Source organism: Pseudomonas sp. R5-89-07 (assembly GCF_003851685.1).
In the GTDB taxonomy this organism is placed as follows: Bacteria; Pseudomonadota; Gammaproteobacteria; order Pseudomonadales; family Pseudomonadaceae; genus Aquipseudomonas.
The window spans coordinates 5,932,621-5,990,291 of sequence record NZ_CP027727.1 but is presented as its reverse complement, the minus strand read 5'-3'; the positions used below and the strand labels follow the sequence as shown (position 1 = coordinate 5,990,291).

Sequence of the window (57,671 nt, the reverse complement as noted above, 5' to 3'; positions counted from 1 at the left end):
CACGGCAGTTGGGGACAACAACGCGCCGCCCGTGGCGGTGAGCAGCAATGCGTAGCTGATGGCATGGCAGGAGAGTCGCTGGCGTAGCTTGGGGGGAAGGCACATAGGTGGGTAAGCCCTGAAAATAGCGTCGTGATTACCAGCAGGGCCGAACCAGGCCAAAAAAAGATAACCCCCTGTGAATAATTTTTTCCACTTAACCGATTCGTTTGACCGACACCCAATAGCGCGTGAAATAGTTCACCTGGATCGGCAGGGTTGCTTGCAGGTTGGCCAATACCGCATCGGTGGAATCCAGCCGGAACGCGCCGGAAACACGCAGGCGAGCTGAGGCTTGGTCACACTGCAGCAAACCCGGGCGATAGCGCGCCAATTCATCGATGACGTCGCCCAGCCTGGCATCGAGTACAACCAATTGGCCGTCGACCCAGGCCGCTTGTGTTCTGCCATAACCCTGGGTAACGCCTATGCTGCGTCGATCAAAATCTGCGCTTTCGCCGGTGCCAAGGGTTCGGTTGTGGTCCGGCTGATCGATTGGGGACAGCTGGACCCGGTCTTCCAGAACGCCCACCCGAGTGGAATCGGCTAACAGACGCACCGTAAACCGGGTGCCCAACGCCTCGACCCGACCATGATGAGTCTCCACATAAAAGGGTGTTTGCCCTCCGCGTTTGCCGCTGTGGATAAGTACTTCACCCTCGCGAAGGCGGATCAACCGTTGGCGCGAGTCGAACATCACATCAATGGCCGTATTGGTGTTGAGGTCGATCTGAGTACCATCGGCCAGTTCGATACGTCGACGTTTACCCACAGGCGTTCGGTAGTCGGCCCATACGTTCCCCAGGGACGTATGTTGTTGCACATTCCAGCCCAGATACCCGGTGCCGCCGAGCACCAGCATCCACTTGAGGACTTGCCGGCGTTGCTGCGTGGTGGTCAACGCGCGGCGTGTGAGGTCCTGGGGCAAGGCGCCAAGGCTGCGCTGAAGCTGCTCAAGCTGGTTCCAGGCAGCCTCATGGGAAGGGTCTCCGTTGAGCCATTGTTGCCAGGCCAGCCGCTCGGCGGGCGTCGGCGATTGTGCCTGGAACTGCACGTACCAACTGGCAGCCGCCTCGAATGTCTCACGGTCAGGTGCCGGCATCACAAACTGGCCATGATCAGTGAACACTCGGTCAGCGCACGGATCATGTGTTTCTTCACGGTGGTCAATGACACCTGCAACTGATCGGCGATCTGCTGATAAGTCAGCCCTTCGATCTGCGACAGCATAAAGATCTGCCGTGCACGTTCACCCAAACCAGACAGTGCCTTATCCACAGCCACCAAGGTTTCGATGATGATCGCCTTGTCTTCTTCACTGATGGCGGTGGCTTCAGGACGCTCCGCCAGGGTTTGCTTATAAGCCTGCTCGATGGCATGCCGACGATAGCGATCAATCACCAGGCCCCTTGCGATTGTCGCCAGGTAATCCCGGGGCTCCAGGATTTGTACGGCGTTTCGTCCGCCCAGAATACGCACGAACGTATCGTGGGCCACATCGGCCGCATCGCAGGCGTTATGCAATTTACCTTTAAGCCACCCATGCAACCACGAATGGTGTTGCTCATAGATGTGCTGCACAGCTTCCGTGTGAGAAGGAGGGGACATAGGCGCGACAAGGGGGGTTAATGATAATCGCTATTATTAACCGCCCTTATGTCTTCCCACAATAGATGTCTTTGGCGCCGAAGCCACCGTTGAATCGACATTGAACCTGCGGTTTTAGTGAGTTAAGCCCTGTGAATAACCGCCCTTGGGCCCAGTTGATAACCACGCCTTAAACCTGAGGGAAAAGCCCGCTGTGGATAACCATCACTTTAATCCACAGGCTTACGCCACTTATCCAACCCCCTCATTGGCACATGACCACAACCTTTTGAATCGCTGTACACAAAGTAGATAAAGGCCTACGGAGATCTATCCACAGAAAACATGCTCAGTAGAAATAAACATAAAAACAAAGATTTAATAAATTTCTCTCTTTTAATTTCTATTGTCCGCGATTTATCCACAACTGGTTAAATTTTGTGCAAAGGGTTCTTTAGGCAGGGCTAAGTCCCTATACTTGCCGCCAAAGCTCTAAAACTCATTCAACAAACAATTCCTGATTACCTACATAAGCAGGCACGAGGTGCGTGGTGGATTTCCCTTCCCGTTTTGAAGTGATCGTCATCGGCGGCGGTCATGCCGGTACCGAGGCAGCACTGGCGTCAGCACGCATGGGCGTAAAAACCCTGTTGCTGACGCATAACGTGGAAACCCTCGGCGCCATGAGTTGCAACCCTGCCATTGGTGGCATCGGCAAAAGCCACCTGGTCAAGGAAATCGACGCCCTTGGCGGCGTGATGGCCATGGCTACCGACAAAGGTGGTATCCAGTTTCGTGTACTGAACAGCCGTAAAGGCCCGGCCGTACGCGCCACTCGGGCACAAGCTGACCGCATCCTGTACAAGGCTGCGGTGCGCGAAACCCTGGAAAACCAGCCTAACCTGTGGATATTTCAACAGGCTGCGGACGATTTGATCGTCGAGCAGGACCAGGTACGCGGTGTCGTTACGCAAATGGGCCTGCGTTTCTTCGCAGAGTCCGTGGTGCTGACCACCGGCACCTTCCTTGGTGGACTTATCCACATTGGCATGCAGAACTACTCCGGTGGCCGCGCCGGTGATCCGCCGTCGATTGCCCTGGCAAAACGGCTGCGTGAACTGCCACTGCGTGTCGGCCGCTTGAAAACCGGAACCCCGCCGCGAATCGACGGGCGTTCTGTAGATTTCTCGGTAATGACCGAGCAAGCCGGTGACACACCGATCCCGGTCATGTCGTTCATGGGCTCCAAGGAACAGCACCCGAAACAGGTCAGTTGCTGGATCACCCATACCAATGCCCGCACCCATGAAATCATCGCCGCGAACCTCGACCGTTCGCCGATGTACTCCGGGGTGATCGAAGGCATCGGCCCGCGTTATTGCCCATCGATTGAAGACAAGATCCATCGCTTTGCCGACAAGGAAAGCCATCAGGTCTTTATCGAGCCCGAAGGCTTGACCACCCACGAGCTGTACCCGAACGGAATTTCCACGTCCTTGCCGTTCGACGTGCAAATCCAGATCGTGCAGTCGATTCGCGGCATGGAAAATGCCCATATCGTTCGCCCTGGCTACGCCATCGAGTACGACTACTTCGACCCGCGTGACCTGAAGTACAGCCTGGAAACCAAAGTGATCGGCGGTCTGTTCTTTGCCGGGCAAATCAACGGCACCACCGGTTACGAAGAAGCCGGCGCCCAGGGTTTGCTGGCCGGTACCAACGCTGCATTGCGTGCGCAGGGCAAAGACAGCTGGTGCCCGCGCCGAGATGAGGCGTACATCGGCGTATTGGTCGATGACCTGATTACCCTGGGCACCCAGGAACCGTACCGGATGTTCACGTCCCGGGCCGAATACCGTCTGATCCTGCGTGAAGACAATGCCGACCTGCGCTTGACCGAAAAAGGACGCGAGCTGGGTTTGGTCGACGACGCGCGCTGGGCGGCCTTCTGCAAAAAACGCGAGAGCATCACGCTTGAAGAGCAGCGCCTGAAAAGCACCTGGGTTCGCCCTGGCACTGAACAGGGTGATGCGATCGCCGAAAAATTCGGCACACCGCTGACTCACGAATACAACCTGCTGAACCTGCTATCCCGTCCGGAAATCGATTACGCCGGCCTGGTCGAAGTGACCGGTGGCGGCGCAGAAGATCCACAGGTCGCCGAGCAGGTCGAAATCAAGACCAAGTACGCCGGTTACATCGACCGTCAGCAGGACGAGATCGCTCGCCTGCGCGCCAGTGAAGACACCAAGCTGCCCGTGGATATCGACTACACCGGGATTTCCGGGCTGTCGAAGGAAATTCAAAGCAAGCTGGGGATAACTCGGCCTGAAACACTTGGCCAGGCCTCGCGCATACCGGGTGTCACTCCGGCAGCTATCTCACTGTTGATGATTCATTTGAAAAAACGCGGCGCGGGCCGTCAGTTGGAGCAAAGCGCTTGAGTTCGTTGGTCACCTCGCAACACGCCGAAGAGTTATCCACAGGTGCGCGCCAGTTGGGCGTCGACCTGACCGAAGCCCAGCACGCCTTGCTGATGGGCTATCTGGCCCTGTTGATCAAGTGGAACAAGGCTTACAACCTGACGGCAGTGCGCGATCCGGACGAAATGGTCTCGCGCCATTTGCTCGATAGTTTGAGCGTGATGCCGTTTATCGAAAACGGTCGCTGGCTGGACGTCGGCAGTGGCGGCGGCATGCCTGGCATTCCGCTGGCCATCCTGTTCCCGGAGTCGCAGGTCACTTGCCTGGACAGCAACGGCAAGAAAACCCGCTTCCTGACCCAGGTCAAACTCGAACTCAAGCTGGACAACCTGCAAGTTATCCACAGTCGCGTCGAAGCCTTCACGCCTGAGCAGCCCTTCAACGGAATTGTTTCCCGGGCGTTCAGCAGCATGGAGAACTTCAGCAACTGGACACGCCACCTGGGCGACCGCGACACGCGCTGGCTGGCAATGAAGGGCGTCCATCCAAGCGACGAGCTGTTAGCATTGCCGGCAGACTTCCACCTCGATAGCGAACACGCCTTGGCCGTACCCGGTTGCCAAGGCCAACGCCATCTGCTGATACTGCGCCGCACGGCATGATTGGGAACACAAGCAAGAATGGCTAAGGTATTCGCGATTGCGAACCAGAAAGGTGGCGTGGGCAAAACCACCACCTGCATCAACCTCGCAGCATCCCTGGTCGCTACCAAGCGTCGGGTGCTGTTGATCGATCTCGATCCACAAGGCAACGCCACCATGGGTAGCGGTGTGGATAAACACGGCCTGGAAAACTCGGTCTACGACTTGCTGATCGGCGAGTGCGACCTGGCCCAGGCCATGCACTATTCCGAGCACGGCGGTTACCAACTGCTGCCGGCCAACCGCGACCTGACTGCGGCGGAAGTGGTGTTGCTGGAAATGCAGATGAAAGAAAGCCGTCTGCGCAGCGCCCTGGCGCCGATCCGTGAGAACTACGACTACATCCTGATCGACTGCCCGCCGTCCCTGTCGATGCTCACGCTCAACGCCCTGGTGGCCGCCGATGGGGTGATTATCCCCATGCAGTGCGAGTACTACGCGCTCGAAGGCTTGAGCGACCTGGTGGATAACATCAAGCGTATCGCCGAACTGCTCAACCCGAAGTTGCAGATCGAAGGTTTGCTGCGGACCATGTTCGATCCGCGTCTGAGCCTGATGAACGATGTGTCGGCGCAGCTCAAGGAACACTTCGGCGATCAGCTCTACGACACGGTGATTCCTCGCAACATTCGCCTGGCCGAAGCGCCAAGCTACGGCATGCCGGCGCTGGCCTACGACAAGTCATCCCGTGGTGCCATTGCCTACCTGGCGCTGGCCGGCGAGATGGTGCGTCGCCAACGTCGCAATTCACGCACCGCTGCTGCCCAGCCAACTTAAGGAATCCCCATGGCCGTCAAAAAACGAGGTCTCGGACGTGGACTGGATGCACTCCTGAGTGGTCCGACCGTCACTTCGCTGGAAGAGCAAGCGGTGCAGGCCGATGAACGTGAGCTGCAGCACTTGCCCCTGGACCTGATCCAGCGCGGCAAATACCAGCCGCGCCGGGACATGGACCCTCAGGCTCTCGAAGAGCTGGCCAACTCGATCAAGGCCCAGGGCGTAATGCAACCGATCGTGGTACGCCCGATCGGCAGTGGCCGCTTTGAAATCATCGCCGGTGAACGCCGCTGGCGCGCCAGTCAGCAGGCGGGCAAGGAAACCATCCCGGCGATGGTTCGCGATGTGCCGGATGAAACCGCCATCGCCATGGCGCTGATCGAAAACATCCAGCGTGAAGACCTCAACCCGATCGAAGAAGCGATCGCGTTGCAACGGTTGCAGCACGAATTCCAGTTGACCCAGCAACAAGTGGCCGATGCGGTGGGTAAATCCCGCGTGACCGTGTCCAACTTGCTGCGGTTGATCGCGCTGCCGGAAGTCATCAAGACCATGTTGTCCCACGGCGACCTGGAAATGGGTCATGCCCGCGCTTTGCTCGGTTTGCCGGAAAATCAACAGGTTGAAGGGGCGCGACACGTTGTCGCACGCGGGCTTACCGTTCGTCAGACCGAAGCCTTGGTTCGCCAATGGTTGAGTGGCAAACCTGCACCGGTCGAAACCGCCAAGGCTGATCCGGATATCGCCCGCCTCGAGCAGCGGCTGGCGGAACGGCTAGGCTCTGCGGTGCAAATTCGCCACGGCAAGAAAGGCAAAGGGCAATTGATCATCGGCTATAACTCCCTCGACGAGCTTCAAGGCGTCCTTGCCCATATCCGTTGAAACATTCGCTGAAACATTTACTCATGTAGCGCGTGATCGGAAATCACTACCCGGCAGTTGAATAGGGGCAGAACCGCCCCTATACTCTGCGCGCATTTTGTCGGCACAAAGTATGCCAAGTTATTGATTTCCGGCAGCCGACCATTGAGGAGCAAGAGTGATGGAAACCCGCACGCCAAACACGTTGCCGTTCCATCGCTTGGCCGTTTTTCCGGTTCTATTGGCTCAACTTGTCATTTTGCTGATCGCCGCATTGGCGCTTTGGTACTGGCATGGAGTCGTAGCCGGATATTCCGGACTCTGCGGAGGCCTGATAGCCTTGCTGCCCAATATGTATTTTGCTCACAGGGCCTTTCGGTTTTCCGGCGCCCGAGCAGCCCAGGCTATCGTCCGGTCCTTTTATGCCGGCGAGGCGGGGAAACTGATTTTGACGGCAGTGCTGTTCGCACTGACCTTTGCAGGTGTGAAGCCATTGGCGCCGCTGGCTGTATTCGGCGTCTTCGTGTTGACCCAACTGGTCAGCTGGTTCGCTCCCCTGCTAATGAAAACAAGACTTTCGAAACCTTAGGGCGTTTGAGGCAACCATGGCAGAAACAACCGCTTCGGGCTATATCCAGCACCACTTGCAGAACCTGACCTTCGGTCAGCTTCCCAACGGCGGCTGGGGCTTCGCCCACACCGCAGCAGAAGCCAAGGAAATGGGCTTCTGGGCTTTCCACCTGGATACTCTGGGTTGGTCGGTCGCATTGGGCCTGATCTTTGTCCTGATTTTCCGCATGGCGGCAAAGAAGGCGACTTCCGGTCAGCCAGGTGCGTTGCAGAACTTCGTTGAAGTATTGGTCGAATTCGTCGATGGCAGCGTGAAAGACAGCTTCCATGGCCGCAGCCCGGTGATCGCACCGCTGGCACTGACCATCTTCGTCTGGGTGTTCCTGATGAACGCCGTCGACCTGATCCCGGTTGACTGGATTCCTCAGCTGGCCATGGCGATCTCTGGCGATCCGCACATTCCATTCCGTGCCGTATCGACCACTGACCCGAACGCTACCCTGGGCATGGCCCTGTCGGTATTTGCGTTGATCATTTTCTACAGCATCAAGGTCAAGGGCATCGGCGGTTTCATTGGCGAACTGACCCTGCACCCGTTCGGCAGCAAGAACATCTTCGTTCAAGCCCTGCTGATCCCGGTGAACTTCCTGCTGGAATTCGTGACCCTGGTTGCCAAGCCGATTTCCCTGGCCTTGCGACTGTTCGGCAACATGTATGCCGGCGAGCTGGTGTTCATTCTGATCGCTGTGATGTTCGGCAGCGGTCTGCTCTGGCTTAGTGGCCTGGGCATTGTTCTGCAGTGGGCGTGGGCTGTGTTCCACATCCTGATCATCACCCTGCAGGCCTTCATCTTCATGATGCTGACCATCGTCTACCTGTCGATGGCGCACGAAGAGAACCATTAAGACCAGTCTCGACTAGTCTGATGTCCTTCCCGGTCAAACGGGAAGGTGGCCCTTCAGGGCTATGAAACGATTTGTTTTACCGCTTTAAAATCTAAAAAACCTAAACCATACGACGTAAAAGTCGGGAGGAAAGATGGAAACTGTAGTTGGTCTAACCGCTATCGCTGTTGCACTGTTGATCGGCCTGGGCGCCCTGGGTACTGCCATTGGTTTCGGCCTGCTGGGCGGCAAATTCCTGGAAGGCGCAGCGCGTCAGCCAGAAATGGTTCCAATGCTGCAAGTTAAAATGTTCATCGTTGCCGGCCTGCTCGACGCCGTAACCATGATCGGCGTTGGTATCGCCCTGTTCTTCACCTTCGCGAACCCCTTCGTTGGTCAACTCGCTGGCTAATCACTCGACTTTTCGAGTGATTAGGGTGATGGACAACGAATGAGCGAGGTGTTGGCGTGAACATTAATGCAACCCTGATTGGCCAATCCGTTGCGTTCTTCATTTTTGTAGTGTTTTGCATGAAGTTCGTGTGGCCTCCGGTCATCGCGGCTTTGCACGAACGTCAGAAGAAGATCGCGGATGGTTTGGACGCTGCCAGCCGTGCAGCTCGCGACCTGGAGTTGGCCCACGAGAAAGTGGGTCAGCAACTGCGCGAAGCTAAAGCACAGGCAGCCGAGATCATTGAGCAAGCCAAGAAGCGCGGTAACCAGATCGTCGAAGAGGCTGTTGAAAAAGCCCGCGTCGAAGCTGACCGTGTCAAGGCTTCGGCTCATGCCGAGATCGAACAGGAACTGAACGGCGTCAAAGACGCGCTGCGTGCCCAACTGGGTGCTCTGGCGGTCGGCGGTGCTGAGAAGATCCTCGGTGCCACAATCGATCAAAACGCGCACGCGGAGCTGGTTAACAAACTGGCTGCTGAAATTTAAGCGAGGGCGATCATGGCAGAACTGACCACGTTGGCCCGACCTTACGCTAAGGCAGCCTTCGAGCACGCCCAGGCCCACCAGCAGCTGGCCTCTTGGTCAGCCATGCTCGGCCTGGCTGCAGCAGTGTCGCAAGACGACACCATGCAGCGCGTGCTCAAGGCCCCGCGCCTGACGAGCGCAGACAAGGCCGCCACTTTTATTGAAGTGTGCGGCGACAAGTTTGATGTGAAAGTGCAGAACTTCATTCACGTCATTGCCGAAAACGACCGTCTCCCGCTGTTGCCGGAGATCGCCGCTCTGTTCGACCTGTACAAGGCCGAAGCAGAGAAATCGGTAGACGTTGAAGTGACCAGTGCTTTTGCATTGAACCAAGAACAGCAAGACAAACTCGCCAAGGTTCTCAGTGCACGACTCAATCGGGAAGTGCGCCTGCAAGCTTCGGAGGACGCATCCCTGATTGGTGGTGTCGTTATCCGTGCCGGCGACCTGGTTATCGATGGCTCGATTCGCGGCAAAATCGCGAAACTTGCCGAAGCATTGAAATCTTGAGTTTGAAGGGGCAGCAGAGCAATGCAGCAACTCAATCCTTCCGAAATAAGTGAAATTATCAAGGGCCGCATCGACAAGCTCGATGTGACCTCCCAAGCCCGTAACGAAGGCACTGTCGTCAGCGTATCTGACGGCATCGTGCGGATTCACGGTCTGGCCGACGTTATGTACGGCGAGATGATCGAGTTTCCGGGCGGCGTCTACGGTATGGCCCTCAACCTGGAGCAAGACTCCGTAGGTGCCGTTGTATTGGGCGCGTACACCAGTCTGGCTGAAGGCATGAGCGCCAAGTGCACAGGCCGCATCCTGGAAGTTCCGGTGGGTAAGGAACTGCTGGGTCGCGTAGTCGACGCACTGGGTAACCCTGTTGACGGCAAAGGTCCACTGGGCAACACCGAGACCGACGCGGTCGAGAAAGTTGCTCCAGGCGTGATCTGGCGTAAGTCGGTAGACCAGCCTGTACAGACTGGCTACAAGGCTGTCGATGCCATGATCCCGGTCGGCCGTGGCCAGCGTGAGCTGATCATCGGTGACCGTCAGATCGGTAAAACCGCTCTGGCGATCGACGCGATCATCAACCAGAAGAACAGCGGCATTTTCTGCGTCTACGTAGCGATCGGTCAGAAGCAATCGACCATCGCCAACGTGGTTCGCAAGCTGGAAGAAAACGGCGCCCTGGCCAACACGATCATCGTGGCTGCCAGTGCTTCGGAATCTCCTGCGCTGCAATTCCTGGCACCGTACTCCGGTTGCACCATGGGTGAATTCTTCCGCGACCGCGGTGAAGACGCGCTGATCGTTTATGACGATCTGTCCAAGCAAGCAGTGGCTTACCGCCAGATTTCCCTGCTGCTGCGCCGTCCACCAGGCCGTGAAGCCTACCCAGGCGACGTGTTCTATCTCCACTCCCGTCTGCTGGAGCGCGCATCCCGCGTTTCCGAAGAGTACGTAGAGAAGTTCACCAACGGCGCAGTGACCGGCAAAACCGGTTCCCTGACCGCACTGCCGATCATCGAAACCCAGGCTGGCGACGTTTCCGCGTTCGTTCCGACCAACGTGATTTCCATCACCGACGGTCAGATCTTCCTGGAATCGGCCATGTTCAACTCAGGGATTCGTCCTGCAGTGAACGCCGGTGTTTCGGTATCCCGTGTGGGTGGTGCCGCTCAGACCAAGATCATCAAGAAGCTCTCCGGTGGTATCCGTACCGCTCTGGCTCAGTACCGTGAACTGGCGGCATTCGCCCAGTTTGCTTCTGACCTGGACGAAGCGACCCGCAAGCAACTTGAGCATGGTCAGCGCGTTACCGAGCTGATGAAGCAGAAGCAATACGCCCCAATGTCGATCGCTGACATGGCGTTGTCGCTGTATGCCGCTGAGCGTGGGTTCCTGACCGACGTTGAAATCGCCAAGGTCGGCAGCTTTGAACAAGCGCTGATTGCTTACTTCAACCGCGATCACGCCGAATTGATGGCGAAGATCAACGTGAAGGGTGACTTCAATGACGATATCGACGCTGGCATGAAAGCCGGTATCGAGAAGTTCAAGGCCACCCAAACCTGGTAAGCCGCAGCGGGAGCCGCAAGGCTCCCGCTTGCTAACCTGATAGGTGTTACATGGCAGGCGCAAAAGAGATTCGCAGTAAGATTGCGAGCATCAAAAGCACGCAAAAGATTACCAGCGCCATGGAAAAAGTGGCGGTCAGCAAAATGCGCAAGGCACAAATGCGCATGGCTGCTAGCCGTCCTTATGCGGAGCGTATCCGCCAGGTAATTGGGCATCTGGCCAACGCCAACCCGGAATACCGCCACCCGTTCATGATCGACCGCGAAGTCAAGCGTGTGGGTTATGTGGTAGTGAGCAGTGACCGTGGTTTGTGCGGTGGTCTGAATACCAACCTGTTCAAGGCCCTGGTCAAGGACATGGCGGTAAACCGCGAAAAAGGCGTCGAGATCGATCTGTGTGTTGTTGGTAGCAAGGGTGCGGCCTTTTTCCGTAACTTCGGCGGTAACGTCGTTGCAGCTATCAGCCACCTGGGTGAAGAGCCGTCGATCAATGATCTGATCGGCAGTGTGAAGGTGATGCTGGATGCGTACCTGGAAGGCCGGATTGACCGCCTGTCCGTGGTATCCAACAAGTTCATCAACACCATGACCCAGCAGCCAACCGTGGAGCAATTGATCCCACTGGTGGCGACTCCGGATCAGGAACTCAAGCACCACTGGGACTACCTCTACGAACCAGACGCCAAAGAGCTGCTTGACGGCTTGATGGTGCGCTACGTGGAGTCGCAGGTGTACCAGGCGGTGGTCGAGAACAACGCAGCTGAACAAGCGGCGCGGATGATCGCGATGAAAAACGCTACCGATAACGCCGGTGATCTGATCAGCGATTTGCAGCTGATCTACAACAAGGCGCGTCAGGCTGCGATCACCCAAGAGATCTCGGAAATCGTCGGCGGCGCTGCCGCGGTTTAACGGTTCAAATATTCAGAGGATCCAGCTATGAGTAGCGGACGTATCGTTCAAATCATCGGCGCCGTTATCGACGTGGAATTCCCACGCGACAGCGTACCGAGCATCTACAACGCGCTGAAAGTACAAGGCGCGGAAACTACTCTGGAAGTTCAGCAGCAGCTGGGCGACGGCGTAGTTCGTACCATTGCGATGGGTTCCACCGAAGGCTTGAAGCGCGGTCTGGACGTTGTCGACACTGGCGCAGCCATCTCCGTACCGGTCGGTAAAGCGACCCTGGGCCGGATCATGGACGTACTGGGCAACCCGATCGACGAAGCTGGCCCGATCGCCACCGAAGAACGCTGGGGCATTCACCGTCCTGCGCCATCCTTCGCTGAACAAGCGGGCGGCAACGACCTGCTGGAAACCGGCATCAAGGTTATCGACCTGGTTTGCCCGTTCGCCAAGGGCGGTAAAGTCGGTCTGTTCGGTGGTGCCGGTGTAGGCAAGACCGTAAACATGATGGAACTGATCCGTAACATCGCCATCGAGCACAGCGGTTATTCCGTGTTCGCCGGTGTGGGTGAGCGTACTCGTGAGGGTAACGACTTCTACCACGAGATGAAGGACTCCAACGTTCTGGACAAAGTGGCACTGGTTTACGGTCAGATGAACGAGCCGCCGGGAAACCGTCTGCGCGTAGCACTGACCGGCCTGACCATGGCCGAGAAGTTCCGTGACGAAGGTAACGACGTTCTGCTGTTCGTCGACAACATCTACCGTTACACCCTGGCCGGTACCGAAGTATCCGCACTGCTGGGCCGTATGCCTTCTGCAGTAGGTTACCAGCCGACCCTGGCTGAAGAGATGGGCGTTCTGCAAGAACGTATCACTTCGACCAAGGAAGGTTCGATCACCTCGATCCAAGCGGTATACGTACCTGCGGATGACTTGACCGACCCGTCGCCAGCCACCACCTTCGCCCACTTGGACGCCACCGTCGTTCTGTCCCGTGACATCGCATCCCTGGGTATCTACCCAGCGGTCGATCCACTCGACTCGACTTCGCGCCAACTGGACCCGAACGTGATCGGCCAGGAGCACTACGACACCGCTCGCGGCGTTCAGTACGTGCTGCAGCGCTACAAAGAACTGAAGGACATCATTGCGATCCTGGGTATGGACGAGCTGTCGGAAGCCGACAAGCAGTTGGTAAACCGTGCTCGTAAGATCCAGCGTTTCTTGTCGCAGCCGTTCTTCGTGGCTGAAGTCTTCACCGGTGCCTCGGGTAAATACGTTTCCCTGAAAGACACCATTGCTGGCTTCAAAGGCATCCTCAACGGTGACTACGACCACCTGCCAGAACAAGCGTTCTACATGGTCGGCGGCATCGAAGAAGCGATCGAGAAAGCCAAGAAACTGTAATCCTGGCGCCCGGCAACGGGCGCTCATCAGGTTGAGGCAATCAGATGGCTATGACAGTCCATTGCGATATCGTCAGCGCGGAAGGGGAAATCTTCTCCGGTCTGGTAGAAATGGTGATTGCACACGGCGAACTCGGTGACCTGGGTATTGCCATGGGCCACGCGCCGTTGATCACCAGCTTGAAGCCAGGTCCGATCACTCTGACCAAGCAAGGCGGGGAAAAGGAGGTGTTTTACATCTCCGGTGGTTTCCTCGAGGTTCAGCCGAACATGGTCAAGGTACTTGCCGACACCGTGCAACGTGCTGGCGACCTGGATGAAGCCTCTGCTCAGGAAGCCGTAAAGGCTGCCGAGAAGGCGCTGAACGAAAAAGGTGCAGACTTCGACTACAGCGCTGCTGCAGTTCGTCTGGCCGAAGCCGCAGCCCAGCTGCGGACGCTCCAGCAGATCCGCAAGAAGTAAGCGGCGTTGCCGTTACGCTTCACGCGTGATTGATTAAAAAGGGTAGCCTCGGCTACCCTTTTTCTTTTTTTGCAAAACACTTCTTTGGTCTGAAGTCGGACCGCCCAGGATTGGTAGCCATTCATGTCTCTTGAAATCGTAATTCTCGCCGCAGGCCAGGGCACCCGCATGCGCTCGGCCCTGCCCAAGGTGCTGCACCCTGTCGCAGGCAATTCCATGCTGGGCCATGTTATCCACAGTGCCCGGCAGTTGGACCCGCAGCGCATTCACGTGGTCATCGGGCACGGTGCCGATGTGGTACGCGAGCGTCTGGCCGCAGACGACTTGAATTTCGTATTGCAGGACAAGCAACTGGGCACCGGCCACGCCACCGCCCAAGCGGTGCCGTTCATTACCGCTGACACCGTGCTGATCCTGTACGGTGACGTGCCGCTGATCGAAGTGGAAACCCTGCAACGCCTGCTCAAGCACGTGGTGCCTGGCCAGATGGGCCTGCTCACCGTTGAGCTGGACGACCCCACCGGCTACGGGCGCATCGTGCGTGACGCCGAGGGCAAGGTAGCGGCCATCGTCGAACACAAGGACGCCAGTGAAGCCCAGCGTGCCATCACCGAAGGCAACACCGGTATCCTCGCGGTGCCTGCCGATCGCCTGGCCGACTGGATGAGCCGACTGTCCAACAACAACGCCCAAGGCGAGTACTACCTCACTGACGTCATCGAGATGGCGGTCAGTGATGGCCTGGTGGTTGCCACTGAACAGCCCCACGACCCGATGGAAGTGCAGGGCGCCAACGACCGTAAGCAACTGGCCGAACTGGAGCGTCACTATCAGCTGCGTGAAGGCCGCCGCCTGATGGCCCAGGGCGTGACCTTGCGCGACCCGGCGCGTTTCGATGTGCGTGGCGAGGTGACCGTGGGCCGCGACGTGCTGATCGACATCAACGTGATCCTCGAAGGCCGGGTGGTTATCGAAGACGACGTGGTGATTGGCCCCAATTGTGTGATCAAGGACAGCACGCTGCGCAAAGGCGTGGTGGTGAAGGCCAACAGTCATATCGACGGCGCGGTGATGGGCGAGGGCAGCGATGCGGGTCCGTTTGCGCGGCTGCGTCCGGGCACGGTGCTGGGTGCTAGGGCACACGTGGGAAATTTCGTCGAACTGAAAAATGCACATATGGGTGATGACGCCAAAGCTGGCCACCTGGCTTACCTCGGCGACGCGGTGATTGGCGCCCGCAGCAACATCGGTGCCGGCGCAATCACCTGCAACTACGATGGCGCCAACAAGTACCAGACGACCATTGGTGAAGACGTGTTCATCGGCTCCAACAACTCACTGGTCGCCCCCGTCACTATCGGTGATGGTTCCAACACCGCAGCCGGCTCAACCATCAACCAGGATGTTGATAAGTCTCAACTGGCGGTCGCCCGTGCACGCCAACGCAACATCGACGGTTGGAAACGCCCAGTCAAAATCAAAAAAACCTGAGTTATCCACAGCGTTAATGTGGGAGGGGGCTTGCCCCCGATAGCGGACTTTCAGTCGATGATTTTTCAAGCTGATTCACCGCAATCGGGGGCAAGCCCCCTCCCACATTGGCCCGTGTCGCTTGAAGAATCTCTTCCAAACGCTTGACGATGTGTTCCGAATAGGTTTTGATTGCCTTCGTTATCTTTCGAAACGAAACTTATCATCACCATGTCGAAACGAAATACCCCCCAGCGTCGCCACAACATCCTGACCTTGCTCAATGAACAGGGCGAAGTCAGCGTGGACGAACTGGCCAAGCGTTTCGAAACATCGGAAGTCACCATCCGCAAGGACTTGGCCGCGCTTGAAAGTAACGGCCTGCTCCTGCGCCGCTACGGTGGCGCGATCACCATGCCGCAGGAACTGGTGGGCGATGCGGCGCAACCGGTCTCGGCCTACAAACGCGCCATTGCCCGTGCGGCCGTGGGGCGCTTGCGTGAACACGCGCGCATCATCATCGACAGCGGCAGCACCACCGCCGCAATGATTCCTGAGCTGGGCCATCAGCCCGGCCTGGTGGTCATGACCAATTCCCTGAACGTGGCCCGCGCCTTGAGCGAGCTGGAGCATGAGCCGGTGCTGCTGATGACCGGCGGCACCTGGGACCCGCATTCGGATTCGTTCCAGGGCCAGGTCGCCGAGCAGGTGCTGCGTTCCTACGACTTTGATCAACTGTTCATCGGCGCCGACGGCATCGATTTGCAGCGCGGTACCACCACCTTCAACGAGTTGTTGGGCCTGAGCCGCGTCATGGCCGAGGTCGCCCGCGAAGTCGTGGTGATGGTCGAATCCGACAAGATCGGCCGCAAGATTCCCAACCTGGAACTGCCTTGGAGCAGCGTCCATACCCTTATCACCGATGATCGCCTGCCGCTCGAGGCCCGCGACCAGATCCAAGCCCGCGGCATTACGCTGATATGCGCGGCAGTCATCTAGGAGAAATACCATGTGTGGAATTGTTGGCGCAGTTGCCGAACGTAACGTAACCGCCATCCTGATCGAAGGCCTCAAGCGCCTCGAATACCGTGGCTACGACAGCGCCGGTGTGGCCGTCTTCACCAACGCCGGCAAGCTGGAGCGTACGCGCCGCCCGGGCAAAGTCAGCGAGTTGGACCAGGCCCTGGCCGGCGAGCCGCTGGTAGGCCGCCTCGGCATCGCCCACACCCGTTGGGCCACCCACGGCGCACCGTGCGAGCGTAACGCTCACCCGCATTTCTCGGGCGACCTGGCGGTGGTGCACAACGGCATCATCGAAAACCACGAAGTGCTGCGCGAACAACTCAAGAGCCTGGGCTATGTGTTCACTTCAGACACCGACACCGAAGTCATCGCCCACCTGCTCAACCACAAGCTCAAGGACCACAGCGACCTGACCACCGCCCTCAAGGCCACGGTCAAGGAACTGCACGGCGCCTACGGCCTGGCCGTGATCAGCGCCAGCCAACCTGACCGCCTGGTTGCCGCGCGCAGTGGCAGCCCATTGGTGATCGGCCTCGGCCTGGGGGAAAACTTTCTCGCCTCCGACCAACTCGCCCTGCGTCAGGTCACCGACCGCTTCATGTACCTGGAAGAAGGCGATATCGCCGACATCCGCCGTGAAAGCGTACAGATCTGGGACGTGAACGGTCAGTCCGTCGAGCGCGAAGCCGTGCAATACCGCGATGGCGCCGAAGCCGCCGACAAAGGCGAGTTCCGCCACTTCATGCTCAAGGAAATCCACGAACAGCCCTCCGTGGTGCAGCGCACCCTGGAAGGTCGCCTGAGCCAGAACCAAGTGCTGGTCAACGCCTTCGGCCCACAAGCCGCCGAGCTCTTCGCTAAAGTGCGCAACGTGCAAATCGTCGCCTGTGGCACCAGCTACCACGCCGGCATGGTTGCGCGTTACTGGCTGGAAGAACTGGCCGGCATCCCGTGCCAGGTCGAAGTCGCCAGCGAATTCCGCTACCGCAAGGTGGTGGTGCAGCCCGACACCCTGTTCGTGACCATCTCCCAGTCCGGCGAAACCGCCGACACCCTGGCCGCTTTGCGTAACGCCAAGGAGCTGGGCTTCCTCGGCAGTCTGGCGATCTGCAACGTCAGCATCAGCTCCCTGGTGCGCGAGTCCGACCTGACCCTGTTGACCCAGGCCGGCCGTGAAATCGGCGTAGCCTCGACCAAAGCCTTCACCACCCAGCTGGTCGGCCTGCTGTTGCTGACCTTGTCCATTGGCCAAGTGCGCGGCACCCTGGCCGAAGGCGTCGAAGCCACCCTGGTGGAAGAACTGCGCCGTTTGCCAACCCGCCTGGGTGAAGCCCTGGCCATGGACAGCACCGTGGAAAAAGTCGCCGAGCTGTTTGCCGACAAGAACCACACCCTGTTCCTCGGCCGTGGCGCACAGTACCCGGTGGCAATGGAAGGTTCGCTGAAACTCAAGGAAATCTCGTACATCCACGCCGAAGCCTACCCGGCCGGCGAGCTGAAACATGGCCCATTGGCCCTGGTGGATGACGATATGCCAGTGGTCACCGTGGCGCCGAACAACGAGCTGCTGGAAAAGCTCAAATCCAACCTGCAGGAAGTACGCGCCCGTGGCGGCCAGTTGATCGTGTTCGCCGACGAAAAGGCCGGCATGACCAACGGCGAAGGCACTCACGTGATCAACATGCCGCACATCCACGACACGCTGTCGCCGATCCTCTACACCATTCCGCTGCAGCTGCTGTCGTACTACGTTGCCGTGCTTAAAGGCACCGACGTCGACCAGCCACGCAACCTGGCGAAGTCGGTGACGGTGGAGTAAGCCTTACTGATGTACCCAAAAGTGATCCTACGAAATAAAGTCTGTCGGAACTAAATAAAGTCTGTCGCTAGCGCCTGTGCCCCGCGGGTTCGGTAGCTAGCGACGCTTTCCTCCGCTCCTCCCTACTCTGGGCGAAGCTCAACGTTTGAAAGCCCAAAATGATCCTAGCGATTCAGCCAGAGGAGACTGTGCGTTCCTTTGTGGAGCGGACTCTTTTTATTAAAGGAAAACGTTCTTCCGAGGACGTATTTCGGACGTTTCCAAATAGTCCCTCACGGGCAGATATTTTGACACTTGCCGAATTGCTGGGATGGTCTGGCTGTTACGGCTTGAACAAAATTCTGCACACGCATACTAACTATCCTTTCACGGCAGTTTTTAAAAATACTCAAGATGTCTCTTACTCAAGGAACGAATATATAAGCTATTCACGTTGCTATGAGTCAATTAGAAAACCTTCAGGTTTTTGTCCGGTTTGTGTTGCAGAAGATATTGAACGCTTAGGATTTTCTTTCTGGCGGCGTGCTCACTGTTGTGAGCTTAAAGTCTGTGCGGAGCACAATGTAGAGCTAGTCAAACGCTGCCCGGCTTGTGACAAACAGTTTTCCCATGGAGGTCATAGTCTGGGGGTGATGTGGAAGACCTGTGAGGGACGACATCTAAAAGATAGCCCTGTGACGCTGAACACAGATCCATTTGAGTTGAAGAAAGCGCAGATTTTTCAGGAGATTCTGTCATTCACCCATCACCTTTCGGAGGAGGCGGTTCTCGCGGTCTTAAATGAAAAAATCCATCAAGACGGAGTATTTGAGCAAAAAATCTGGAATTTTTTATCCGACAGGAATATTGGAGATAATATTGAAAGGCGGCTTGGAGTTGTCAAAAAATCTAGGTCTAAAAACAGGCTCCCTCTTGATGAACCCACTGATTTTATAATTAAAGCGATAGTCGAAACCTATGAAAGTTTTGCTGACTTCGTCTCTGATGTGAAAGCTTACGGGGACGAAATTCGGCCGATCGAGTCTCTGTGGTCGACTTATATCGCAGGCCACCAGGAATCAACACATTTCGTTGAAGAGAACTATGAATTTGGTGTGGGATATTGGAGTTGCCCTTTCCCCGCTAAAGAAATTTGGGGGATGTGGGATTGGCGGCCGGTGTATTATCCCTGCTGTAATTTTGAGCGACCAAAGAAAAAAGGTCCTCAACCTCAACCTCAACGCGTTAAGAATGCACCGCCGGGTATCTACAGGCGGCAATAGGTTTACGAGATCAGCCACGTTGATTTTGGCAAGATGCACGACTCACTATCATCAAAAAGTCAGAGATGGACTGCACGCTTTTTCATCACCAATCGCGGTTTTTGTGCTTGCTGGAGTGAACAACTTCCGCCCTGGCTTCCTCGGAGGTAACACGAGAGCCGGAGGCGCGCTGTCGCTTTTTGCCTTCCATGCGCATGATTTGAAGCGGACTGGGCCGCACCTCCTCCAACAACGAACTCAGGCGCTCCAACTCGCCGAGGGCGCGCAAAACGGCGATCAGATTGATCAAGGTGCCTTTGCCTTGATTTAGCATCAGGTGCAGGGTCTGCCGGCTGATCGCCGCGTTCTCCGCTACGGTCTCAAGGCTGATGTTCCTCTTCAACCGCAGCGTTTGAAGGTGTGCGCCTACTGTGGCGGCGAGCACTTGATCCGATTGAATGTAGAGTCGCATAGCATCTAATTTCCTAGACATTAACTGGCCAAAAGCATTTTACGTCAGGAATTCTAGACATAATAGGAAAGAACATTTATCTACTTGCCGCCAATGTTGAATCCCCAGATCACTGCGACATGAATGAACTGCATTGTGATGATCATCGGTTAGGCCATGCGAGGCTTTACATGGAAAGTGAATGAAGGCTTCTGTACGTTTTCTGCCCGTCGCGAGAGGCAGAAAACGACCCATTATAGATAGTCCGTCCCACCTTCAACGATACTGGTAAAGGCGTCGAACTGGTGAAATGGTCTGGATCGCTATGGGGGCAAATCGATGTGCTCGTGAACAACGCGGGTATGGCGATTAAGGGTGAAGCCGAGGTGTTCTCCGACGTAGCCAATACGAGCGTCGATGTCTGGAACAACCCTATTGCCCGTAATCTGACCACTGCATTTTTGCTGACCCGAGCAGTGTTGCCGGGGATGCAGAATCGTCGTTATGGACGCATCGTCTATATCAGCTCTACGACCGGCACCCGCGTCAGCAACTTGGGTGAGGCAGCCTATGCGGCGGCAAAAGCCGGGCTCGTGGGGATGAACATGAGCTTGGCGCTGGAAGCCGCGCACATGCGCTGACGCAGTTCATCGCCTCATCCTAATGCGACGAAACATAGAGGGCATGGCGCAGAAGGCGCCAAAAAAGACACTTTACGATGAGTGCCATCCATTTGATGTGAGCTAGCGTGGAACTAATGGCTTTTTTCGTCTCGAGGCGAGTACCCAAAAGCTTCCTTGAATCGGACGGAAAAAAGCGCCTGGCTGGAAAAACCACAGTTGTAGGCCACTTCCGCAATGGTCGTGGGCCGAGCCTTGTGCAGCGCATTCTCGCGCAGAAGCTTTTGAGCGTGCCTGAGCCGAGCAAGACGAAGTTCTCGCCCGAACGTCGTATCGTGAGCTTGGAAAACCTTGTGGACATAGCGGATGGAAACGCGGTGAGCTTGAGCTGCTCGCTCAGGTGCAAGATCCGGGTCGTGAAAGTTTGCCGCGATATACGCCATGACACGGTGAAAGAAGTGATCAATGACCGTTCGTGAATCCCCCGCTGCATCGGTCTCCGGTACATCCATCATCAAGAAAGCCAATTCCAGCAATCCTCTCTCCAAGCTTCTGACATGCTCGGGGGAAAGGCAGGAGGCGTTTTCCAATGCTTGCAACGCGAATTGCGTTAGCAGTGGCACGAAACGCGAATTGGCGACGTCGACGCGGCCACAACGCGCATCAATTTTCGGACACATCGCCCTGAATTGGTCGGCCGGTATTTTTACTGTGACGTTTCTCGTGCCGTTGGGGATATCCAGCTGATAGGTTTCTGCGGAATTGAAGACAGAGACCTGGCCTGGCGCAACGTCTCCAAATCGACCCAGGTGAGTGAACTGCTCAGTTTGCATGGTCGGCATGACTAGCGCGAAAAAATCCGAATCATCGCGTCCGGCATGTACTTTGCGGCGCACAGCCCGTTGCGCATCAGCGGCAAAGCGAGTAATTCCGACCGCGCCGATCTGGGTGGATTCAATGACTCCGCAGAACGATGCCGGGTTGTAGGCCGCCACGTCTATCGGGTAGTAGACATCGCTCATGAAATCCTGCCAGGCAGCAAGACGTCTTTGTGGATGAACCTCGCCCGTCGAGAACCGGGTTATCAAATGTAACGAATCCACACGCCCTCCTGAAAAAATCACTGCCTTAGAAGCTCAAGCAAGCCCTATGCCATGACTTCCAGGCAAGCCTAGTCAGCCTAGTCAGCCATCGGAAGCGCCGTGTCATATTTCGATAATAACCGGTGGATGCATAAGTCCAGTTAAAGCGGACCAATGGTGCGGAAGCAAAGGTATGCCATGAGCCGTTGCTCTGTAGGTGAGCCGGTTGCGAGCAAAGACCAGACTCGTGCACCCACTCTGCGCACCGTGCACGCTGACGAAAATCTTGGTTCTCTCATGCGATAGATCGCGGGGCGCGGTCCATCGGACGATATCGCTACCGGTACAGGGGGGTCAGCGTATCTCCTCCGGACCAGCGCTCCGCAACGCGGCCAGGCGCATTTTTGGATATCTGCGCAATCGACTGACAAGCAAGAGAAAAGTATGAACACAACAATAACTACCGCACTGAGGGAATGACCATGCGTACCTCCTCAGATCGCGAAGCTGAATTGGCCGCTTTGTTCCAGGCTCGGTTTTTTGAGCGCCTGCGTGACGACTGCGACTCTGGCGTGATCGGCGCCTACGAACGGTCTCCGCTCGGGCCACACGATGACAAGACTCGAAGGGTCGTGCGTGGGCTAGGCGGGGCGTCTATAGCCGGCAAGGCGATTGTCATTTCGCTGGGTATCGACGGGCCATGGGGCGTCGGGAACATTGTGATTGGAGAGCCAGGCAACTTCGTTCGAAGTCCAGGCATTTTCCTGACTTACGACGACGCATTGCGTCACGTTTTTTCGCTTCGATGCCGAGCCCTTTTCGCTGCCGAGTCGCGCGAAACGGATTCTCAGTCGCATAACGGATGAAATGAGAATGAACCAGGTCAGTCAGCAAATTTTCGGCTATAGCGACGGATTCTCTGTGTCGCCGGGTGAAAGTCTTTCTTTCAAGGTAAGTTGCGAAGGGGTCGCGCGATATGACGCCTCGCTTGTGAAGCTTCGACACGGGTTTACGGGGGAGTCGGGCCCCGGTTTCCTTGAGACGCCTGTTGAGTCGTCGTTCGAAGGAAGCTACGAGGGTATCCAGCATGTGTGCCAGCCGGGCTCTTATGTGGAAATCACTGACAAGCAAGGACTTCTGCGATCCCCTAACGGTTTGGTTATTGAAGCCCATGTCTATCCGACACTGCCGCAAGGCACACGCTCGGGCAACTTCGGGGCCTACCACGTAACGCAGAACTCATTTGAGAGTGATTCGAGTCTACAGGCCGTTTTGGGAAACTGGTCCGTGGCAAGTTGTTCTGGCTACGCCCTTGTACTGGAGGAAGGGCGGCCAACGTTTATATGGGTGGCAGATGGTGAGACAAAGAAAGTTTCATTGGCAACGCCACTTATTGCACACCAGTGGTATCGCGTCATAGTCAGTGTCAAATCGGATGCCGGGACGGTCTGCCTGGAGCAGACACCAATCGACAACATCATGAACCGTCTCTCAGCGAGTGCCAGTGCCTTGCGCGCAGAATCACGTACTGTCCCGTTCGGCGCGAGACTGACTGAAAGCCAAGCCCCCTTCAGGTTCGGCACGAGACTGACTGAAAGCCAACCCCCCTTCAGGATCGGGGCGCTGGCCTTTCAGCAAGACGGTCGATGGCTGGCGAATGCAGCCTACAACGGAAAAATCGGTGGAGTCCGCATTCTGCGTCCCTCTCTCGGCGATTCGGCTGTTTCCGAGCTGGCCGCCTGGCACTTTGGCAAGAGCCTTCGTGACGATGGCCTGTTGCTCAGCGATGTTGTAGACGTGTCCGGAAACGGTTTGCATGGACGCTGCTTCAACGCGCCGACACGGGGAGTGGCGGGCCATAGGTTTAAGGGGTTGAGCGACGACTTTCGGCGGGCACCTGACGAGTTTGATGCGATCCATTTTCACGACGATGACATCACCGACGCCCAGTGGCCAACGGCGTTCAAGATTCAGGTCCCAGACGATCTCGCGAGTGGTGTATACGCCGCGAAACTGAGCAGTGCAGGCGTTGAACAATACATCCCGTTTTTCGTCAGGCCGGGACGTCAGAAACGCGAAGTGGCGGTGCTTTTCTCTACGGCGACTTATCTGGCGTACGCCAACGACCGAATAGCCTTTGAAGCCAATGGCGCGGAAATCATCGTCAGTCGGACACCGATCATTGATCGTCAAGATCTGACGCTTCAAGACCATCCTGAATTCGGTCGTTCCTGTTATGAAATCCATAACGATGGCTCTGGCGTCGTCTTCGGCAGCACTCGGCGCCCCATCCTGACGCTCAACCCCAAACACCGCGCCTGGTTCCAGGCAGAGGGCGTATGGGGGCTTCCTGCTGATCTCTGCATCGTTCATTGGCTCGACACAATCGGTTGTGAATTCGACGCGCTGACGGATGAAGACCTCGATCGCGAAGGCGTCGACCTGCTCAAGGACTACAAGGTTCTAATCACGGGCAGTCATCCAGAATATGTGACACGCAACGAACTCAACGCGATCGAGGCTTTCACCGGGAACGGCGGACGCTTGATGTACTTGGGCGGAAACGGTTTTTTCGCAACCGTTTCATTTGATCCGGAAGAGCGGCATGTCATGGAGTTACGCAGGTCAGATGCGGGTACACGCCCCCACGAGTCGCCATTTGGCGATCGCCGCCACCAGACCTCCGGTGAAATGGCCGGTCTATGGCGCAACAAGGGTAAGGCGCCGCAGCGACTGCTAGGCGTGGGGTTCGCCGCGCAAGGCTTCGACCGCTGCACGTATTACGAACGCCTCACCGACAGCTACGACCCACTCGCCGCATTTGCGTTTGAAGGGATTGGCAGTGACGAGCGCATTGGCGACTTTGGAATCATGGGCGGTGGTGCCGCCGGCGCGGAGATCGACCGGTACGATCCGTCATTAGGGGCCCCACCGGGTGCGCTTGTCCTGGCGACTTCCGGGCCATTGTCGGATGCCTATCTTCTCGCCGCCGAGGACGTCTACGAATCAATCCCTGGCATTGGCGGGACCGAGCAGTCTCGCGTTCGCGCGGACATCGTTCTGTGTCCATTGCCAGGAGGGGGCGGCGTGTTCTCAGTGGGATCAATTGCCTACACCGGTTCACTTTCCCACAACCGTTACGACAACAATGTCGCGCGACTCACCGGCAATGTGCTCAAGCGGTTCCTGCACCCTGAAGCGCTGGACGTCATCATCGATTGCAATTGACCGTCCATTCAGATGCATGAGTGCGGAGCCCGGCCGATGCTTGGCCTCGGGGAGCGGACCATGCTGCAGTGCATACATTGATCGGACCCAAGGGGCAGCCACGCCCGGCTGCTCTTTGGGCGCGACAAGTTCATGGCAATAAAGGCGCCGTGCACTCACACGAAAAGCGCGGTTCGCTGGTTCGATAGTCGACAGTAAGAGGGGCTCCTAAACTGAATTCATCGAACGTCAAAAGACCCATCTTGGTGTTTGAGTGAATAGGTCCTTTCCAGTCCCGATGTGCAAATAACAAAAGCGGTACGCGGTTCCACAGCAAATGCTGGCGACACGCGGCAACCGTACCTAAATAATGTCCGGGTGAAAATCCGGGCCAATCGTCAAGGGGCAACAAAAATGAGCGATACCTTGGTCGTACCCAGTGATAATGGTCAACTCAGCAAGAAACTTTCGCTGACGGACGTCCTTGTCTACGGGTTGCTTTACTTCGTTCCGATTGCTCCTGTCTCTGTCTTTGGAGCGATTCATAACACGTCCAATGGACTGACCGCGCTGACCTATACGCTGGCCGCCATCGCGATGGTGTTCAGTGCGATCAGCTACAGCGAAATGGCGAAACGAATTCCTCTTTCGGGATCGGTCTATTCCTATGTGACAAAGGGCACCAATGCCACATTCGGCTTTATGGCGGGATGGGCCATCTTGCTGGACTATCTGTTGCTTCCCGCGTTGCTGGCGGTTCTAGGTGCAGCGGCCTTGCAACCTTTGTTTCCCGGCATCGACAAGGTGGTTTGGTTAGGGATTTTCGTCGCTGTGCCCATGATCGTTAATCTGTTCGGTATCACCGTTAATGTGAATGTGGGAAAGGTGCTGCTGGTCATCCAGCTGGTTGTCCTCTCGATTTTCGTCGTGTTTGCGGTTGGCCTTATCGCCGGAGGAACGGTTTCCAAGGAGCAACTGTTAGCGCCTTTCTATAACCCGTCGCAATTCAGTATGTCCGCCGTGTTTGGCGCCGTACCAATCGCCGCTCTGAGCTTTATCGGTTTTGATGCTGTTTCGACGCTGAATGAGGAGGCCGAGGGGGGCGGTAAAACCGTATCGCGGGCGACGATGTTGTTGCTGGTGATCGTGACCGTGCTGTTCGTTGCGCAAGTCTACCTGGCGTCTGTGTTCGTTCCCCTGGGGTCGAAATATCAGGACGGCGCCGTTGATGTTGCCTTTTACACGGTCAGCACCCAAGTGGTGGGGACGTGGTTCCTGCCGGTCATCACGTTGACGAATGCACTGATAGCTTTGCTGGCTAATGCACTTATCTCCCAGGCCACCACGACAAAAGTCATCTACTGCATGGCACGCGATAAAAAGCTGCCTCGTGTGCTCGCCAAACTTAATAAAAATGAAGCACCAACGACCGCGTTATACCTGGTCGCTGCGCTCTCGCTGGTGATTGCCATTGTCGGCAAAGACCAGATTGAAACCATCGTAACGATGGTCACGTTCGGCGCATTGTGTGCCTATGTGATGTTGCATGCTTCTGTCATCGCTTTCTTCAGGGGTAAGACTGATCGCTCTTTCTTCAGACATCTCGTTTCCCCTGTACTGGGTGCGGCCGTCCTCTGCTACGCACTGTTCAGCGCGAACTCGAACGCCCAACTCGTCGGTGTCGCATGGCTCGTACTCGGTGGCATCGTCGCGTGGATTCTGAAAGGCAAGAACTCGTTGGACATACCCGTATAGAGCCCCTCTGTGACTTTAAGGCTGCATGAAAAACCATGTGGCCGATACGCAAACCTGTCGCGACTCCCCAACTGGACGGCTGACTTAGTCAGCAACTTATTGTCCGTTAAATCTAAATTCTTTCTGAGTGCAGGCATCTGGCGCCTGCACTCATTGGAGACGCCTATGCACATTAAAATGCTCATCAACGGCGAATTGGTCGCAGGCGAAGGCGAGCGACTCGCGGTAATGAACCCTTCTCTGGGGACCGCACTAGTGGACATTGCTGAGGCTACGCCCGCGCAGGTTGATTGCGCAGTGCAAGCCGCTGACGCCGCCTTCGAAAGCTGGTCCCAGACCACGCCAAAGGATCGCTCGCTGTTGTTGCTCAAACTGGCTGACCTCATCGATAGCCATGCCGTAGAACTGGCCCGGCTGGAATCGAATAATTGTGGCAAGCCTTACGCGGCCGTCTTGGGCGACGAACTGCCTGGCGTGTCCGATGTGTTTCGTTTCTTCGCGGGTGCGAGTCGGTGTTTGCAAGGCTCGGCGGCGGGCGAGTATTTGCCAGGCCATACTTCGATGATTCGGCGCGATCCCGTGGGTGTCGTCGCCTCGATCGCGCCTTGGAACTATCCACTGATGATGGCCGCGTGGAAGCTGGCTCCCGCCTTGGCGGCCGGCAATACCGTTGTCCTCAAACCTTCCGAACAGACACCGCTGACGGCGCTTAAGTTAGCCTCGTTAATGGTCACGGTTTTCCCTGCTGGCGTGGTCAATGTTGTGTTCGGACGAGGGCCCAATGTAGGCAAGCCGCTCACTACCCACGAGAAAGTGCGGATGGTCTCACTGACGGGGTCAGTGGCCACCGGCAGTCATATCATCGCCGGCACCGCTGACACCGTTAAGCGTATGCATATGGAATTGGGAGGCAAAGCCCCCGTCATCATTTTCGACGACGCAGACATCGATGCGGCTGTAGAGGGCATACGTAGTTTCGGTTTCTATAACGCCGGCCAGGATTGCACCGCCGCCTGCCGGATCTATGCGCAAAAAGGCATTTACGCTCGCCTCGTTGAAAAGCTCGGCATCGCCGTATCCAGTATCAAGTTTGGTCTTCAGGATGATCCTGAGACTGAGCTGGGGCCTCTGATCACCCAACAGCACTTGGACCGTGTTGTCGGCTTCGTGGATCGAGCACGGTTACTGCCACACATAGAAGTCGTGACGGGCGGGAAACGCGTGGAAGGTCCCGGTTACTTCTTCGAACCCACGGTACTTGCCGGCGCGCGACAAGACGACGAAGTGGTGCGCCGGGAGATTTTCGGCCCGGTGGTTTCCGTGACCGAATTTGAAGACGAGGCGCAGGCACTGTCTTGGGCAAACGACTCTGATTATGGCCTGGCATCATCGGTGTGGACCTCTGACGTAGGGCGAGCTCACCGTCTTGCGGCGCGCCTGCAGTACGGCTGCACTTGGATCAATACCCATTTCATGCTGATGAGCGAGATGCCACACGGTGGTGTAAAGCAATCCGGCTACGGCAAAGACATGTCGATGTACGGATTGGAGGATTACACCGTGATTCGCCACGTGATGGTCAAGCACTGACCGAACAGTGGCGCCGACTCTGCGGCCACACGAATGCTGAAACGCACAAGCGCGCAGTCTTGCTTTTGCAGGCTGCGCGTAGTGCCAACGCCGAGTAGGTGGAAGCACTTATCTGACTGACAAAACATATTGTTCATCCATGAGGCAGTCCCATGTCTATTCGCTTGAAGATCGTGCTTTTATCCGGGCTCTGCCTGCTCGGGGTAATGGGCCTGATCGTCGGCATGAATCTTTATCAAAGCAATCTGAACAAGCAGATGATCAGTCAATCCAGCAGCCAGATGCTGACCGGCAGTGGCGAGAACCTGCTACTGGCAAAAGCTGCTGAGCAGGCTGCGAATTTACAGAAGACCTTCGGTACCGGCCTGACCGTCATCACTGCTCTGGCCGACGAGGCGAACGATTTGCGCAATATGGCAAACCATCGTGGACTAACAGCCGCAGCACTGCGGGAAGAACTCAATCAAAGCATCAAGACCACATTCGAGCGCAATCCCGGAGTGCTGGGTGTATGGCTGGTCTATGAACGTAATGCCTTAGATGGAAAGAACGCCGAGTTCGCCCATGATACGGCCCGTGCGTCGAATGAGTCGGGGCGCTTCGCCAGTGCCTGGAACCGTGACACCGGTCAGGTGATGAGCCTGCAGATCAACGAGAGCGACCTTGGCAGCACGGCGCTCAGCATCAGTGGTGCTCCCTATAACGGCTGGTACACATGCCCTCGGGACAGCAAGCGACCTTGTCTTATGGCTCCTTTCGCAGACATCGTCGACGGTAAGCGAATATTGATGACGACCATCTCCCTACCTTTGATCGTCGGCGACAAGGTCATAGGTGTAGTGGGCCTGGACATCGCGCTGGACTCACTGCAGGCAGCTGCCAGTGCCGCGCAGAGCAGCTTATTTAATGGCTCGGGTCGTATGCTGATTCTCTCCGACACGGGCATACTCGCCGCCTTCAGCTTCGACGCCACCCAGGTTGGCGCAAATATGGGGAAAGCGCTTGGCGCGGAGGGTAAACAAATCATTGCGTCGCTGGACGGTGATACGCCGAAGATCCTTCACCAAGGGGGGCTGATCCGGGCGGTCTATCCGGTCAAACCGATTGCTGATGCAAAAGCCTGGGGCGTGGCCATCGACGTACCGCACCAAGTATTGCTGGCCGATGCGGATAAACTTCAAAGGGTGTTCGATAAAGCCCAATCCAGCGGCACCCTCCAAGCCCTGTTGATGGCCACTGGGGCTTGCCTGCTGGGGTGCTTACTGATCTGGATGTCCGCCTCAAGCGTGACCCAGCCGATCACTCGCGTAGCAGGTATGCTCAAGGCAATTGCCAGCGGCGATGGCGACCTGACCCAACGTTTGCAATACAGCAAGAAAGACGAGTTGGGCGAACTGGTCAACTGGTTCAACCGCTTTCTCGACAAGTTGCAACCGACCATCACCCGGATAAAGCAAAACACCCTCGATGCCCGCGGCACCGCCGATCAGTCTTCGTTAATTGCTAGGCAGACCAGCGAAAGCATGCAGGTTCAGTTTCGTGAGATCGATCAGGTGGCCACGGCTTCAAACGAAATGAGCGCGACCGCCCATGATGTTGCCAACAGCGCATCAAATGCCGCTCAGGCTGCCCGCGCGGCCGACCAATCGGCCAGGGACGGAGTCGGCATAATTGAGCGCAGTACCCGTGACATTGGCATCCTAGCCGAGGACGTCAGCAAGGCGGTGGCCGAAGTCGAAGCGCTGGCGGTCGATAGCGAACAGATCGGCACGGTCCTGGAAGTCATCCGCAGCATTGCTGAACAGACCAATCTGCTTGCCCTCAACGCGGCTATCGAAGCCGCCCGTGCGGGCGAAAGCGGGCGTGGTTTCGCGGTGGTCGCCGACGAAGTGCGCAACTTGGCCAGACGAACCCAGGATTCCGTTGAGGAAATCCGCCAGGTCATCGAGCGCATCCAGAACGGTACTCGCGGTGTCGTGGTGGCGATGCACGTGAGCCAAACCAAGGCTCACAGTAATGTAGGACAAGTCCAAAAGGCACTTCAGGCGCTGGGCAAGATCAGTGACGCGGTCACGGTCATCAGCGACATGAATCTGCAGATCGCCAGCGCGGCGGAAGAGCAGAGTGCAGTCGCCGAAGAGGTCAATCGCAATATCTCGGCAATTCGCAGTGTGACCGAAACCCTGACCGAGCAAGCCACCGAATCGGCGCAGGTTGCCAGCGAGCTACATAGCCTGACCACTCAACAGATGAAATTGATGGAACAGTTCAGGGTGTAGCTCCACTCTAAGGCACCCTTTGCGTTTGATAAGCCGTCTCGCGGCATATAGTGTCTTTACTGAGGCTGTATTGCGGGCACAAAAAAGGCACTGGCGATAATCGCTAAGTGCCTGATTTTGTGAATCTGAATTGGTGAGCCGGACGCATACGCTTTAACCATTATTGACGTTTCACGACTATGCATATCGTCTCCCGCATGCACGCCATCTCGATCCATGGAAATTACCAAAAATGAGCGTTTCTTATCATGCGTGCTGAAAATGTGAGCAGCAGCGTAAGGATAACGGCAGCTATCGTAATTACCGCTCTTGGCTGATTGCTGCCCTCGCGAACGGTTGAATTCACATCCCATACGGATTTCCGCCGCCGGCAATCAATGCCCAAACGCCGCCGCTCAGATGTGCCGTTCGCCCGTTTGAAGATTAGGTAAAGCGCGCCGGTGCGATTCAGAGTGTAGCTGAGTCGCTCGACTTCGGCGTCAGAACTATCGCGCCGCCGATCACTTCAATGGTTAGTACGTCGCCGATGCTCAGTCCTAAACAGGCGAGTAGGTCCGGCGGCAAGTCAATGATGACGTCGCCACTTCCATCCGCAGGATCTTGGCATTTCACTGTCCAGCGTTGGGCTTCGGTCATGACGTTACTCACATTTTGGTCTTGGCGGGCAGAGGTCGTAGTCTTCGACCTTGTTCGACCTTAAGTTATCTACGCTCGGATGCATTATTGCTATCCGTGGTCGAGGAGATCTTGCGGCTTGGAGCGACCAGCACCGTAGATAAGTATGCTCTGGACTCGTGGTATTGGTCCCGATTTTCCAGGCAAGTCGAGAGCATGGGTATCATGGCGTACAGCTGGGCCATTGTGACCGGACTGCGCTGCGGTAAAGCGATCGAAACGCACGCCGTTCGTAACATGCTCAGTAGCCGATAATCCCGGGCCTCCCAGTCAACATGGTGCTTGTTCACGTGCGCAGGTTTGGTGAAGGTTTGGTCTTCGGCTACCAGCCAGGCTTTGTCGTTTCGGTAAAGCCAGGCGTAGAGAGGAGGCATTTTGTTCCTCAAAGCCTGGACTCCCAGTTCAGGATACAAACCGTGCAGGTGTTGCCACTGACTCCTGTGCTCATCAGTCTCGCGGCGGTGCCTAGCTTTAAGTGCTATGGCGTAGGTCGTTGGATGGGCACGTAGCAGCTTATTGATCGTGGAGACAGTGATTTGAAACTCTTCACAAAGCACCTGTTTCGATACGCCCTCAGCCAGTTTTGACAGCAGATCCTCTTTGAGTTGGCCTTTTAGTCGTTTGGGCCTGGGAGCGTTTTTGGCTGGAGCCCCAGAGCTTGATAGCGAGACTCGCTTATCAGGTACCCTCGATGGAGTGCTTGCCACTTGCTGGGCTGATCTGGCCACTTCGGCTTTGTAGGCCTCTAGAAACGAGTGCAGGTCATCAAATAGCCAATCAATCAGAATCAGATGTTTCAGAGGATGAATGCTTCTGCGTGGGGTACGAACAAGCTGGTTCACAAATGACTCGGAGCTTTTTTTGTCTGCCGGCAATGATTCAAAAAGATGAAAGCGGCGTAGCGGCTCGGTGCGATCGAACAGTGATGCAGATCTGCTCCCGTGGAGTATAGCTGTTCGATACGCCGCGGCGACGGTACATGATTCGAAGGACGTCGCTCGGCCGATGGACGCAAGGTTGATGACATTGTCCGCCAAGGCCAAAAAAACTGGACGTGACCAGAGTTTCTGAGAGGAGTCCTGCTCGATAAGGAACTCCTCGGCAGGAAGCGACCATTCAAAGCGACCCGACCACCGTCTGCCTTTGGTGGATGCCATAAGCCAAGCTTGATGGCGTGGGCAGATCAGAACGCCTGGATATTGATGCGTGAGGTGCCAGTACGCTACGCCATGAGCGTGCACATCCTCGTGCATACAGTGCGGACACGCTTTCAGTGGGTGTTCAGCGCCAAAGCCGCTTGATACTAGGCCAAGTCGATATTTAATTGAGTCAATGCGATCGCCTTTTAAAGTTTTTATCGCGTCTTCAATTTTAACTTTATTTTGAAATGGAGCGAATAGTGGAAATATTGTGTGATTAAGAAGAATAGACTCTGCACTGCCCCAGTAAGTGAACCCCGTTTGTTCTAATGCTGAAATTCCGCAGGGGATATCATGCTTTATGAATTGGCGACGCAGTCCCAAAATAGCGCTGGATGTCGTCGCAGGGTCTAAGTTCCCCATTACTAGATGCTGTCGACTGCATAGGCTAAACAGCGTTTCGTCGGGTAGCCAGTCCAGCCGAGGCAATGGTTCTGCCACCCATTCCTGACCTGAGGCGGCGTTCATGGGGCCTCCTAGACGAGTGGCAGAAGAGATTAGTATAGAGGCCTGGCACCCGTGCTTCGTATCCATTCTGCCTAAACAGCGGCTGGTTATTCGCGAATCTAAGGACCCATAACTGTTGGTTTTTACCATCAGTTTTTTATTTCCCTATCATCTAGATGTGCCGGTTTTTGGCCCTCTAAGCCCCGAAGGCACTGGAAAATCAGCATAAAACCGCCGCCGGAGGCGCAACTTCGCTGAATTATTCCAGTTGTCAACTGCCATTTTCCGGCGGTAACATGCTGCGTTAAGTAACGTTTTACTAAAGGCAGTACTGAAAACCGAAAACGCACGCCAAACAGCCGATGCAAGTTCTGCCTAATTAACGAAGATGTAGCTGCCAAAGTGCAGCCAGCTGAAATTAGAGAGTTGCTGGCCTATTACTCAGGCCTGAGGAAAACAACATGGAAACTGGATAGAAAACCCAGGAGCCAGATAGACAAAGGCCCAAGTGCTACCTTGGGCCTCTGAGGATAAGTCAGCTTTCGACTCCTGACGAATCCATTGTCCATTCACTAGCGTAGGGCGTCAAGTCCTGCACGGCTCCGCTCATCCCGAGAAAAGTAAATTGCGCGTGGTGTAGCCATCGGCGTGCCAGCGCGCTATTGGACTGCTTATTCACCCGATGCAGGTGAGCCTTTATAAGTTGCCTGTAAGGATTGAATGGACGATGGATAAAATTAGTGGATCTTAAAAAATCGTTATTTCGCATTATAGGTCGACAAGGCCGCTTCAAGTGGGGAGATATCTACTTACCTAGAATTTATGCAGTCCCTGGTGAAGCGCCCAAGGGCTCTCGTATTTGCCGACTTAATAGCAGGAAGCTGGGCCGAGCACTGCATCTTCTTTCTACACCGGAAAGAATCTTCGCCCAACTGGCTCTTTATAATCCTGACGTATTTGAGTTGCACGAGCAGAAGATGCTCAGCCCGATTCCACATGTTCATCCACTTCAAGGGCACCCTTTTGCTGCAGGTTTGGAACTTCTGCCGGTGAAGGGAACATCATTAGTAGCGGAGGAAATCGGGTTTAAACACGCGACTGTAGTCGTGACCTACGGGGATGGTGAACGCCAGAGGGTCCCCCATCCGTACCTGGGCGATCTACTTCTCTATATCCAGCCGCAAGGCTCAGTCCCCTACGTTGTGAACTGGACAGTGAAGTTGAGTGCGATGGATTTTGATGAGGTTGCGCGGGGAAGCTTGAAGAGTCTGGCGAAACAGAAAGAAGACCGCGAGAAAGCTCGCTTGCGACATGCCTTGGAAGAGGCGTACTACCATAGTGCAGGTATGAGGACTGTGAGGGTCTCTAGGGACCTGTTGGACCCAGTCTTGGTAGCCAACTTGGATCTTCTATACGGCTACCATGATCGCGAAATCAGCCTCGAATCGAATCTTCTCGAGGACTTCTCGCACGACGTCGGTGACTGTGTCGCTCATGGGAGGCCAGTCGCGTCTGTTGCCTTAACCTACGGACAGCGGTGGGGCCGGCGTGATCTGTTTCTGACGAAGATCTACAAAGACATATGGGAGCGTAAGCTACAGGTCAGTTTGTTTGACCCGATTCTTATCGATCATCCATTGGTGACGGATGCGCCGGATGTTCTGCAAGTCTATGGCTCACTTTTTGCCGGACTGCCCGAATGATCACTGGCTCGAAGCTGAAAGCACCTGAGGGATTCAAAGGGCTGACGAACGATGTTGAATACTATTTCCTTGCAAGTGACGGCAAGGCGAACAGGGCGCGCCTTGTATTTTTTGATGAAAAAGGCACCACTGCGCGTTTGCTGACGTTTTCGCGGCCTGAATTTGATCTGGCGTTGACCAATGGTGATCTTGTGGAATGTGGCAGTGACGCCACACCTCCATGGTTGACGTCCATCAGCGGCACTTCGGTGGATAAACTGGAAAAAGATCGAGTCAGGCCGACGAAAAGCTACGATGAAATGGTCAACAAGCGTTACCTCGCCATAGCTCATTTGGTAGAACATGCGGAGGATATCCTCTCGAGCGACAGGCCTGAATCGATTATCAACTCCTATGCCGATCAGCAGTTCCCCAAGCAGGTCGGAGCCCGGTTGAGGTTTTGGTTTTTTACATATTTGGTGTTTGGCCGCTCGAAATGGGCGCTTATGCCCAAGTTCAACCGTTGTGGGAAAGGCAAAAGGGTACAGGCAGCAGACGGAAAAGTATTGGGAAGGCCGCTTAAGTCGGGGCTCAAATCCCGATTTCCTGCTACGCCCGAAATGCAGGCTTCTATCGTAAATGGATTCATTAAATATAACGATAAAACGAAATCTGACACTGAGATCTTTGGCGACGTGCTGGTGGGTGAGTTCGGTTGTATTCCTTTAACAACATCGAAAGGAAAAAAGAAATTCTATCATCCCGAAGGTAAGCCATTTCCCACAAAAGGACAGTACGATTACTGTCTTGGTCAGGTGATAAGCACCAAGGCGTATAGGAAAGCGCGTAGAGGTCCGAGTTGGGCTCGAGCGAAGTCCGGTTTTGTTGGAAGTTTTTCTCATGACTTGGTCAACGTAAACCAACTTGTTGAGTTTGACGGCTATAACCCAAAAGGCAAAATATCTGGTTTGCTCGAAGGAGCCGCTATGGATTCGGCCTGTGTGGTTCGAGGAGTATGTGGCCAGTCTGGAGCTGTCGTCGCCTTGGGTTTCTCCGAAAACAAAGAGAATATGGAAGCTTACCGCATGGCCCTCTTTTCGATGGCTATTAGCAAAGTCAAATTTGCCTCGTTGTTCGGATTAACCATTAAAGAAGAAGAATGGCCAACTTACGGTCTGCCACAAAACATCGTCTTCGACCGTGGGCCCGGCTCTACCATGGGCGTACCGATCCGTTCACAAGCAGTTGCTCGTGGCGAAATGATGAGTTGGTTATCCCGGCTTGAGCTGACTCCTACCCATTCGGGTCAGTCGAAAGCGACGGTTGAGTCGTCACATCCTCGGACCAAGTCTGACAATGATCAGCCAACGCACTTTCATAGTTCCCTCAACTTTGTCGAGATGTCCAAGCGGCATATTCTTCAAGCTATTTACGATAATCATGCTTCAGATGCTGAGGGGAAGATGACGCCTGAGATGTTGGAGGTGGGCTTCAGTCCAACCCCACATAATATTTACAAGTTTTATAGTGATCTTGGTTACGATGCAGGAACGGAGGTTAGTTTTGACTACGCTGTGCGAGAGTTCCTGACTCCTCATCCGGCGCACATAAAAAGGAGTGGAGTTTATTTTTATGGCCGTAAGTACAACTCTTCAAAGCTGATTGATACCGAAGTTTTTGACAAGATTGCGCTCAATGGTCAGATACCTGTCACAGCGTATGTGATGACAATGTGTGTCAGGCATATCTGGATTGAGTTAGAAGGCGTCCTGTACGAACTCGACTTTGTAAAGCCGGCGAGTGTCCACCCCAGCAGTGTCGACATTTCGCTGTCGGATCTTCAAGTGCTCAATGAGAATCGGCTGCGCGGCAAGGCGCAGCTTCGTGAAGAACAGCCCGCGATCCTCCAGGATCGCAATGCCCAGTTTCTTCACGCAACAGGCAAAACCTGGGACAGTGGAACTCGCAAGTTGGGGCGTCCTTCGAAGGGTGGATCGGCCGAGCGTGATGCCGCCGATCAGAAGCGGTTGATGGGGAAAGGTCATGACTAACATCTTTTCCAGGCGCTTTGACGGACCGGACACGCTGGCTGATATCCGGCGGTTGGTTACAGTGCATCCTGATCCGGTGACCGGTCTTGAGGAGTTGAGCCCCGCATTGGCCGCTGAGCGTTTGTCGGAGGCCCTGAAGACGATTTTCCTTCCCAACCAGTTTTCTTTGGACTTCATCAAAGACAGCGTTGACCGTGCGCGCAGCTTTTCGGCCGAGAGCTTTTCCACTGACCAGCAATATCAGCGGCGGCTGTATCACCCCCCTGAGGAGGAGGCGTTCCCTACTTGCCTTACCGGCCTTGCTGGCATTGGGAAGAGCCAAACTATTAGAGCGCTGATGAAGGTAATGCCTGGACCTGCTCCTTATGCATCGGCTCATTACCATGAACCGCATACCTTAATCTCGTACTGGTACGCCAGCGCAAGGGGGAAGGCTGGCGGCAGGCAGTTGTTGGAAGACTTCCTCGGCGGCGACGCGGCAGGAGTTAGAGCGAACACATCAAAGCTGCTGACGGAGTGCCGGCGTAGGGTCAATCGTGACGGTGTATCACTAATGATGCTCGAAGAGATGCAGCATCAGAGCACTGGTCAAGGCGTAGCCCGGGTCACGGATATTCTCCTCACCGTGGCCGGGCTGGGGATTCCGATGATCTATGTGGCGAACTACAGCTTGGGCCACAAACTGCTGACAAGAAACAGTGAGGACAAGCAACGGCTTCTATCCGACCTCCGCGTCATGCTGCCGGACCATCCTGACTCGAAAGCTTGGGAGGAATATGTTCGAGAATGCATCCGGGTGAGTGGACGACGCGTATCCGCAGATCCGGCCGCCCTTGTACATGAGCTGTATCGCTGGACGTTCGGTATAAAGCGTCTGGCGGTTCAACTGATCAAGGTGGCGTATCTCGAAGCCCGTGCGGCCCGTCGCCATACGATTACTTTGGAGGACGTCAACAATGCTTACCTTTCAGCCTCGTACTCCAGCAGTAGGGACGATATCGAGGAGCTAGCTCGCCTCAGCATTCATAAGAATAAAACCGGAGCCAGGCCTGACCTCCGTTGTCCGTTCCCGGTACCGTTGCCTTCCAACGTCTTGAGCTTCACCAAGGACGATCGAGCTGCACGGGTGAGCGAGAAGGTTTTTGTTTCATCCCTGACAGCCGAGGAGCGTAAGACTTTCGAACAGCTCCATCCGCCAGGTTCACCTTCCAATCCGTCTTCGAAGCCCGTGCGTGAAAAAAAACCAGCCTTACCCAAGCAAACTCGGGAGGGCTTGGAGGATGCGTACAGCCGACTGCTATTCGAATCCAAAGGGGCGCCAAAGCCGCGAGGGCCTGCAAAGTAAGCGCCGTGAAAGCCTTCGCACATCCTGCTGAGCTGCTGCCAGCTTTATCTCGAGGGTGTCGCCTGCAATAGTTCAGGCAACACCTGCGCGGCCGCGCCTATCAGCATCAATTCATTTGGGGACCTCAGGCAAACGTCTGCAATGTTGACGTGGATAACTGTCGCGCCAGATGACAGTGCGATTTCAGGAATATCCGCCGCAGGCCTGACGACTCCTGAAGTCCCCACGGAGATCAGGGCGTCGCAATTCCTGACGGCGGCCATAGCTGCTTTCCAGGCTCCAGCAGGCAGATCCTCTCCAAACCACACAATTCCAGGTCGGAGTTTCCCATTGCACCGTGTGCACCGGGGGCGGCTCTACCCATTCTCCTTCTGCACAAACCTGAAGCTGATCAGTTGTGATTACCGCCGGACGCTAGCAGGCAAAACAGATCGGATTCATCAAGCTGCCGTGCAAATGCACGACGTTCTGAGACCCCGCGCGCTCGTGCAGGTCATCGATATTCTGAGTTATGACCGAAACCTGTTTGCCGGTGGCCGCCAGTCGACTAATCGAAAGATGAGCGGCGTTTGGTTGGGCCTGGCCAGCTTGGGAGCGCCGCCACAGATACCAGCCCCAAACCAGTTGAGGGTTCTCCCGAAAAGCCTGTACCGTTTCCAATCTTTCGGGGTCGTGTTTCTCCCAAAGGCCTATGAGTTTGTCGCGAAATGTTGGAATTCCACTTGCAGCAGAGATGCCTGCGCCGGCGAAAAACACGACTTTTCGAGCGACGGCCAAAGCTACGACGGCTCTATCCCATTTGTTCATCTGACTTTTTCGCGTCTGCAGCGTAAACGATCGGGGAGTGATAGCTGCTCTCGATTGAGGAACTGAAGACTGGACCTGATGGGGATACGTCAGAATCTGATGATTCTTCAATCCGTCCAGCAAGGAGCATCTGGAACTGGTCTGGGTAATGACGCAGGAGAAACTTGGCGTCACGGCGTATCCGTTCTGGTAACGAGGAATCTCGGGATAGCTCGAGCAGAAACTCTCCCGTTTGGATGACAGCCCGGGTACGTTCATTCGGCATGGTCATATTGAGGCCCTCTGAATCATCGCGCAGCAGCTCCTGCTCCGCAGATCTTCAGTTTAGCTCTCTAGGGTTGGTCTAAGAACAAAACAGGCCGATCTGCATCTTGCTCCCTCGATAGAAAGGCGACATTGATCATCGGGCCACATGTCGGCCCTTCACCTGGCTCCGGGCGTCTAAAGCAACACCTTGCAGGCGCCCAAGATTCGACTATTGTGACATTTTTCTGGTTTTCCGCTGACTCGGTTCCAGGAAGACCTTGTAAATTGGGCTTTTCATAGAATACAAACAGCAAGCAGAACGGCACTTGTTTACAAGTTATATAAATAGCGCTGTGTGACATAGGCATTACGGAGGCGAAATGGCGAAGGATGCGGTAGCGAAAATTCTGGCTAAGAACGGCCCGATGCTGAGCAGTGAGCTCGCGAAGATCCTGGAATCTCAATACAACCTGGCTCCTACGGCCGCTCGCAAGCGGGTCGAGCGGGGCTGTGAAGATATGAGAAAGCTGAGCCACCTAATCTTTCCTCACCGTGCCCGCTTTGTGTATCTACGATCCGATTACGGCTCGCGGAAATTTTTTTCCAATCTGATTGATGCTCTTCAGCAGACGAATAGCGCCTACTACTCAGCCCTCCAAGCCTTGAAAATGCGCTCTAACTTCATGCTGCGGTCTCATTTCCTTATCGCCTGTGGAGCGCCGGTAGCTCAGTTGAAACACGTCTCGGCCGAAAGTCTGCTTGAACGGTTGATCAGCGCGAGTCTGGTCAAGGAGGTAGCACTGCCGGGAGGGGATACATGCGTCGTGAGATGCGATCAAGAAATGCCCCTCCAGGACGGGATCACGCTGGCCAAACTCAAGGCTCGAAACATTGCAGAGCGACTGGCGCTGATCGCGGTAAAGGACTGGGCACGAAAATTGGGGCTGGTGAGCTACGAGGCCGTCAAAACCCGTGAGGACGATGGGCTAGAGAAGATGCCGCAGGTAGGTACGTTTCAGTGGGATATGGCGGGTCCATCATTTCTGTTTCCGATGCGTTCGTATTCTGAGGCTGCCGGCGTTAAGGGCGGATTTTTTGTCTGCGACATTGCTTTGAATGGACGGGTAACTGCGGAGGAACTGAGTGCATTCGTCAAAAAATGCGTGACGCTGCGCAGCCTTTCAAAGGTAAGCCGCTGTCTCCAGGTTTTTGTAGCTGAAGAGTTTTCCACCGAAGCGTTCTCGCTCTTAAAAGCAGAGGGCATCATTCCTGCCACTACCGAAAGCCTTTTCGGCCTGGAGGTAGCCAGAGCTCTGAAGAGCCTGTGCTCATTACTCGAAAACACGGCCAAGCTCTTGGACAGCCCTGAGTCACTGGATCAGGTTTTCAACGTGCTTTCGCGGATAGAGGGCGCCGGGTCTACTTTGCGAGGAAGTTTGTTTGAGTTTGCAGTTGCTCACATTGCCAAGTCCACGTTCCCGGGCGGCGATCCTGAAGTGAACAGGAAGGTTAAGGACAGCCTTGGCCGGCAGGCCGAAATTGACGTCTTGGTAGTCAGGAGGTATCAAGACGTGGTGTTCATCGAGTGCAAGGGAGTACATCCCTTGGGCAATGTAGATGACGCAGAAGTCGCCAAATGGCTCGACAAGCGCATTCCCGTACTCCGCGAAGTGGCTAAGCATCATTCCGAATGGGGATACCTGCCGCAGCGGTTTGAAATCTGGAGCAGCGGAAATTTCACTCCCGAGGCGCTGTTACTGATCTCAAATAGAAACCTTGAAACCGATAAGTACGAAATCGTCGCCAGGAACGCGGATTACGTTTTCGAGCAGGTTATGGCAAGTCACGATGCTGGTCTGATCCGTACCTACGAACAGCACTTCATCAACCATCCCATGAGAGAGGTTGAGTTGAGCAGGGACCGAGCTGCAAGGAAAGCCGAACGAGAAAGAAAGCGAGCCCGCGTGGAACAGAGGTCTTCACCTGCTTAGGAATTGCGAGGACGCTCCAAGCCGAGCTTGATGCAACGAAAGCGGCTCAAGAAATTCAGATACATAGAGCTGGTGTCGGTAAAGCATGCGAGCTAACACGATCCCAAACGAATTATTACGATCAGTTCCCCCGACTCGCAGGATGTATCTATGATGAGTAACGGCGAATGGCCACTCCCGCTGCATTCCTGGGAGCCAGGTGAGGCGCTACAACTGCGTTTCGCCGTTACTCATAGATGACGTTCAGAAGGATGCTGGCTGGTGAAAATCAGAAAGATCGTGATCAAGAACTTCCGCGGAGTGAAAACGCTTGATTGGAATGTGCCAACCGCTGACATTTTTTGTCTCATAGGTAAAGGTGACTCCTCCAAGTCCACAATTTTGGAGGCCATCCGTTACACATTCCATCCCCAGTGGAATCTGGCCCTCAGCGACTCAGATTTTTACCAGTGCAAAATCGCTGACCCCATCATCATCGAGATTACGATCGGGCATTTGGCCGCAGACTTTTCTGCCCTTAATAAATATGGGTTGTACCTCCGGGGTTGGGATGCGGCAGCTCAAAAGCTGCTTGATGAGCCAGATGATCATCTGGAAAGCGTATTGACCGCCCGGCTAACCGTTGAGAAGGACTTGGAGCCGAAATGGGCTGTGGTGTGCGATCGCAACCCTGACGGGGTGCCTTTTAAACAGGCAGATAGAAACAAGGTCGGGGTTGGCCTCATCGGCGTTTTCAGCGAACGAGAGCTTTCCTGGGCAAACGGAACTGCACTTGCCAAGCTTACTGCGGCGCAGAGCTTGAGCGAGTTATTGGCCAATGCATCGAGGACTGCCAGGAGTTCGCTCGATGTCGACCGGGCTGTCTCCCTGACAAACTTCGACACTGCAGCAACCAAATCGCAAGAGATTGCGAAGCTCTTAGGTGTCCCTGTACTTGATGCCTATAAGGCCCATCTTGACTTGGCGTCCATCAACCTGAAAGTCGGCGGTCTTTCCCTGCATGACGGCGAAATCCCATTGCGCCAGTTAGGTCTGGGATCTCGCCGGATGCTTCAGTGTGGAATCCAGAAAGCGGGCCTGGAGGATGGCCATATCACCTTGTTCGATGAGTTGGAGTTCGGCCTCGAGCCCCATCGCATTACGCGTCTCATCAAGCACATCAGGGAGGACAAACGCGGGCAGTATTTCCTAACTACCCATTCGCCCATGGTGCTTCGCGAGCTCACGGTGCAGGACCTTCATATCGTCCACAGCAAGGGCGGGGTCGTGACGATCGTCTCCGCTGCCGAGAAGGGCCTCGAAGAGCATGAGGTTCAGGGTAAGATTCGCTCTAGCGCTGAAGCTTTCTTGGCCAAAAAGGTTGTCGTATGTGAAGGCGCTACCGAGGTAGGTTTCATAAGGGGCTTAGACGATCACCAACTCGAAAATGGGCAAGATCCATTGTCATATCACGGTGTGGCGTTGCTAGACGCTAAGGGAGCCAGCAAAGTGAAGGGCATGGCTATTGCCTTTAAAAAGCTTGGCTATGACGTGTCGGCACTAGCTGATGGCGATGCCGAGAAGCAGTTCTCAGCCGCTGATGCTGCTGGGCTTGTTGCAATAGGAATTCCCACCTACGTCTGGAACGACAAACTTTCGCTTGAGGAGCGGGCTTTTGTGGATCTGCCCTGGGCTTCCGTAGTTGCCAGCTTGACGCTCGCCCAAGTCGAACTCTTCTACCCGGTATACGATCAAGTGCGATCGCAGTATCAGGACGTTTTGGACCCTGACATCAGCGAGTGGCGGGATAGCCCCAAGCTGCGGACTGCAATTGGTGCTGCAGCAAAGAGCGCGGGATGGTTCAAGGATACTACTAGAGGCGACCTGTGGTTCAAGGCGGTGAGTACCGCTTTCAACGATCCCGGATTCGGCAAAACAAATCTCGCCTTAGAGTTGGGAAGGCTTTGGGAGTGGGCGAAGCGTGTCTGAAGACCTCGCAATCAAGCTCAACGACTGTACCTCCAAAGGTTATGTAATCGCGCCTGCGGGGTTTGGAAAAACTCATCTCATCGCAATGGCGGTGCGAGCGTCAGGTGGCCGGCAGCTTATCCTGACGCACACTTTTGCCGGCGTGAATTCGATAAAAACCAAAATGGCGGACTTGGGCGTTCGTGCTTCCCAGTTCCAGGTCGATACGATTGCTAGCTGGGCACTTCGACTCTGTCTGGCGTACCCGAAAGCATCTGGTTGGAAAATTGAAAACCCGACCAGCAAGCAGTGGAATAAGTTGTACGAGTGCTGCTCCCATTTGCTCGGAAAGAGGTTCATTCGTGAGGCCGTGTCGTCCAGCTACATAGGTCTCTACGTCGACGAGTACCAGGACTGCTCCGACGTACAACATGATCTCGTCTGCAACCTGGCAGAGTTTCTTCCAAGCCGACTGTTGGGAGACCCCCTCCAATCCATATTTGATTTTGACGATGGCAAGCCCGTTGATTGGGAAGTCAGCGTCTACCCCAAATTTGATTGCTTGGGACAGCTGGAGGTCCCTTGGCGGTGGGTCAAGGCGAAGAGTCCGGAACTTGGCGAATGGCTCAAAAATGTGAGGCGAAAGATCGAGCTAGGCCAAAAGATTGATTTGCTGGCCCAGCTACCACCGAGCGTGATTCGTACCTACACCCAGCCCGAGTACCTCGCCGCTAAACAGTACACGGCGCTTTGTGGGATGCTGAACAATAATGAGAGCGTCATCGCTCTGCACGGCGGGGACAGCCAGTCCAAGAATAAAACTCACCTCTTGGCGAAAACCATGGCCGGACGTTTTTCCTCAATCGAGGAAATCGAAGGTAAAGATCTGCATTCGTTTATCAAAAAGCTTGTTGCCGTCAAGACTGTTCAGGCGGGGTTTCTCCTTGTAGTGAAATTTGCGATGAAATGCCTCACTGGTGTACCCAGTGCGTTGACGGCCGGAACTAGGCGAGGCGAAGTAACCAAGCTGCGCAGGACCACTAAATACCCTTTGGTCCTTCAAGCTGCAAATGACTATCTGACTGACCCGTCCAGCAGCCATCTTAAGGCCTTCTTCGAAACGTTGAAGAGCAACCCCGAAACATCAGCCTATCGCCGTGACTTACTCTATCGTTTCTTGAACGTGCTCAAGATTCATATTGATGGTCAAGCCACGACGCTCGTTGAGGCTGGCATTCTTTATCAGCGTGAGATGAGGCATTCGGGCCGACCGATCAACCACCGCAAGCTGATTGGTACTACGTTGCTGGTTAAAGGCCTTGAGTATGACCACGCCGTCATTCTTGATGCCGACTCGCTTGATGCGAAGGATTTGTACGTCGCGATGACCCGAGGAGCGAAATCTCTCACCATCATCGGGACAGTTCGACACTTGCCAGCATAAGTCATGACTTAGGGCAATCCGGTAGTTGTTGAGGGGAATCGAAAAGGGGCCAACCAAGCCACGCTTGGTTGGAGGTGCATTCGTGAGTTTCGTGGGCCAGCCCTCATCGGTTTGATCAGGGCCAGTTTCGCGTCATATGGCGTGGGCGTAGCACGAGACGGCTACCCACGACCTACCCCTTACGACAGTGAGCTATACTCTCGCCAGTAATGCGAAATAACCTCCTGCCTTTTATATGTCCTTTTTCAATACCAAGACACATAGAAAAAGCGTCGCCTTAATAATGTGGTTCACACTATGAACCTCTCTGAATAGGAGCAGTGACTTTCTAATGAAACTCATGAATTGGATTTCATAGCACTTCTCCCGGCTCATGCCTTCCTTGCTCGGATAATACGTGATGCGTTGACTTGATTCCTTGTAGTCATACTTGTAGTGAGCGATCGCATTCCTAAGTTTGTTATCGATGGCATCGAGGTCTATTGCATAAAATGATTTGTCTATAAAATCGATTTTGTTGCCCAGGTCGACGTTGGCAAAGGCGTCAAGGCTTTCCAGCCCGGGCCTAATACCCTTTTTGGTATGCTTTAAAGATGGTTCGAACTGGTTGCAGTCACCACGTTTCAGTAGATTGTTGATACCAGCAATAAGTGTTATTTGACGTGAGAATACTTCAGCAAGGTCTTTGTAAAAATTATTGCAAGTTTCAAAGTCTGCAGTCGACATCCTGGCTGGAATATCACCCAACTCTTCTGTATCTGCGTAGTCATAGAAGAGGGCGGGCCGAAACGCGAGGTCCATCGAAACTAATTTTGGATATAAAGACAGGCAGTCGTTGTGTAAATTCTTAAGGAAGCCATTGCTCAAAATACTGTCGATGAACTCAATGGTTTTGTCGCGGTGATTGTCAAGTAGCCAGTAATAAATTTTAGGAGCCACATCACTGATCTCAGCGTTATGCTCATGTATTGTAAATGGCGAGGACATTATTGAAGTCGCAGAATACAGTGCTGCCAAAACATCTTGCTTCTTTCTGGATGTTAAAGTTACTCCTGGAATCCTTGCACAAACTTTTTCAAAACTATCAAGATCACCTCTTTTGTACTGGGTAATGAGGCTGAACAGATCTCGTTGAACTGGATGGAGGTAATTCAGCATATGCAGTCGCTGATTAAGATGTGAGTACGCTCCCATACCGAGCTCTTGAGTCACACGAAGAAACGTAGTCATCCCCATCTTGTACTTCCCAACATAGACAGGAAAATCTAGGTGGAGGTCTACGAAAGGCTTTTCACCCTTGAATGGAGCCTCAAAACCCTCGACCTTCTCAGCCCCCTGCAGTTCGGCGTCAGCTTGCCCGAATACAAATGAAATCCTTTCCTCACATTTGGGGCAGGCGAACTGGAAGGGTTGGACGTCACGATTTGACATCCCTATCCGACAGTCGATTTCAGTCCCGCAGGTGATACACCTAAAACACTCACAAAGATTCATCTTGGCTCCCTATTATTCCCAAGACATGCCTCATTCCTAACTGGGGCATTCAGCCGGGGGTTAAGGGCCATGCCAATGCCCAGCAGCTGAGCCTTTCTTATGAAATTAGCTGCTCGCTTTGCTTTGGAGTCATAAAAGTGTGCTGCTGCATCCAGTCAATGCTGGAAGGCGATCTACCAGCGCGCAGTGGGTATAGCCAAGACGCCTGACTGCAATGTTTGAGATCAAGGTAGTAATTGGGGTGGTGGTCCCACATCGCAGATTCGTCAATCGGCGCCTCACAGTTGTATTCGTTGAATTGCAAGTTTTGATTCTCATTAAGAAAGTTGACGAAACCTTCTAGGCAGCTATGGCCACCACCACCCATACGACCATTTAGATAAAAGCGACCGCTATACCCCGCGGCAATGCTTAGTTTGTCGTCCTTGCATCTGAACATCAGCAAGGTACCGTCATGCCGGCTTAAATTACCTTCGGCATCCTCAGGGGTGCAGAGCCGGACCAGCTTAATATTGATACCGGTGTCCCTGATAGCTGGCTCGAAAAACTCGCGATAGTCCCCGCCAATTTCTGGGTATGGAAACATAGAGCTAGAGCCGTTGATAAGCCACTCCAGACTGCACCCGTAGCGCTCGGCGATACGTTTCGCCAGATCAAATGGCAGCGCTTCACGACCGTCGATGCAGTTCATCAGCGTTGCCGGCGACGGTTCCCCCAAGGCTAGGGCCAAGTGAGGTAAATCGCTGCGCTCGCCCCAGGAAAAAACGTTGTCTTCGCGCAAGCGCGCAAATAGCTTTTGCAAGCGCTGGCCTGTAGAGCGCTGCCAAATTTCACACAAGGAGGCCGCCTCAGGCTCGGCCGCTTTGAGAGATTCAAGGTAGCGCGCGAGGCCAAACCGGGTTTCCCCCTCTAGCGAGCGTTCATGCCTGGCAGCTGACTGGAGCAGCAGCTGGTGCAAGTTATCAGGAAAGTCGCGAACGCTTAATCTGGCCATGGACGATACTCGCTGTCATTTTGAGGGCATTTTGCTGGTGTGTCGGCATAATATCGGCAAAATGACAGCAAGCGCTACCTCTTGCGGTTTGGCTTGGATAATCACCTTGCTGATGCCCAAATAGCAGATTGAGTAAGAGGCGGGTTTGCATCCGCCGTCCTCTAGTTGAGGTCTATGCCGAGTTTATCCGCTTGCCAGCTCAAGGCTGACGCACCTCCAAATTGGGGTACGGTACCCGACCGCGACAACGAGCGGGCTCAGTTCTAAACCCAAATCCATACTCGAATAGATTAGCAGTCTGTGGTCAGCGAGCAGCAAAGGGCTAAGATGACTGCTGTTCGATTACAGAATTGAGGGTGATCAACATTCGATGTGATTCCTCTCCAGTAGATGATCGCACTGTCCCATCAGCGGAAATAACTGGACCGTTCCTAACCCAGCATTGGCGTACCTCTCATATGACCTGAAAGGTGCTCACCTGGACCGTGTTGGCTGTGCGCTTTATAAAGGTGCGTTACTTTCGGAAGGAGTGGTTTTTCCATCGGACATCCGACGCCGCGACGGAATCTCGATCGTCGGAGCTCCATTGTGCTTGCGCTCGGCGAATTTGCGGTTTTAGATAAAAAACTATCTGAAATCAATAGCTTGCATGCTTCCGACAGACTTTATTTAGTAGGTCTAACGACACCACCTCATAAAAATGGTGTTGCGACAGACTTTATTCCTGATAAACCCATCGGCTAGCCCCCGTAATTGCTGGGCTCGATCCGACAGACTTTATTCAGTAGGATCAAAAGGGGCTGTTTTCAACGGCCCCTTTTTTACGTTTTGGATTCGCCTAATTCAAGGATGCGTACCGATGCAACACCCTTCTGCTACTGTCCACGCACGTTTGCACAATCGTCGGTTTGCGGTCGCGGACAACGCCCGAGGGTTGTCCGGCACCGGCACCGTGTTTCATTACCAAATCGAAGACGGCGTGATTTCGAGCACTTACCAGGGTGGCCGAATTCGCGCGGGCACGCAGGTCGGGCGGGTGAGCGGTGCAGAGACCATCGAGCTGCTATTTCAGTGCGTAACCCTGGAAGGTGAACTGCTCGCGGGGTGGTCACGTGGCACGGTAGGCGTGGATCACGCCGGGCGCACGACGCTGAGTTTCGTTTGGGGCTGGCTATCGGGTGCGACGGGAGGCGGGGAGTCGAGCTACGTCGAAATCATCGCTTAAAGAGCCCGCAGCCGCATTTACTGTAGGAGCGAGCTTGCTCGCGAAAAACCTGAGAACGCCACATAGCACCAATCTCTGCGCGTTACGTCCTTCGCCAGCAATCTGCTCCTAGGGGGATTTGGCCCGTCGGTGATACACGAACTGTAGAGCCATGTATTCCAGAGATGCTCTTGATGACCACTCCCCGGTCCCTATCCTGTCGAAGGTGTCCCCGTGAGTGAGAACGCTTAATGAGCAGCCCCAAAACCCTCTATCAAAAGCACATCGATGCGCACACGGTCTGCTCGCTGGACGAGCAGGGCCATGTCCTGTTGTACATCGATCGTCAGGTCATCAACGAATACACCAGCCCGCAGGCGTTCAGTGGTCTGCGTGAAGCCGGGCGCCAGGTATGGCGTCCTGGAACGGCGTTGGCGGTCGTCGATCATGTGAACCCCACCGCGCCTGAACGTACCGCCGTGATGCCCGATGCGGGGGGGGCACGGCAAGTCTCCTACCTGTCGCGCAATTGTCAGGATTTCGGTATCGAGCTGTTGGATATTCTGGATAAGCGTCAGGGTATCGAGCACGTTATCGCGCCCGAACAGGGGTTCATCCTTCCAGGGATGGTGATTGCGGCGGGTGACAGTCACACCACCACGTATGGCGCCCTCGGTGCCTTCGGGTTTGGCATCGGCACGTCGGAAATCGAGCACCTGCTGGCCTCGCAAACCCTGGTCTACAAACGCCTGAAAACCATGCGGGTCAGGGTCGTGGGCGCCTTGTCGCCGGGCCTGACATCCAAGGACATCATCATGGCCCTGATCGGCCAAATCGGCGCCTCCGGGGCCACGGGGTTCGCTATCGAATTTGTCGGTTCAACCATTGATGCCCTGAGCGTCGAGGCGCGCATGACCATCTGCAACATGGCTGTTGAAGCCGGCGCGCGTGGCGCGTTCATGGCGCCGGACCAGAAGGTGTTCGACTACCTCGAGGGTAAGCCGCGCGCGCCCAAAGGCGAGCAATGGCGCCGAGCAGTGGCCGTGTGGCGCAACTTGCACAGCGACGAGGGTGCCGTGTTCGATCATGAGGTTACGCTGGACGTCAGCACGCTGCTGCCGATGGTCACATGGGGCACGAGCCCTGATCAGGTCGTCGCTATTGACGGGCGCGTTCCAGACCCGCTGCAGGTCAGCGACCTGATTCTGCGCCGGGACATGCAGCGTGCCCTGGCCTACATGGGGCTCAAGGCGGGCACGCCTCTGAATGAAGTGGTGATCAGCCATGCGTTCATCGGGTCGTGCACCAATGCCCGTATCGAAGACCTGCGCGATGCCGCCCGCGTAATCGGCGGCAGACGCGTGGCCCCGCACGTGCGTGCGATGGTCGTGCCGGGTTCCACCGAAGTGCGCGATCAGGCCGAGGCTGAGGGCTTGGCCGCTATTTTTCGGGATGCGGGGTTCGAATGGCGTCAATCGGGCTGCTCCATGTGCCTGGCCATGAACGACGACGTGCTCGCGCCCGGAGACCGTTGCGCCTCCAGCACCAACCGCAATTTCGAAGGCCGCCAGGGCGCCGGGGCACGTACGCACCTGATGAGTCCGGCAATGGTGGCAGCCGCTGCAATAAGCGGGCATCTGACGGATGTTCGGCAAATCGGGGAGCGCGTATGAGCAACCATTCCTTTACCCACGTCACCGGCACAGCGGCGCCGATGTTGGCGGCCAATATCGACACCGACGTGATCATGCCCAAGCAGTTTCTCAAGGGCATTGACCGCAATGGTTTGGAACAGGGGCTGTTTCATGACGTGCGCTTTTTGCCGTCAGGGCAGCCAGACCCTGCCTTTGTGCTCAATATGCCCCCCTGGCAGAGCGCATGCTTTTTGGTGGCGGGCCCCAACTTTGGCTGCGGTTCCAGTCGCGAGCATGCGGTCTGGGGCCTCAAGCAAAGGGGCATTCGCGCGCTGATCGGCAGCCGCTTCGCGGGTATTTTTTACGACAACTGCCAGCGTAACGGTGTGCTGCTGATCAGCCTTGAAGCCGCCACCGTGCAGCGCATCGGCGAGATAGTCGGGCAGCCACAGATGGCTGAGATTTCAATCGACCTGAACGAACAAACCATCCTGCTGCACGGCGGCGAAGTGGTTCCCTTCCAGATCGATACCCTGCGCAAAACCGCACTGTTACTCGGCCTGGATGCCATTGGCAGTACCTTGCAGCGCAGCGATGAAATTCGGGCGTTCGAGCGCGAGTACCTGGCTGCTAACCCATGGCTGTCGTGACGAGATGGCCGTCTCGATAGCCGTGCTGGCTGGCGCACGAACCTGTGCGCCTTGCTTGGCTCAAATCGACAACCCTGCAAAGTGCGCCTGCAGAAATTCGACACAGGCCCGCAGCTTTCCCGAGTGAGCAAGCCGCGTGGGGTAGACGGCCCACACATTGGCGCTTTGCCCATAGTCATGCAGTACCTGGACCAGCTCGCCCTGTTCGAGCAACGGTTTGGCGTCCCACAGCGAACGCAGCAGCACTCCCCGCCCGTGCAACGCCCACTGCAAGACAATCTCGCCGCTGTTGGATGACAACGGCCCTCCCACCCGCACGCTCTCCTGCTTGCCGTCGCGCTCCAATACCCAGACGCCGAAGGCGTTGTCGCGCTCCTTCAAGACCAGGCATTCATGGTGCTCGAGGTCACTCAACTGTGTGGGTGCCCCGTGGCGTTCCAGGTAGCTGGGGGCGGCGCACAAAATGCGGCGGTTGCTGACCAGTTGACGGCCGATGTGCTGGCCGGGAATGTCGTCGCCGACACGAATTTCCAGGTCGAACCCTTCGCTGACGATATCCACCACCCGATCGAACAGGTCCAGGCGGATTTCCAACTCAGGGTAACGATCAGCCAGCAGCGCCAGGGCAGGTGCCACGTGATTGCGGCCAAAGCCGAAGCTGCTGCAGATATGCAATCGGCCACGCGGGCTGTCATGGGCGTCGACCAACTCATCGGCCAGGTGCTGGAAGTCCTCCAGAATGCGCGCCGCCCAGTCCTTTACCCGCTCGCCATCGTCGGTCAGCGTGACACGTCGACTGGTACGGTGCAGCAAACGTGTCGCCAGGGTATTTTCGAGGATCTGGATACGCTTGCTGACGTAAGCCGCCGACACGCCAAGCTCATCGGCGGCCGCGGCAAAGCTGGCCTTGCGGATCACGGTCAGGAACACCCGCAGGTCTTCGGGAAGGGGCATCGAGTCTTTCTTGTAGATCATCAAAAGAGCTACGTGGCGGCGTGAACCGCGAGGATAACATCGCCTGGAAGGACGGCTGTTGCGCCCATTCATGCGCCCACTCATGCGCTTAGTCGGCGGTGACGTGCTCCGGCTGATTCAGCACAGCGGGCACGCTGCGCTTTGTCGCCACTGGCGCGAGCAGACGCCGGTCCAGTTCTCCTTCCCAAGCGGCGATCACCAGTGCCGCTACCGCGTTGCCTATGATGTTGGTCAGTGAGCGGCACTCAGCCATGAAACGGTCAACACCCAGAATCAGCACCATGGCGGCCACTGGCACGGTAGGCACTACGGCCAGGCTGGCAGCTAGGGCTACGAAGCCCGCACCGACCACCGCCCCTGCGCCTTTGGACGTCAGCATGGCCACCGCCAACAAGGTGAGCTGCTGCTCCAGGCTCAAATCGGTGTTGGTGGCCTGAGCCAGAAACAGCACGGCGAGCGTCATGTAAATGTTGGTGCCGTCCAGGTTGAACGTATACCCGGTGGGCACCACGATGCCCACGACGCCCTTGGAAGCGCCCAGGCTCTCGAGTTTCTGAATGATCTGCGGCAGCGCCGATTCCGAGGAACTGGTGCCCAGCACGATCAGTAGTTCGGCCTTGATGTAGCCCAGTAGCTTGAAGATATTTACCCCGGCACAGCGAGCGATGCTGCCCAGTACAACCACCACAAAGAACAGGCCTGCGATGTAAAAAGTGCCCACCAGTTTCAGCAGCGGCAGCAGTGCGCCCAACCCGTATTTGCCAATGGTGAACGCGATAGCCCCGAAGGCACCAATGGGCGCAACGCGACTGATCATGCCGACAATACGAAAGAACACCTCACTGGCCTGGTGAATCACGTTCACCAGCGGGCGCGCTTTCTCGCCAACAATGACCAGCGCCACACCGAAGAGGATCGAAACGAACAGTACCGGCAGTATTTCGCCCTGCGCAAAGGCGTTGAAGAAGGTCGTAGGGATCACGTGAAGTAGAAAGCCGACAATGCCTTCGCCATGTTCGGCCTGCCCCACAAAGCCGGCGATCGCCGAGCTGTCGAGGGTATTTACATCGATATTGAACCCCGCGCCAGGGCGTATCAGATGCGCAGCAAGCAGCCCGATCATCAACGCTACGGTGGACACTACCTCAAAGTACAGCAGCGCCTTGCCGCCGACGCGACCCACCTGCTTGACGTCGTGCATGCTGGTGATACCCGATACCACCGTACAAAAAATGATCGGGCCGATGATCATTTTGATGAGTTTGATAAAACCGTCACCCAGGGGTTTGAGGTCGACCCCTACCTGGGGCCAGTAATGACCAACGGCAATGCCCAAGACAATGGCGATAATCACCTGTACATAGAGCGTTCTCAGCAGTTTTCTTATTGTCATTGTTATTATCTCCAGGCTTTTTTCGGGCGAGCAAAAGCGCTCGAAGGCACTGGCTGTGCCTGCGAGGCGGTTTTTCCAGTGGCTTGGCTACATCGGTCTTGCGAAAAAGCTCAGTACTTCTTCAAGCAATAACTCTGGCACTTGCTCAGCGATGTAATGGCCGCAAGGCAACGCTTTGCCGCGTACATCGGTTGCTACCTGCCGCCATTCCGTGAGCGGATCGAAACAGCGCCCCACGGTGCCTTCGGCGCCCCATAGCACCAACAGCGGCTGCGTTAGCTGGTTGCCGGCGTTGATATCCACGCGATCATGTTCCAGGTCGATACCCGCCGAGGCGCGGTAATCCTCGCAAATGCCCCGTGCGCTGCCGGGCAGTTGCAGGCATCGCAGGTACTCGCCGAATGCCTCTGCGGTGAAGGGCTGCAGGCCAGCACTGCGGCTGCCCATCACACTGCGCAGATAGAGCTCGGGGTTGGCCTCGATAAGGCTCTCCGGCAACGGCGCCGGCCGGATGAGGAAAAACCAGTGCCAGTAGGCACGGGCGAAGGCTTCGTTCGTTTGTGTGTACATCGACAGGGTAGGGGCGATATCCAGCAGCACGATTTGCTTGATCGCGCGGGGATGGTCGAGGGCCAGGCGGTGCGCCACTCTCGCCCCACGATCATGGGCAAGCACGCTGAACTGCTCAAAGCCCAGCGACTTCATCAACTCAACACTATCAAGCGCCATCTCACGCTTTGAATAATTTGAATGCTGCGCATCGGCAACCGGCCTGTCGCTATCGCCATAGCCACGCAAATCAGCGGCGACCACGGTAAATTCAGCGGCCAACCGTTCGGCGACCTTGTGCCAGATGACGTGGGTCTGAGGGTGGCCGTGCAAAAGCAATAGCGCCGGACCGGTGCCACCGATGCGGTAGCTGATGTTCAGGCCATTGACCTGGCGCTGTTGTTTCTGGAAACCAGCAAACATGATTCGACTCCATGAGGGGGCTGGCTGAATCCTGGGATCAACCGAACCCCGCCGCAATAGGCCAAGCGTGGAAGCACGGTTTATGAACTGTGTACCAAGTGACCCGGAAAGCACCACAAAACCAATGTGGGAGGGGGCTTGCCCCCGATTGCGGTGTATCAGCCAACCCGTCCGGTGACTGTTACTCTGCCATCGGGGGCACGCCCCCTCCCACATTTTGTGCTTCGTTGGTCTTGAGAGGGCTGGAGATCAGGTCCACCAGTAACGCACCAGGTGGAAGAAGATCGGCGCCGCGAAGCACACCGAATCCAGTCGGTCCAGCATGCCGCCGTGGCCTTCGATCATATGCCCCCAGTCCTTTACGCCGCGATCGCGCTTGATCGCCGACATCACGATGCCACCGGCAAACCCCAGCAGGTTGATCAACAGCGCGATCAAGAACGACTGCCAGGGGTTGAACGGTGTGGTCCACCACAACGCTGCACCGATCAGGGACGACAACAGGATCCCGCCGACAAAACCTTCCACGGTTTTGGACGGCGAGAGGTTGGGTGCGATCTTGTGTTTGCCGAACAGCTTGCCGCACACGTACTGCAGCACGTCCGACAGTTGCACCACGATCACCAGATAGGCGATCAGCAGCAGGTTGCGGCCCTCATAGCCCGGGATGTCCAGGGTCAGTAGCGCCGGGACGAACGACACGCAGAACACCGCGATCATCAGCCCCCATTGCACCTTCGATGCGCGCTCCAGGAAGTGGGTGCTGTCGCCGCCCAGCGAGGCGAGTATCGGTAGCAGCAGGAACACGTAGACCGGGATGAAGATCGAGAACAGCCCGTACCAGTCGGCGTAGATCAGCACGTACTGCAGAGGCAGGGCGAGGTAGAACGCTGCTACCAGGGCGGGGTAGTCGCTGCGCCGGGTCGGTGTGAGGGTGAGGAATTCGCGCAAGGCATAGAACGACACGGCATAGAACAGCAGGATCACCGCGCCGGTGCCAAGCCAGAAGGCAATGCCGATCACCAGCACCATCACCCACCAGGCGTTGATGCGGGCGTTGAGATTGTTGATCACTGCATTGGGTGTGCCACGGGTGCGCAGCTTGAGGATCAGGCCGATCAGGGAGGCGGTCACCAGAATCGCGCCGATCCCGCCGAATAACATCAAGGTTTGGCTATCCATCTCAGGAATGCTCCGGGGCGAGGGCGAGCAGGGCGTCGCGGGTGCGGGCTAGAAACGCGGTTTTGTCTTCGCCTTCTTCCAGGTGCAGTGGCGCGCCGAAGCTGGTGGTGCATAACAAGGGCAATGGCAGGACGCGGCCTTTGGGCATGACGCGGTTGAGATTGGCTATCCACACCGGAACCAGCTCGGCCTGTGGGTAACTTTTTGCCAAGTGGTACAGGCCGCTTTTGAACGGCAGCAAGCCGTCCTCCAGGTTGCGCGTTCCTTCGGGAAAGATGATCAGCGAGTCGCCGCCTTCCAGCGCGGCCAGCATCGGCTGCAGGGGGTTATCCACAGGCTCCTTGCGCTCACGGTCAATCAGCACGCCGTTGAACACACGGTTGATGATGTAGCGGCGCAGCGCGCTCTTGTTCCAGTAGTCGCTGCCGGCCACGGGGCGGGTGAATTTGCGCAGGTTCTGCGGCAATGAGGCCCACACCAGCACAAAGTCGCCGTGGCTGCTGTGATTGGCGAAATAGATGCGTTGCACCGGCACCGGAGCGCAACCCAGCCACAGGCTGCGGGCGCCTGTAACGGTGCGGGCCATGGAGGTAATCAGCGTGGCGACTACGGGTTCGAACATGGGAATTCCTTATCCGGCGAAAGGTAGCCAAGGGCTGGCAAGGATCACGCCCAGGGTCAGCAGCGCTTGGGCGCCGAGTAACCAGGCTTGCTTGCGCAGCAGTTTAAGTGCACCACGACGGCGTTCGGCCCACGGCCGGCCGGCGCGCTTGGGCGATTGCAGGCCAAGGGTTTGCAGGGCCTGGTCGAGGTCGGCCGTGCGCTCGGTGTCGCGGGCCAGCACGGCAAACAAGTCGGCGTCGAACGCAACACGCAGCGCCCAGTATTTCTGCAAAAGCCCGAGGATGATCATCCACAAGGCAAGCAGCAGGCAGATGATTGAAACACTCGGCATCAACAACTGGATAAGGCCGAACAGCACGCCCACCAGTGTCAGCCCTGTGGATAACTGGTCCAGCGAACGTCCACGGCGCAGCAGGCTGGCGACCACTTGCAACTCCATATCAGCGGGCATGGGGCAAACCCTCCAAAGCTAAACGGTGTGCGGGATGCAGGACCACACGGGCCCGCGCTGTACGAATAATAGTCAGCGCCTGATCCACCGTCGTCGCGCGCCCACTGTGCAACAGCCAGGCCGCAATGGCCGTTGCGCTGCGCGAGTAGCCCAGGGCGCAGCACACCAGCAGCGGGCCATTCGAGCGCAAGCGTTCGATGGCTTCGGCGGCTTGCCGGCATTCGGCGGCGGTTGGCGCAATCAAGTCCAGCACAGGCATGCACTGATAGGCACGGCCCTGTGGATGAATCGGCAATTCGGCGCAGAGGTCGACGATGGCCGTGAATGGTTGCTGCTCGCTCCGCGCAGGAATTCGCCCTAGCCAAACGTTATCCACAATCAGGTCGGGCTGTGGATGGCGCCACGTCCACAGCCGCGAATTGATCCAGGCGGCGGCCAGGTAGGGTGCATACAGCCAGCGCGCCGCAGGCGTCAGCCGGCCATCGTTGCGTTTCTGGAAACCCTCGGCGCCAAGCAGCCAGTAATTGGCTGCCACCAGCGCGAGGGACACCGCCGGCCATAGCAGCCATAACCCCCAGCCGCCCAGGGTCAGCGCCAGCAACACCATCGCCAGCGCGCCCAGGCCATAGCGTGCGCCCAGCCAACCGCGTTTGCGGTCCTGCGTCAGTCGCGCGCTGAGCAGCGGGCTCGCGTGTTCCACCGGCCACAGCCACACACACAACCAACCTGCGAGGGCGCCTGTGGGTAAGTCGACAAAGTGATGTTGATAAGTGGTCAGTACCGAAACACCGATCAGCGCAAACCAGCCGTGTACCACCCAGCGCCAGAAGCCCTGGGTATGGCGCTGGTACATGACCCACAGGATCACCAGCAGCGCGATATGCAGGGAAGGCGCCTGGTTGAATGGCTTGTCGAAGCCGGCCAGTACGGCGAACAACCAGCCGAACACACCATCCAGCTCTGGCCGTTCGAAGGTGAAGCGCAGCGGCCAGATCAGAAAGCAACTGACGGCAATCACTTGGGCCGTCAGCAGGCGCAGGGCGTGTTGCCTGAGTTCGTGGCGGGTGCTCGGCAGCAACAGGGAAAAACCGTAGAGCAGGTCGATGGACCAATAGGGCACGATGGTCCAGGCCCAGAACGGCATATGGGTTTCCCAGCCGAACACCAGCGTGCCCACGTCGCTGCGCTGGTTGGTCACCCAGGTGGCGAGGCCGTAGGTGCTGAAAAACAGCGGCGCCAACAGCAGCAGCCACAGCAGCGCGGGTTTGAACAGGCCGGGTTCGCGCATGCTCAGATCTTCTGCGCCAGGGACACCGTGAAAATGCCCCATTCATCCACGCGCTGGGTGATCTTGCGAAAGCCCGCCGCCTCCACCAGCTGGTCCATTTCCGCCTGGCTGCGCCGACGCATCACCCAGGCCTGGCCCTGGCGGTGGCTGGTCAAGGCGCGGGCGATCAGTTCCAGCTGCGGGTGCCACGGCTGGCCGGTATAGACCAGATAACCGCCGGGCTCCACCGCTTCGGCCAGGCCCGCCAACGAACCGCCGACCATGGCGTTATCGGCAAACAATTCATAGAGGCCGGACACCACCGCCAGCGTCGGTTTCGGCTCCAGCGCTGCCAGGTTATCCCGGTCGAACGCATCGCCTTTGACGAACTGGGCGATATCGCCCAAGCCTTTCTCACGGATCAAGGCGCCACCGTCGCGCACGTTGATGTCGCTGTAGTCGCGCAGCAGGATCGATTCCGGCAGCGGCGACACACCCTGCAACGCCTCCAGGATGTAACGGCCATGGCCGGCCGCAATATCGACGATACGCACTTCGCGCTCGTCCGCGCGCAATTTGGCCATGGCCAGGCGCAGCAGTTCTTCGACGTTCAGCTTGCGCTGACGGATACCGCGCCAGCCAATCGAGTTGAGGTAGTTGGTGTCGATCATCCGCCCCAGCGCGCCTTTGCCGGTGGGCGTATTGCGGTACACGTAATCCAGGGTGCTGCCGGAATCGAAACCGGTGTCGAAGCCCAGTTTCACCCCCTCCGACAGGTTCTTGCCCAG

49 protein-coding genes and 3 pseudogenes (2 of these 52 only partly in view) are annotated in these 57,671 nt (G+C 56.1%); 33 read left to right on the top strand and 19 right to left on the bottom strand.

The genetic code is table 11. The features are described from left to right. From C4J94_RS27515 to C4J94_RS27505, 3 genes are all read right to left on the bottom strand, one after another. Positions 1-105: the beginning of a TonB-dependent siderophore receptor gene (locus tag C4J94_RS27515; protein WP_124388894.1), read on the bottom strand. It extends 2,328 nt beyond the left edge of the window; only the first 105 of its 2,433 coding nucleotides appear in the window; the start codon lies at positions 103-105; its stop codon lies beyond the left edge, outside the window. A gap of 91 nt (positions 106-196) precedes the next feature. Further along, complete coding sequence (locus C4J94_RS27510; protein WP_124388893.1) at positions 197-1,141, bottom strand: FecR domain-containing protein; 945 nt, start codon at positions 1,139-1,141, stop codon at positions 197-199. Then, positions 1,141-1,647, bottom strand: a complete 507-nt coding sequence (locus tag C4J94_RS27505; RefSeq protein ID WP_124388892.1) for a sigma-70 family RNA polymerase sigma factor — start codon at positions 1,645-1,647, stop codon at positions 1,141-1,143. Before C4J94_RS27505 ends, C4J94_RS27510 begins: the two co-directional genes overlap by 1 nt. A gap of 530 nt (positions 1,648-2,177) precedes the next feature. Here C4J94_RS27505 and mnmG point away from each other — a divergent pair. The 17 genes from mnmG to C4J94_RS27415 all read left to right on the top strand — a co-directional run bounded on the left by mnmG (position 2,178) and on the right by C4J94_RS27415 (position 19,246). Continuing rightward, the gene (gene mnmG, locus C4J94_RS27500) at positions 2,178-4,070 is read left to right on the top strand and encodes a tRNA uridine-5-carboxymethylaminomethyl(34) synthesis enzyme MnmG (RefSeq protein WP_124388891.1); all 1,893 of its coding nucleotides are present in this window, start codon (positions 2,178-2,180) and stop codon (positions 4,068-4,070) included. Then, positions 4,067-4,711 carry a 16S rRNA (guanine(527)-N(7))-methyltransferase RsmG gene (gene rsmG / locus C4J94_RS27495; protein WP_124388890.1) on the top strand — a complete coding sequence of 215 codons (645 nt, stop codon included), beginning with the start codon at positions 4,067-4,069 and terminating at the stop codon, positions 4,709-4,711. Before mnmG ends, rsmG begins: the two co-directional genes overlap by 4 nt. An 18-nt stretch (positions 4,712-4,729) precedes the next feature. Beyond that, positions 4,730-5,527: a ParA family protein gene (locus C4J94_RS27490; RefSeq protein WP_124388889.1), complete on the top strand. Its 798-nt coding sequence runs from the start codon at positions 4,730-4,732 to the stop codon at positions 5,525-5,527. Between the two features lie 9 nt (positions 5,528-5,536). After that, entirely contained in the window at positions 5,537-6,409 is an 873-nt protein-coding gene (locus tag C4J94_RS27485; RefSeq protein ID WP_124388888.1) for a ParB/RepB/Spo0J family partition protein, read from the top strand. A 160-nt stretch (positions 6,410-6,569) separates the two neighbouring features. Then, a complete protein-coding gene (locus C4J94_RS27480) occupies positions 6,570-6,977 on the top strand; it encodes a F0F1 ATP synthase subunit I (protein ID WP_043048220.1) in 408 nt (135 codons plus the stop codon). A 16-nt stretch (positions 6,978-6,993) separates the two neighbouring features. Beyond that, positions 6,994-7,863 carry a F0F1 ATP synthase subunit A gene (gene atpB, locus C4J94_RS27475; protein ID WP_124388887.1) on the top strand — a complete coding sequence of 290 codons (870 nt, stop codon included), beginning with the start codon at positions 6,994-6,996 and terminating at the stop codon, positions 7,861-7,863. Positions 7,864-7,996: 133 nt separating this feature from the next. Then, positions 7,997-8,254 (top strand): F0F1 ATP synthase subunit C, encoded by a 258-nt coding sequence (gene atpE, locus C4J94_RS27470; protein ID WP_002555987.1) that lies wholly within the window; start codon positions 7,997-7,999, stop codon positions 8,252-8,254. A 56-nt stretch (positions 8,255-8,310) separates the two neighbouring features. Continuing rightward, positions 8,311-8,781, top strand: coding sequence for a F0F1 ATP synthase subunit B (locus tag C4J94_RS27465; RefSeq protein WP_003195835.1), 471 nt, complete (start codon positions 8,311-8,313; stop codon positions 8,779-8,781). Between the two features lie 12 nt (positions 8,782-8,793). Beyond that, positions 8,794-9,330 carry a F0F1 ATP synthase subunit delta gene (locus C4J94_RS27460; protein WP_003195833.1) on the top strand — a complete coding sequence of 179 codons (537 nt, stop codon included), beginning with the start codon at positions 8,794-8,796 and terminating at the stop codon, positions 9,328-9,330. A 21-nt stretch (positions 9,331-9,351) separates the two neighbouring features. Further along, on the top strand, positions 9,352-10,896 hold the full coding sequence (gene atpA, locus C4J94_RS27455) for a F0F1 ATP synthase subunit alpha (protein WP_003177064.1): 1,545 nt from the start codon (positions 9,352-9,354) through the stop codon (positions 10,894-10,896). A gap of 50 nt (positions 10,897-10,946) precedes the next feature. Further along, on the top strand, positions 10,947-11,807 hold the full coding sequence (gene atpG, locus C4J94_RS27450; RefSeq protein ID WP_010207685.1) for a F0F1 ATP synthase subunit gamma: 861 nt from the start codon (positions 10,947-10,949) through the stop codon (positions 11,805-11,807). Positions 11,808-11,834: 27 nt separating this feature from the next. Continuing rightward, positions 11,835-13,211, top strand: coding sequence for a F0F1 ATP synthase subunit beta (gene atpD, locus C4J94_RS27445; protein ID WP_032857187.1), 1,377 nt, complete (start codon positions 11,835-11,837; stop codon positions 13,209-13,211). A 44-nt stretch (positions 13,212-13,255) separates the two neighbouring features. Then, positions 13,256-13,672 (top strand): F0F1 ATP synthase subunit epsilon, encoded by a 417-nt coding sequence (locus C4J94_RS27440; RefSeq protein ID WP_003177061.1) that lies wholly within the window; start codon positions 13,256-13,258, stop codon positions 13,670-13,672. A gap of 123 nt (positions 13,673-13,795) precedes the next feature. Further along, on the top strand, positions 13,796-15,163 hold the full coding sequence (gene glmU, locus C4J94_RS27430) for a bifunctional UDP-N-acetylglucosamine diphosphorylase/glucosamine-1-phosphate N-acetyltransferase GlmU (protein ID WP_124388886.1): 1,368 nt from the start codon (positions 13,796-13,798) through the stop codon (positions 15,161-15,163). A gap of 210 nt (positions 15,164-15,373) precedes the next feature. Next, positions 15,374-16,141, top strand: a complete 768-nt coding sequence (locus C4J94_RS27425; RefSeq protein ID WP_124388885.1) for a DeoR/GlpR family DNA-binding transcription regulator — start codon at positions 15,374-15,376, stop codon at positions 16,139-16,141. A 10-nt stretch (positions 16,142-16,151) separates the two neighbouring features. Then, entirely contained in the window at positions 16,152-17,984 is a 1,833-nt protein-coding gene (glmS, locus tag C4J94_RS27420) for a glutamine--fructose-6-phosphate transaminase (isomerizing) (protein WP_124388884.1), read from the top strand. A 158-nt stretch (positions 17,985-18,142) separates the two neighbouring features. Then, positions 18,143-19,246: a TniQ family protein gene (locus C4J94_RS27415; protein WP_124388883.1), complete on the top strand. Its 1,104-nt coding sequence runs from the start codon at positions 18,143-18,145 to the stop codon at positions 19,244-19,246. 85 nt (positions 19,247-19,331) lie between these two features. Here C4J94_RS27415 and C4J94_RS27410 read toward each other — a convergent pair whose 3' ends face one another. Beyond that, entirely contained in the window at positions 19,332-19,697 is a 366-nt protein-coding gene (locus C4J94_RS27410) for an XRE family transcriptional regulator (RefSeq protein WP_124388882.1), read from the bottom strand. A 278-nt stretch (positions 19,698-19,975) separates the two neighbouring features. On the opposite strand from C4J94_RS27410, the pseudogene C4J94_RS27405 reads away from it, so the two are divergent. Further along, positions 19,976-20,305: pseudogene (locus C4J94_RS27405) on the top strand (SDR family NAD(P)-dependent oxidoreductase); the annotation flags it as partial. Positions 20,306-20,430: 125 nt separating this feature from the next. On the opposite strand, the gene C4J94_RS27400 reads toward C4J94_RS27405, so the two are convergent. Next, the gene (locus tag C4J94_RS27400) at positions 20,431-21,399 is read right to left on the bottom strand and encodes an AraC family transcriptional regulator (protein WP_124388881.1); all 969 of its coding nucleotides are present in this window, start codon (positions 21,397-21,399) and stop codon (positions 20,431-20,433) included. Between the two features lie 852 nt (positions 21,400-22,251). Between C4J94_RS27400 and C4J94_RS27395 the strand changes: the two genes are divergently transcribed. The 5 genes and pseudogenes from C4J94_RS27395 to C4J94_RS28225 all read left to right on the top strand — a co-directional run bounded on the left by C4J94_RS27395 (position 22,252) and on the right by C4J94_RS28225 (position 30,209). Continuing rightward, entirely contained in the window at positions 22,252-24,606 is a 2,355-nt protein-coding gene (locus C4J94_RS27395) for a N,N-dimethylformamidase beta subunit family domain-containing protein (protein WP_124388880.1), read from the top strand. A 393-nt stretch (positions 24,607-24,999) separates the two neighbouring features. After that, positions 25,000-26,340: an APC family permease gene (locus tag C4J94_RS27390; protein ID WP_110625310.1), complete on the top strand. Its 1,341-nt coding sequence runs from the start codon at positions 25,000-25,002 to the stop codon at positions 26,338-26,340. A 165-nt stretch (positions 26,341-26,505) separates the two neighbouring features. Beyond that, positions 26,506-27,930, top strand: coding sequence for a gamma-aminobutyraldehyde dehydrogenase (locus tag C4J94_RS27385; RefSeq protein ID WP_124388879.1), 1,425 nt, complete (start codon positions 26,506-26,508; stop codon positions 27,928-27,930). A gap of 152 nt (positions 27,931-28,082) precedes the next feature. After that, positions 28,083-29,351 (top strand): annotated as a pseudogene (locus C4J94_RS28230) (HAMP domain-containing protein); the annotation flags it as partial. Positions 29,352-29,453: 102 nt separating this feature from the next. Then, positions 29,454-30,209 (top strand): methyl-accepting chemotaxis protein, encoded by a 756-nt coding sequence (locus C4J94_RS28225; RefSeq protein ID WP_371921443.1) that lies wholly within the window; start codon positions 29,454-29,456, stop codon positions 30,207-30,209. A gap of 447 nt (positions 30,210-30,656) precedes the next feature. On the opposite strand, the gene C4J94_RS27375 is transcribed toward C4J94_RS28225, so the two are convergent. After that, positions 30,657-30,845 carry an AbrB/MazE/SpoVT family DNA-binding domain-containing protein gene (locus tag C4J94_RS27375; RefSeq protein ID WP_124388877.1) on the bottom strand — a complete coding sequence of 63 codons (189 nt, stop codon included), beginning with the start codon at positions 30,843-30,845 and terminating at the stop codon, positions 30,657-30,659. Positions 30,846-30,910: 65 nt separating this feature from the next. Then, positions 30,911-32,551, bottom strand: a complete 1,641-nt coding sequence (locus C4J94_RS27370; RefSeq protein ID WP_124388876.1) for a TnsD family Tn7-like transposition protein — start codon at positions 32,549-32,551, stop codon at positions 30,911-30,913. A gap of 719 nt (positions 32,552-33,270) precedes the next feature. On the opposite strand from C4J94_RS27370, the gene C4J94_RS27365 reads away from it, so the two are divergent. From C4J94_RS27365 to C4J94_RS27355, 3 genes are read left to right on the top strand one after another with little or no spacing between them, the layout of a single operon-like run. Beyond that, positions 33,271-34,233: a hypothetical protein gene (locus C4J94_RS27365; RefSeq protein WP_256657619.1), complete on the top strand. Its 963-nt coding sequence runs from the start codon at positions 33,271-33,273 to the stop codon at positions 34,231-34,233. Next, entirely contained in the window at positions 34,230-36,263 is a 2,034-nt protein-coding gene (locus C4J94_RS27360; protein ID WP_124388875.1) for a transposase, read from the top strand. Before C4J94_RS27365 ends, C4J94_RS27360 begins: the two co-directional genes overlap by 4 nt. Further along, complete coding sequence (locus tag C4J94_RS27355; RefSeq protein ID WP_124388874.1) at positions 36,256-37,608, top strand: transposase; 1,353 nt, start codon at positions 36,256-36,258, stop codon at positions 37,606-37,608. The genes C4J94_RS27360 and C4J94_RS27355 overlap by 8 nt, the downstream gene beginning before the upstream one ends. A gap of 44 nt (positions 37,609-37,652) precedes the next feature. On the opposite strand, the pseudogene C4J94_RS27350 reads toward C4J94_RS27355, so the two are convergent. Together C4J94_RS27350 and C4J94_RS27970 are read right to left on the bottom strand one after the other, a co-directional pair. Continuing rightward, positions 37,653-38,415 (bottom strand): annotated as a pseudogene (locus tag C4J94_RS27350) (NAD-dependent deacetylase). Beyond that, complete coding sequence (locus tag C4J94_RS27970; RefSeq protein ID WP_305955307.1) at positions 38,399-38,680, bottom strand: BPSL0761 family protein; 282 nt, start codon at positions 38,678-38,680, stop codon at positions 38,399-38,401. The pseudogene C4J94_RS27350 and the gene C4J94_RS27970 overlap by 17 nt, the downstream one beginning before the upstream one ends. Before the next feature lie 361 nt (positions 38,681-39,041). On the opposite strand from C4J94_RS27970, the gene C4J94_RS27340 reads away from it, so the two are divergent. The 3 genes from C4J94_RS27340 to C4J94_RS27330 all read left to right on the top strand — a co-directional run bounded on the left by C4J94_RS27340 (position 39,042) and on the right by C4J94_RS27330 (position 44,043). Beyond that, complete coding sequence (locus C4J94_RS27340) at positions 39,042-40,652, top strand: hypothetical protein (RefSeq protein ID WP_124388872.1); 1,611 nt, start codon at positions 39,042-39,044, stop codon at positions 40,650-40,652. A gap of 261 nt (positions 40,653-40,913) precedes the next feature. Beyond that, on the top strand, positions 40,914-42,620 hold the full coding sequence (locus tag C4J94_RS27335; protein WP_124388871.1) for an ATP-dependent endonuclease: 1,707 nt from the start codon (positions 40,914-40,916) through the stop codon (positions 42,618-42,620). After that, positions 42,613-44,043 (top strand): UvrD-helicase domain-containing protein, encoded by a 1,431-nt coding sequence (locus C4J94_RS27330; protein WP_124388870.1) that lies wholly within the window; start codon positions 42,613-42,615, stop codon positions 44,041-44,043. Before C4J94_RS27335 ends, C4J94_RS27330 begins: the two co-directional genes overlap by 8 nt. A 231-nt stretch (positions 44,044-44,274) precedes the next feature. On the opposite strand, the gene C4J94_RS27325 is transcribed toward C4J94_RS27330, so the two are convergent. Together C4J94_RS27325 and C4J94_RS27320 are read right to left on the bottom strand one after the other, a co-directional pair. After that, positions 44,275-45,474: a hypothetical protein gene (locus tag C4J94_RS27325; protein WP_256657617.1), complete on the bottom strand. Its 1,200-nt coding sequence runs from the start codon at positions 45,472-45,474 to the stop codon at positions 44,275-44,277. Between the two features lie 160 nt (positions 45,475-45,634). Next, a complete protein-coding gene (locus C4J94_RS27320; RefSeq protein ID WP_124388868.1) occupies positions 45,635-46,531 on the bottom strand; it encodes a hypothetical protein in 897 nt (298 codons plus the stop codon). 588 nt (positions 46,532-47,119) lie between these two features. On the opposite strand from C4J94_RS27320, the gene C4J94_RS27675 reads away from it, so the two are divergent. The 4 genes from C4J94_RS27675 to leuD all read left to right on the top strand — a co-directional run bounded on the left by C4J94_RS27675 (position 47,120) and on the right by leuD (position 50,019). Then, positions 47,120-47,275, top strand: coding sequence for a hypothetical protein (locus C4J94_RS27675; protein ID WP_164485601.1), 156 nt, complete (start codon positions 47,120-47,122; stop codon positions 47,273-47,275). A gap of 115 nt (positions 47,276-47,390) precedes the next feature. Continuing rightward, the gene (locus C4J94_RS27315; protein WP_124388867.1) at positions 47,391-47,756 is read left to right on the top strand and encodes a hypothetical protein; all 366 of its coding nucleotides are present in this window, start codon (positions 47,391-47,393) and stop codon (positions 47,754-47,756) included. A gap of 230 nt (positions 47,757-47,986) precedes the next feature. Then, positions 47,987-49,408 (top strand): 3-isopropylmalate dehydratase large subunit, encoded by a 1,422-nt coding sequence (gene leuC, locus C4J94_RS27310; protein ID WP_124388866.1) that lies wholly within the window; start codon positions 47,987-47,989, stop codon positions 49,406-49,408. After that, positions 49,405-50,019 (top strand): 3-isopropylmalate dehydratase small subunit, encoded by a 615-nt coding sequence (gene leuD, locus C4J94_RS27305; protein WP_124388865.1) that lies wholly within the window; start codon positions 49,405-49,407, stop codon positions 50,017-50,019. Before leuC ends, leuD begins: the two co-directional genes overlap by 4 nt. Before the next feature lie 60 nt (positions 50,020-50,079). Here leuD and C4J94_RS27300 read toward each other — a convergent pair whose 3' ends face one another. The 8 genes from C4J94_RS27300 to C4J94_RS27265 all read right to left on the bottom strand — a co-directional run. Then, positions 50,080-50,994 carry a LysR substrate-binding domain-containing protein gene (locus tag C4J94_RS27300; protein ID WP_124388864.1) on the bottom strand — a complete coding sequence of 305 codons (915 nt, stop codon included), beginning with the start codon at positions 50,992-50,994 and terminating at the stop codon, positions 50,080-50,082. 88 nt (positions 50,995-51,082) lie between these two features. After that, positions 51,083-52,387, bottom strand: a complete 1,305-nt coding sequence (locus tag C4J94_RS27295) for a dicarboxylate/amino acid:cation symporter (RefSeq protein WP_124388863.1) — start codon at positions 52,385-52,387, stop codon at positions 51,083-51,085. An 87-nt stretch (positions 52,388-52,474) separates the two neighbouring features. Continuing rightward, complete coding sequence (locus tag C4J94_RS27290; RefSeq protein ID WP_124388862.1) at positions 52,475-53,359, bottom strand: alpha/beta fold hydrolase; 885 nt, start codon at positions 53,357-53,359, stop codon at positions 52,475-52,477. 249 nt (positions 53,360-53,608) lie between these two features. Further along, positions 53,609-54,541 (bottom strand): phosphatidate cytidylyltransferase, encoded by a 933-nt coding sequence (locus C4J94_RS27285; protein WP_124388861.1) that lies wholly within the window; start codon positions 54,539-54,541, stop codon positions 53,609-53,611. Position 54,542: 1 nt separating this feature from the next. Continuing rightward, on the bottom strand, positions 54,543-55,163 hold the full coding sequence (locus C4J94_RS27280; protein WP_124388860.1) for a 1-acyl-sn-glycerol-3-phosphate acyltransferase: 621 nt from the start codon (positions 55,161-55,163) through the stop codon (positions 54,543-54,545). A 9-nt stretch (positions 55,164-55,172) separates the two neighbouring features. Further along, positions 55,173-55,616, bottom strand: coding sequence for a hypothetical protein (locus C4J94_RS27275; protein ID WP_124388859.1), 444 nt, complete (start codon positions 55,614-55,616; stop codon positions 55,173-55,175). Continuing rightward, positions 55,606-56,904, bottom strand: a complete 1,299-nt coding sequence (locus tag C4J94_RS27270) for a phosphatase PAP2/dual specificity phosphatase family protein (protein WP_124388858.1) — start codon at positions 56,902-56,904, stop codon at positions 55,606-55,608. Before C4J94_RS27270 ends, C4J94_RS27275 begins: the two co-directional genes overlap by 11 nt. A 2-nt stretch (positions 56,905-56,906) precedes the next feature. Continuing rightward, on the bottom strand, positions 56,907-57,671 hold the final stretch of the coding sequence (locus tag C4J94_RS27265; RefSeq protein WP_124388857.1) for a bifunctional alpha/beta hydrolase/class I SAM-dependent methyltransferase. The gene runs 984 nt beyond the window's last position; only the last 765 of its 1,749 coding nucleotides appear in the window; its start codon lies off the right edge, out of view; its stop codon occupies positions 56,907-56,909.

What these genes read in the sequence shown, in the direction of transcription:
- C4J94_RS27510 (WP_124388893.1), bottom strand. Translation starts at nt 1,141, where the DNA reads ATGCCGGCACCTGACCGTGAGACATTCGAGGCGGCTGCCAGTTGGTAC.
- C4J94_RS27505 (WP_124388892.1), bottom strand. Translation starts at nt 1,647, where the DNA reads ATGTCCCCTCCTTCTCACACGGAAGCTGTGCAGCACATCTATGAGCAA.
- C4J94_RS27490 (WP_124388889.1), top strand. Translation starts at nt 4,730, where the DNA reads ATGGCTAAGGTATTCGCGATTGCGAACCAGAAAGGTGGCGTGGGCAAA.
- C4J94_RS27485 (WP_124388888.1), top strand. Translation starts at nt 5,537, where the DNA reads ATGGCCGTCAAAAAACGAGGTCTCGGACGTGGACTGGATGCACTCCTG.
- C4J94_RS27480 (WP_043048220.1), top strand. Translation starts at nt 6,570, where the DNA reads ATGGAAACCCGCACGCCAAACACGTTGCCGTTCCATCGCTTGGCCGTT.
- atpB (WP_124388887.1), top strand. Translation starts at nt 6,994, where the DNA reads ATGGCAGAAACAACCGCTTCGGGCTATATCCAGCACCACTTGCAGAAC.
- atpE (WP_002555987.1), top strand. Translation starts at nt 7,997, where the DNA reads ATGGAAACTGTAGTTGGTCTAACCGCTATCGCTGTTGCACTGTTGATC.
- C4J94_RS27460 (WP_003195833.1), top strand. Translation starts at nt 8,794, where the DNA reads ATGGCAGAACTGACCACGTTGGCCCGACCTTACGCTAAGGCAGCCTTC.
- atpA (WP_003177064.1), top strand. Translation starts at nt 9,352, where the DNA reads ATGCAGCAACTCAATCCTTCCGAAATAAGTGAAATTATCAAGGGCCGC.
- atpG (WP_010207685.1), top strand. Translation starts at nt 10,947, where the DNA reads ATGGCAGGCGCAAAAGAGATTCGCAGTAAGATTGCGAGCATCAAAAGC.
- atpD (WP_032857187.1), top strand. Translation starts at nt 11,835, where the DNA reads ATGAGTAGCGGACGTATCGTTCAAATCATCGGCGCCGTTATCGACGTG.
- C4J94_RS27440 (WP_003177061.1), top strand. Translation starts at nt 13,256, where the DNA reads ATGGCTATGACAGTCCATTGCGATATCGTCAGCGCGGAAGGGGAAATC.
- glmU (WP_124388886.1), top strand. Translation starts at nt 13,796, where the DNA reads ATGTCTCTTGAAATCGTAATTCTCGCCGCAGGCCAGGGCACCCGCATG.
- C4J94_RS27425 (WP_124388885.1), top strand. Translation starts at nt 15,374, where the DNA reads ATGTCGAAACGAAATACCCCCCAGCGTCGCCACAACATCCTGACCTTG.
- glmS (WP_124388884.1), top strand. Translation starts at nt 16,152, where the DNA reads ATGTGTGGAATTGTTGGCGCAGTTGCCGAACGTAACGTAACCGCCATC.
- C4J94_RS27415 (WP_124388883.1), top strand. Translation starts at nt 18,143, where the DNA reads ATGATCCTAGCGATTCAGCCAGAGGAGACTGTGCGTTCCTTTGTGGAG.
- C4J94_RS27410 (WP_124388882.1), bottom strand. Translation starts at nt 19,697, where the DNA reads ATGCGACTCTACATTCAATCGGATCAAGTGCTCGCCGCCACAGTAGGC.
- C4J94_RS27395 (WP_124388880.1), top strand. Translation starts at nt 22,252, where the DNA reads ATGAACCAGGTCAGTCAGCAAATTTTCGGCTATAGCGACGGATTCTCT.
- C4J94_RS27390 (WP_110625310.1), top strand. Translation starts at nt 25,000, where the DNA reads ATGAGCGATACCTTGGTCGTACCCAGTGATAATGGTCAACTCAGCAAG.
- C4J94_RS27385 (WP_124388879.1), top strand. Translation starts at nt 26,506, where the DNA reads ATGCACATTAAAATGCTCATCAACGGCGAATTGGTCGCAGGCGAAGGC.
- C4J94_RS28225 (WP_371921443.1), top strand. Translation starts at nt 29,454, where the DNA reads ATGCAGGTTCAGTTTCGTGAGATCGATCAGGTGGCCACGGCTTCAAAC.
- C4J94_RS27375 (WP_124388877.1), bottom strand. Translation starts at nt 30,845, where the DNA reads ATGACCGAAGCCCAACGCTGGACAGTGAAATGCCAAGATCCTGCGGAT.
- C4J94_RS27370 (WP_124388876.1), bottom strand. Translation starts at nt 32,551, where the DNA reads ATGAACGCCGCCTCAGGTCAGGAATGGGTGGCAGAACCATTGCCTCGG.
- C4J94_RS27360 (WP_124388875.1), top strand. Translation starts at nt 34,230, where the DNA reads ATGATCACTGGCTCGAAGCTGAAAGCACCTGAGGGATTCAAAGGGCTG.
- C4J94_RS27355 (WP_124388874.1), top strand. Translation starts at nt 36,256, where the DNA reads ATGACTAACATCTTTTCCAGGCGCTTTGACGGACCGGACACGCTGGCT.
- C4J94_RS27970 (WP_305955307.1), bottom strand. Translation starts at nt 38,680, where the DNA reads ATGCCGAATGAACGTACCCGGGCTGTCATCCAAACGGGAGAGTTTCTG.
- C4J94_RS27340 (WP_124388872.1), top strand. Translation starts at nt 39,042, where the DNA reads ATGGCGAAGGATGCGGTAGCGAAAATTCTGGCTAAGAACGGCCCGATG.
- C4J94_RS27325 (WP_256657617.1), bottom strand. Translation starts at nt 45,474, where the DNA reads ATGTCAAATCGTGACGTCCAACCCTTCCAGTTCGCCTGCCCCAAATGT.
- C4J94_RS27320 (WP_124388868.1), bottom strand. Translation starts at nt 46,531, where the DNA reads ATGGCCAGATTAAGCGTTCGCGACTTTCCTGATAACTTGCACCAGCTG.
- C4J94_RS27315 (WP_124388867.1), top strand. Translation starts at nt 47,391, where the DNA reads ATGCAACACCCTTCTGCTACTGTCCACGCACGTTTGCACAATCGTCGG.
- leuC (WP_124388866.1), top strand. Translation starts at nt 47,987, where the DNA reads ATGAGCAGCCCCAAAACCCTCTATCAAAAGCACATCGATGCGCACACG.
- leuD (WP_124388865.1), top strand. Translation starts at nt 49,405, where the DNA reads ATGAGCAACCATTCCTTTACCCACGTCACCGGCACAGCGGCGCCGATG.
- C4J94_RS27300 (WP_124388864.1), bottom strand. Translation starts at nt 50,994, where the DNA reads ATGATCTACAAGAAAGACTCGATGCCCCTTCCCGAAGACCTGCGGGTG.
- C4J94_RS27295 (WP_124388863.1), bottom strand. Translation starts at nt 52,387, where the DNA reads ATGACAATAAGAAAACTGCTGAGAACGCTCTATGTACAGGTGATTATC.
- C4J94_RS27290 (WP_124388862.1), bottom strand. Translation starts at nt 53,359, where the DNA reads ATGTTTGCTGGTTTCCAGAAACAACAGCGCCAGGTCAATGGCCTGAAC.
- C4J94_RS27285 (WP_124388861.1), bottom strand. Translation starts at nt 54,541, where the DNA reads ATGGATAGCCAAACCTTGATGTTATTCGGCGGGATCGGCGCGATTCTG.
- C4J94_RS27280 (WP_124388860.1), bottom strand. Translation starts at nt 55,163, where the DNA reads ATGTTCGAACCCGTAGTCGCCACGCTGATTACCTCCATGGCCCGCACC.
- C4J94_RS27275 (WP_124388859.1), bottom strand. Translation starts at nt 55,616, where the DNA reads ATGCCCGCTGATATGGAGTTGCAAGTGGTCGCCAGCCTGCTGCGCCGT.
- C4J94_RS27270 (WP_124388858.1), bottom strand. Translation starts at nt 56,904, where the DNA reads ATGCGCGAACCCGGCCTGTTCAAACCCGCGCTGCTGTGGCTGCTGCTG.